The following is a 57,671-nucleotide window of genomic DNA, read 5'->3' as shown; positions in this document are numbered from 1 at the left end:
CGATTCGAGGTTTACCGGTCTTCGGCGCCGAGCAGCGTGAGGGCGCTCTGGATGCCCTGCTCCAGGACGCCATCGGCGAGCTGCTGGTCAGCCAGGGCGCGGGAGAGTTGCAGCGTCCCGACCATCAGTGCGTAGATGCTGAACGTCTGCACGCGCGCCGACTGCGGATCGTGGGGCGCCAGCCGGGCGGCGATGTCGTCGATGACGGCGAGCACGCCGCCGGTGTACGCGCGCTTGGTCGCGTCCGCGCAGCGGGCGATCTCGTCGAGCAGCGCGGCCGACGGGCAGCCGTACTCGGGGCTGTCGCGGTGCTGAACCGAAAGGTATACGCGCAGAATCTGCTCGACTCCGGCCCGGCCCGGCGCCGCCGCACCCAGGATCTCGCACTGCTCGCGGAGCTGGTCGGCGACCGCGGCAGCGACCAGGTCGTCCTTGGAGTCGAAATGGGCGTAGAACGCGCCGTTGGTCAGCCCTGCAGCCGCCATCAGCGTGGCGATCCCCGAACCGTCGATGCCGCCGGCCTTGAACCGACGGCCGGCCGTCTCGATGATCCGCCGTCGCGTCGCCTGCTTGCGCTCTCTGCCGTACCGCACCCCGCACACTCCTTTACAAGTTTTAGAGTACGACCATAATTTAAATTTCCAGCAAACCCTTGCCCCTCGGGCATCTCCCACCCTATGGTCGTATGAGCGTAATCTAAAAGCCGAAGGAGTTCGATGATGACGGCAGCTCGGCCGGTGGCGCTCGTGACGGGCGCGTCCTCCGGCATCGGGGACGCGGCAGCGATCGCGCTCGCCGCAGCGGGTTTCCAGGTGATCGGCACCAGCCGCGACACCTCACGGGTCACCGCACGGACCGGCGTGACATACCTCGACCTCGACGTGACCAGCGACGAATCGGTCCGCGCCGCGGTCCAGCACGTGATCGACCGGTTCGGGCGCATCGACGTCCTGGTCAACAACGCCGGCCTCGGCGCCGACGGCGCCGCCGAGGAGATCTCCGTCGCCCAGGCGCAGCGCGTCTTCGACGTCAACGTGTTCGGCCTCATGCGCATGACCAAGGCCGTCCTGCCACACATGCGCGCCCAGGGCCACGGACGCATCGTCAACATCTCCTCGGTCGGCGGGTTCGTCCCCAACCCCTTCATGGCCGTCTACGTGTCGACCAAGCACGCGGTCGAGGGCTACTCCGAATCCCTCGATCACGAGGTCCGCGAACACGGCGTCCGGGTCCTGCTCGTCCAGCCCGGCCCCATCAACACCCCGTTCGACACGAACATGGTCCAGGCCGACAGCCCACTGCCGCTGTACGCGCAGCGCCGCCGCACCTTCCACGACGTGATGCAGACGCAGATGCGCGGCGGCGACGATCCCACCGTCGTCGCCAAGGTAATCGTCACCGCCGCTACCGAGGCGAAACCCAGGCTTCGCCACCCCGCCGGCTCAACCGCCGCACGCATCAGCGTGCTGCGCCGCATCGTTCCCGCCCGGACCTTCGACAAGAGCGTCCGCAAACTCAACCGGATGCCGAGCTGAGGCCAGCCTTTACGCAACAAGAACCGACTGGGCGCGAGAAGCGTGCTCGGCATAGAGAGGGACTGTCATGACTCAGCTCGCTGACCAAACCGTGCTCGTCACCGGCGCGAACCGCGGCATCGGCCGTGAATTCGTCCGCCAACTCCTCGATCGCGGGGTGGCGAAGGTCTACGCCGCCGCCCGCGACCCCAGGACGATCGTCGCCGACGACCCGCGCCTTGTCCCGCTCCAACTCGACGTCACGGACGCCGACTCCGTGACCCGCGCCGCGCGGATCGCACCGGACGTGAGCGTCGTGGTGAACAACGCCGGCATCGCACGCGTCGGTTCGGTCCTGGACCCCGATACCTCAAACCTGCGTCACGAACTGGAGACCAACCTGTTCGGCCCGCTCGCCGTCACCTCGGCCTTTACGAGCCCGCTGGTGCAACACTCCGGCATCGTGATCAACGTCGCCTCGATCGTCTCGTGGATCGCCCTTGGCGGCACCTACGGAGTGTCAAAGGCCGCTCTGTGGAGCGCCACCGACTCCATGCGGCTGGAGCTCGGGCCGCGGGGCGTACAGGTCGTCGGGGTCTACGTCGCCTACGTCGACACCGACATGAGCGCCGGCGCGGACGCCGCCAAGTCCAACCCGGCCGACGTGGTCCGGCAGGTCCTCGACGGCGTGGAGAAAGGCGAAGTGGAGATCCTGGCCGACGACGTCACCCGCGCTGTTCGCGCCAACCTCCACCAGCCGATTGAGACCCAGATCGCGCAGTTCCTCCCCCACCGGGCTGGGCAATCAGACCCAGCGTGAACGGCGCCACGCTGCCGGTCAGCGCGGCAAGAGAACGCGAACTTGGTCTTCGATCTCGCGGAGGATGTCGTCGACGGTGCTGGCGATGTTGATCGTGGGCGCCATGCTGAGGAACATGATGGCGGAGACGATGTGGGCGAGCGTGGCGGCGACGCCGGGGACGATGCGCTGGTCCCGTCGTAGCACGTCGGCGATCGCTTCCTCGGTCTGGACGGTCAGGCCCAGAGCCTCGCGGTGGTGAGGTTCCTCGGGGTCGCCGAACACCATTTCCCGCAGGTAGGTCCGGCCGTTGTCGATCTGGATGCGGTTGCATTCCACGACCGGGCGAACGATCGCCATCACCGCGTCGCGCACGTCGGGGATGGTCTCGGCGGCCGCCTTGCCTCTGACGAGCGCGTCGGCGTAGGTGGAGTTCTGCACAAGGAGGAGCAGTTCGCCCTTGTTCTTGGCGTAGAGGAACAGGGTGCCGGTGCCGATGTCGGCCTTGTCCGCGACCTGCTGGGTGGTGACGTCGTCGACACCGTGTTCGGCGAACAGCTCGCGAGCGGCGGCCATGATGCGGTCGAGTTTTTCCTGCTTGTTTCGCTCACGCCGGCCAACTGGCCGTGGGGCGACTGCCATAACGCAACCTTCGGGATGGAATCTGGCCCACTCAGTGACGAGCAGGATCATTGTCGTGTGGGCTCGGATGCGCCTTCGCTCATTCTTCCACCGCGGCCCGGCCTTCCTTGACGAAGGTGAGCGCCTCGGACACCTCGTAGGCGTGAACGGCCGAGGCGAACCCGGCAAGCCTGGACGACAGCTGCGCGACGGCATCGCTCGCGAAGCAGGCGCGAAGTGCGCCGGCATCGGTGAAGCCCAGGATCAATGAGGCATGGAAACGCTGGTCTGCGGGATTGTCGTGCGCCACATTGGGCGTGTTCCAGAGCCTTTGGTTCCAGGGCATGAACACCTGTGTCCGGAGCTCCCTCAGCACGCCGGTGGCCGCAAGGCCGGGGACGAGCTCGTCGGTGAGGAACCTCCGGAAGGCACCGGTGTGGATGTCGTCCCTTCTGCTGAGGTAGATCAGGGCTCGGGCTTGCGCCTTCCCGCCGGGACCCGCGACGTCGTACCAGCGAGCGGAGTTCGGCGGCCCCGCGTAGAGCAGGGTGCGCCGGAACACGTTCACCTCATCCTTGTAGGCGAGCCTGGTCTGCTGCCGGCCCCGCAGCGGAGCGAGGACCGACTCGAAGGTGACCTCGGCGACCCCGTCGATCCTGCGATCGACGGGGATGGCCGTCTCGACGCCGCTGACGGCCGGCCACAGCCCTTCCAGTGGTCCATCCCTTGCTGGCGAGGCTGGTCGGTGCGCATCCACAGCAGGATCGATGACGCGAAAGGCTTCCTGACGTAGGTCGGTGTCATCGCGCGAGGAACTCCACGGCGGCGGGGGCGAACCTGTCGTGGAACTGGAAGATCCCGCCGTGGCCGGAGTCGGGGTAGATGATCAGCTCGGAGCCCGTGATGCGACGGTGCAGATCCTCGGAGAGGACCGAGGGCACCATGCGGTCGTTGTCGCCGTTGGCGATCAGGGTCGGCTGGGTGATCGTCGACAGGTCGTCGGGCGTGCCGCGTCCCCACTTCTTGATGGCCTTCAACTGCGTCTGGAACGCCTTCACCTTGATCGGCGCGTCACGGTCCGCGGTGCGCTCCTGCAGGCGCTGCACGAATGCCTTCGCGGCGGGCTTGCCGGTGCTGTTGCGGTTGAAGAACAGGAACTCCTTCGGATCCGACCGGGTCAGCGCCGCCCGCAGCATGTCGTAGTACGTGGTGCCGGCGACCTTGTCGATGTCCTTGCCGCCCTTGGGACCGGTCCCGGTGAGGACCAGCTTGCGAACGAGCTCAGGGTGCTTGACCACCAGGGCCTGGGCGATCATGCCGCCGAGGGAGAAGGAGAAGATGTCGACCTTGTCGAAGCCGAGCGCCTTGATGAAGGTTACGGCGTCGTCGGCCATCGCCTCGATGCTGTCGGGCACCTCACCGGTGGAAGCGCCGACGCCGCGGTTGTCGACGGCGATGACGTGGTGGTGCTTCGCGATGGGGTCAATGATCCGGGGGTCCCAATTGTCGAGGGTCGCGGCGAGATGGACCAGGAAGACGACCGGGATCCCGCCCTTCGGCCCCAACTCGCGGTAGGCGAACGTGACGTCACCGACGGAGACGGTGCGGGCCGGCGCGTGGGCGTAGGACGTGTTGACGGGTTCGTTCGAGTTGGCGTACGTGCTCATGATGATCTCCTACGTGGTTAATTGTTATTGCTGGTCGCGGGCGCGGGTCAGGAATTGCTGATGACGGCCTTGCCGCGGATGCCACCCGTGTCCAGCCCTTGGAGAGCCTGGGCGGTCTGGCTAAAGGGGGCGACCTTTCCGACGACGGGGCGTAGCGCACCGTTGTCGATGAGGGCCGCGATCTGGCGCAGCTGGTTGCCGCTGGCGCGCATGAACAGGAATTCGTAGCGCACGCCGAGCTTCTTGGCTCGGCGGCGGATGCCGGCGCTCAGAGCACTGATCGCTAGACGCACCACTGGGTTCAACCCGGCGCTGCGGGCGAAGGTCGGGTCTGGCGGCCCGGCGAGCCCGATGGCCTTGCCGCCGGGCTTCAGTACGCGCAGGGACTTTTCGAGGTTCTCCCCACCGAGGCTGTCCAGCACCAGGTCGTACCCGGTCAGCAGTTGCTCGAAGTCCTGGGTGCGATAGTCGATGACGATGTCAGCGCCGAGTTCGCGCACGAAATCCGCGTTGGAGCCGCTGACCGTGGTGGCGACCGTGGCGCCGAGGTGTTTGGCGAGCTGGATCGCGATCGACCCGACTCCTCCGGCGCCGGCGTGGATGAGGACCTTCTGTCCGGCCTGCACGTTGCCGCGCTCGACGAGCGCCTGCCATGCGGTCAATGCGACCAGCGGCAGCGAACCCGCCTCCTCCATGCTGATCGATGCGGGCTTGAGGGCCAGGTCGGACTCGGCGACGGCGATGCGCTCGGCAAAGGTGCCGATGCGTGCTTTGTCGGGTCGGGCGTAAACCTGGTCGCCGGGCTTGAAGTCGCGCACCATCGCGCCGACGCGCTGGACGGTGCCGGCGAGGTCGTGGCCGAGGATCAGGGGCAGCTTGTAGGGCAGGATCTGCTTGAACTCACCCGCTCGAATCTTCTCATCGAGTGGGTTCAGACCTGCGGCCTGCACCTGCACGAGCACATCGCCGTCTCCCACGGCGGGCTCGGGCACATCCGCTAGCTGCAGCGAACCCTTGTACTTGTTGACGACAAACGCTCTCATGACTTCTTGCTTCCTTCTTCGTGACGTTGTTCGTTGTGGTCGGTGGCGGGCCGCCGCTATCGGCGCAGGTGATCCCGCGCGGCGTCGACGAACGCGCGGTGGTTTTGGAAGGCGACACCGTGCCCGGAATCCGGGAACACGGTCACCGACGCGCCTGGCAGCCGCTGGGCGAGGGCGCTCGCGTTTTCCGGCGGCACCATGCGGTCACTGTCACCGTGGACGATGAGCACCGGACCGGTGAACCGCGAGAGATCCGCGGGCACTTGCTCGCCCCACCGGTGCACCGCGGCCAATTGCGCCCGGTAGACCCCCGCACTGACAGGCTTGTCGCGTCCTGCCGTGCGTTCCTTCAACCGCGTGAGGTACTCGCGCGCGGCGTGCTTGCCGACCGGAGTGCGAGTGAAGAACAACAGCGTCTTTGGATCGTTGAACGTAACCACGGCGCGCGGCACCGTTGCGATGGTCAGGCGGGTCATGTCCATAAGGCCGGGCCCACCGGCGGGGCCGGAGCCGACGAGGATGAGCCGATCGATCTGGTGCGGCGCCTGCGTGATGACAGCCTGGGCGACCATGCCGCCCATCGACAGACCGAACAGGTCGACCCGGTTGTGGCCGAGCGCACGGATGACGGCCACCATGTCCGCGGCCATCTCCTCGATCGAGTCGCGAACTCGCCCGGTGGAGTCGCCGACGCCGCGGTAGTCCACGGCGATCACGCGACGGTCCTGGGCAAGGCCATCCACGACGCGCGGGTCCCAGTTGTCCAGGTTCGCCCCCAGGTGCGTCAGGACGACCAGTGGGACGCCTGCGTGCGGACCGAGCTCGCGATAGGCGAACACGGCGCCCGCCGCCGCGATCGTCCGCGTCGGCACGTCCCGATAGCGCTGCGCTGTGCGTCGTTCCGACATGTCCTTCTCCTGGCTCTCGTCCCGCTCACTAAACCCGAGCACGCTCAATAATGAGCTCACTCAGTAATTTTGTCAAGGGGAGGCTGTCAAGGCGGGCAGTCGATCACCGACAGGGCGCCGGAAGCCGGCCGAGCAGGACATACGCGAGCGCATCAGGCTGTCGCACGGCCCGCTCCGCGCACTACGTCACAGTTAAAACGCTTACTCGCGAGCGAGAGTGTTGGGGACGCCTGCAGTGACGCCCACTCCTCTGCTGTCAGCAGGTAATTAGCGTCGCGTCAAGGTATTGACGGTCTTGGGTGTCTCTGGTTTCCTTGCTCGCAGTAGTAAGCGTTTCCACTCTCCCGGCTGCGATTCCTCATCAAATGGGGTGCGCTATGCCCGACTCGCCCAGGCACGCCCTCCTGATCGGCGCCGCGGTCGGCGAGCCGTCGACCATACCCTCGCGCTTACTCAACAGCGGCTCACCTGCAGATCAACACGGGGCGAGTCTTTCGCTGCCACGCTGACGGCCGTACGGCGAATCCCCACGCCACGGCGATCATCAATGTTAGCGCTAACATTCCGAAGACTGCGGGCGGATTGCGCCGCACCTACGAGAAAGAGGTAGTCATCGTGTATCTGAGTCGAAGGGCGTTCGTGTAGCTCGCCACCGTCTCGACGGCAGCCGCCGCAGTTGGTGTGGTGGCCGCGCCGCCGGCGGCGTTGGCGGCGAACACCGCCTACGTGTTCGCGTACTTCACCGAGACGCCGAACATGACCGGGGCCAACTACGGCTTGCATCTGGCGGTCAGCCAGGACGGGCTCAACTGGTCGCCGCTGAACCAGAACAACCCGGTGGTCACGCCGACGGCTGGCACGCTGGGTTTGCGGGATCCGTTCATCCTGCGCAAGCAGGACGGCACTTTCGTGGTCCTGGCCACGGACCTCAACGGCACCGACTTCGGTCAGAACAACCAGTACCTGCACGTGTGGGACTCGACGAACCTGACCAGCTTCACCGGCTACCGCCGGATCCGCATGCACGGCCTGAACACGCATACGTGGGCACCGACCGCCTTCTGGGACGCCGCCCGCGGCCAGTACGGCATCGTCTACTCCGCCAACAACGGCGTCGACGTGTTCATGGTGAACTACACATCGGACTTCCGGACCGTCTCTACGAACCAGGTCTACTTCAGCCCCGGTTTCCCGGTGCTGGACGGCGACATCGTGGTCGATGGGGCCACTTTCTACCTGTACTACAAGAACCTCTCCACCGGCCTGCTCTACGGCGCCCGCTCGACCACCGGCGCGCCAAACAGCTACACCACCTACACCAGCGGGCTGCGGCAGGGCAATTCGATGGAAGCGCCGCTGTTGGTGAGGAACAACGAGGGTAACGGCTGGCGGCTGTGGGGCGACTCGTTCAGCCCGGTCAACAACGACTTCTACGCCTGGTCGAGCTCCAATGTGGGCAGTAACTCGTGGACCGTATTGAACCAGCGCACCTACACGCCACCGCTGAACGCCAAACACGGCTCCATCGCCGGCATCACCTCCACCGAGTACAACGCGCTGGTGACCCGGTGGGGTCTGCCGAGTTGGACGCGGTTGAAGTCGTCGAACTTCCCCGACCGGTACGTGCGGCACGCAAACAGCATCGGCCGCATCGACGCCTACCCCATGGAGCCGTACCAGGATCAGATGTGGCGGATGGTGCCCGGCCTGGCCGACCCGGCCGGGGTGTCGTTCGAGTCCGTCAACTACCCCGGCCGGTACCTGCGGCACAGCAACTACGCGATCCGGCTGGACGCCAACGACAACACCGCCACGTTCCGCGCGGACGCGACGTTCTACCGGGTCGCCGGGCTGGCGGACGCGGCATGGTCGTCGTTCCGGTCGTACAACGTGCCGGACCGGTATCTGCGCCACGCCAACTATCTGCTGCGCATCGACCCGCTCAGCGCGAGCGCGAGCGCCACCGACCGCCAGGACGCGACGTTCCGCGTCACCCCTTAGCCGCCACCGCACCCCACAACCCGGGGTAGCGGGCGGTGCGTCGCCCTGCCGTCCGCTACCCCGGGCCATAGCCTTGACGAAGAAATCGAAGACCGTCAAACTGACGTAACGTATTGAACGTTCAACATGGAGGTGCATATGGAGTCTTTCGGCTCGTGGCCCGGCGGGCGATTTCCCCGATTCGTCACCGCTGCGGCGGTGGTCCTCGTCCTGGTCGGCGCCGCCGTCGTGACGAGCACGGCAGGGCCGGCGCAGGCGCTCAACAACGGTGTGGCGCGCACCCCGCCGATGGGCTGGAACTCGTGGAACACGTTCGGCTGCAACATCAGCGAGACGTTGATCCGGCAGATGGCCGACGCTATCGCAAGCAGCGGTATGCGCGACCGCGGCTACCAGTACGTGGTGGTCGACGACTGCTGGTTCAACCCCAACCGCGACTCGGCCGGCAACCTGCAAGGAGACCCCACCCGCTTCCCTTCCGGGATGAAAGCCCTTGGCGACTACATCCACGGCAAGGGGCTGAAGTTCGGCATCTACCAGGTACCGGTGGACAAGACCTGCGCCCAGTACTTCGGCTCGTACCCGGGCGCCACCGGCAGCCAGGGGCACGAGGCGCAGGATGCCCGGCAGTTCGCCGCCTGGGGCGTCGACTACCTGAAATACGACTGGTGCTCACCCAACGGCACCATCAACGACCAAGTAGCAACCTTCGCCAAGATGCGCGACGCCCTCGCGGCCACCGGCCGGCCGATCGTGTACAGCATCAATCCCAACAGCATCCACGAGAAGACCGGGCCGCTGCGCAACTGGAGCGACGTGGCGAACATGTGGCGCACCACAGAGGACATCACCAACGCCTGGGACACCGGACAGACCAACGGGTACCCGATGGGCATCCAGAACATCGTCAACGTCAACGTGCCCCTGGCCCCCTACGCCGGGCCGGGCGGCTTCAACGACCCGGACATGATGGAGGTCGGCCGCAGCGGCCTGACCGACACCGAGCAGCGCTCCCACTTCGCCCTGTGGTCGATCATGGCCGCGCCGCTGATCGCCGGCAACGACATCCGCGCCGCCAGCGCGGCCACCCTCGCCATCCTCAACAACGCCGACCTGATCGCAATCAACCAGGACTCCCTCGCCGTGCAGGCGACCCAGGTGTCGAACGACGGCACCCGCCGGGTCCTCGCCAAGCGGCTCGCCAACGGTGACGTGGCGGTGGCCCTGTTCAACCAGGGCGGCTCCACCACGACGATCTCGACCACCGCCGCCGCGATCGGCAAGACCGGTTCGTCGTTCACCCTGCGCGATCTGTGGACCGGCGCCACCTCGAGCAGCACCGGCGCCATCTCGGCCAGCGTGCCGGCACACGGCACCGCCGTCTACCGGGTCAGCGGCGGCGGCACCTCGACCCCGCCGGCCAGCTTCCGGCTGCGCGGCGAGGCATCCGGCCGATGCCTGGACGTCAACCTGGGCTCGTCCGCCAACGGCACCCAGATGCTGATCTGGGACTGCCACACCGGAGCCAACCAGCAGTACACCCAGAACGGGCAGGCCTTGCAGGTGCTCGGCAAATGCCTGGACGCGCCCAACAACGCCACCGCCGGCACCCGCGTACAGATCTGGGACTGCAACGGCGGCGCCAACCAGCGATGGACCCTCAACAGCAACGGCACCATCAGCAACGCCCAGACCGGACTCTGCCTCGACGTCAACAACAGCGGTACGACCAACGGCACCGCCGTCATCGTGTGGAACTGCCACACCGGCGCCAACCAACGCTGGACCCGCGCGTAGCACCCCTGTCGGCGGCAGCGACGTCAGGCGCTGCCGCCGACCGCAAGCTCGGTGGGCACGAGCAACCCTGGACGGCCGGTCGGACCCGAGGAGATCTCCGCCAGACAGCGGGCCACCAACTCCCGCGCGATCCGGTCCACCGGAATCCGCACACTGGTCAACATCGGCTCGGTCAACAGCCCCACCGCTCCCCCGTCGAACCCGGTGACCGCCACGTCCCGACCAACCCGCAAACCGGCGGCGTGGCACGAGTTGACCACCGCGACGGCGACCGCGTCGCTGCTGGTCACGATCACCGTCGGCCGCTGCCCACGCACCAGCTCACCGACCCACCGGCGGATCTCACCATCGGTCCCCTCGAAAACCTTGTCCTCCGCGATGCCCATACCGTGCTGGGCCAACCCCAGGCGCAGGCCCTCCAGGCGCTCCCGCTTCCAGTACTCGCCACCGCCAGCTCCGACGTACGCGTAGTCACGGTGTCCCGCCGCCACCAGGTACTCGACCAGCTGCAGCATCCCGGCGACATTGTCCACATCGACCCACTGCTGCGGCAGGCCCGGCGCGGTGCGCCCGAAGCAGGCGAACGGAACCCCTTCCGCGGCCAACAGCCGCACCCGCGCGTCATCCACCCTGGACTCGTCGAGGATGTACGCGTCGACGCTCCGCCGGGCGATCAGATCACGGAACACCGGCTCCGGGTCGTCGCCGAGATGCGTGAACACCACGATCTGGTGCTCGTGCTGGGCCGCCGCCTTGACCAGCGCCTGCACGAAGCCCAGCGTGAACCCACGCATCACCTCCAGCTGCTCACCGGACATGTGGTAACCGAGCTGGCGAGTACGCCGGGACCGCATGGTCTGCGCCGCACGGCTCGGCTTGTACGCCAACGCCTCCATCGCCGCCAACACACGAGACTCGGTATCCCGGCTGAACGCCGCGCGCCCGTTCAGGACGTTGGAAACCGTCTGCCGCGACACACCCGCCAGCCGCGCCACATCCACGATGCTCGGCCGGCCCCAACCTCGCCGCCCCGGATCGGAAACCTCATGCTGATCGATCGCTACACGATACCGCCACCCACGCCAGCAAGGTCACGGTCAGCCCCCAAGGCCGGCCGGCAGCTCACCAGAACTGAGCTTGATTGTACGATGCCCTGGATCACGGGACGTGACCGATGCCGGCAGATCAGAGGGGTGATCGCGTGCGCCATTCGCTGCCGACGATCAACTGGGTCCGTTTGCCTGACGGATCAGATCCCGATCAGCGTCACTACGCGACACAGTCCGTGCAGGGCGTCCTGCGCGTCGCAGCCGCGGTCGGCTTCCCTAGCGTCGGGGTCGACACTGTCACCGCAGCCGGTTTCGTGGACGGCCGCGAAGACGAACTCGCCGGTCACTTCCGGACCGCCGGCGTCCTGCTGCGTAACGGTGCTTGACGCCGTGCCGACAGCGGCCGTGCTCAGCGACCTGCGGTCCTGCGCCGCGATCCTCGCCGACGCGGACGTTCGGCTGGCCGTCGAGTTCCTGCCGTACGCTCCCTTGCCCACGCTCGCGGACGCGATCGACGTCTGCGAAGCAGTCGGCTGGCAACGCTGCGGCGCCACTACCTCAACTTCGCGACCAAACCGGTGGACGTCCGTACCGGCTACCACACCGACACCTGGACCCGCCTGCGCGCTATCCGCGCCTGGGTAGACCCGAACGAGACCTTTCTGGCCAACCACGCCGTTCCGGCTTCAGGCTGACGACTGCCGATACCCAGCGACCAGGTTGGATGCCCATATTGCTCCGGCGATCAGCGCATCGGCTCGCGTGTCATCGACCGATCGGCGTACGCCGCCGCGACGAGGTTGTTCATGGCGACTCCCGATCGTTCGTCCAGGAACTCCGGCAGCAGGACGGCGGCCGGATCGGCGGCGACATGGCCACCGTGGTCGCAGTCGCCGCGAAGGCGTATGTCGACGTCGCCGTGGGTGTTGAGCCAGGCGCGTGTCGTGGTGGAGCCCTGGACGCGGAGCGAACCGCATTCGTAGAGGTCGGTCACCAGCAGGTCAGAGACAGTAAGCGAACCCGCGACGAGCAGCCAGCATTCGCTGCTGCAAAAGAGGTTTTCGGTCGTGACCGAACCCGTCACGAGCAGCGCGACATAGTAGCCATCGTTGTAGAAGTGCAGCGGCCCGTCAACGGAGAGGTCGCCGTCGATCAGATACACCAGTCCGTCCTCGCCGTAACCCTCGTCGTGGCCGTTCCCGATGGCGATGGTGCCGCTGACGGCGAGGTTGCCGCGATGCACGAAGACCCGCTCGGGGTCATCGCCGAACAGCGCATCGAACTCGAACAAATCGGCAGTGCCGTCCACACGGGAGCCCTGGGGTAGCAGGGCCAACGCCTCGTCGAAGGGCATCGCGTCCCACGCTGTCGTCAACGCGTCCAAGGGTCCAGGCATCGCGGCGTTCCTTTCGATGTTCCGGCGGCGCCGGACTTTATCACCGCCGGCAGTGCCCGCCGGCGAGACGGCGAAACAGGGCGACGCCCCTGCTCGCGCAGTATCTGACCGGCGGTGTTCGTGGGTTGTGGTAACGGCCGGCCGTGGCTGGATATTCGGACGCTTATGTGATCGAGCCGATTACTCCAGGATGGTGCTGTGGTGGGGGTCGAGGCGGTGGCGCCGCTGGTGCGGGCGGCCACCGTTGCGCTGGAGGTACCGGAGCAGAGCGGGGTGGTTCAGGCCACGGGCTTCTTCGTCGCGGCCGGGGTGGTGGCGACCTGCGCGCACGCGCTGGGTACCAGCGCCGGCCAGGCGGCGCGAAGGGTACGCGGCACGCAGCCCGCGTCCAGCCGGGAATTCGAGCTCGAGGTCGTTCCCGAGTGGTCGCCGCCCACCGGTGTGAGCGCCGTCGACCTGGCGTTTCTGCGGGTCGTTGCGCCGCAGGAGGTCGGAGCGGCGCTGCTGTCGGACGTCGTCGAGATCGGGGACCGGGTCTGGGCGTTCGGCCATCCGGTCGGGCAGTTCCGGGCCGGCGAATCCGCCTTGTTCACCTACCAGGGTGCCTCCCGGCTGGAGGCCGTGGACGGCACGGGCCCTGGTACGGACGGGCGGGTACTGGGACGCGTCGTGGGAACGCCGGTGGGTGCGGGGTTCAGCGGCAGTCCGGTCGTGAACTGGCGTACAGGTGCGGTGGTCGGCATGTTGTGCACCTCGAACCTTGCCGGCAGCGCGCACCTGGTGGGTGCTGCGGACATTCGTCATGCGCTCGCGGCCCGGGCTCATCTGGTGGTCGACGAGATGGCCAACCGTGCCTGGCTGGCCGCCCTCGACGATGACCAGGTGCGGGCCGGCGGTTGGCAGTACCCCGGACCGACGCTGCGTGGGTACCTGACGGTAGCGGCGCGCGCCGCACAGGAGTTGCCGTATCCCGGGGTACTGCCGTCCGATACGCCACCGCCGTTCGCAGACATCTACGTCGCGCAAGGGGTCACCGATCAGGAGGACGAGGCAGCCGCCGATCCGTGGACGCCCCAGCAGGTGCGGGCTGCGCAGGCCGTCGTGGCCGGCGATGGGCACGCGTTCGTGTTGGGCGGACCCGGGGTTGGCAAGTCGACCCTGTTGCGCAGCATCGTGCTTGCTGCGGCACAGGAGTGGCAGGGTGACACTCCCGGCCGGGTCGTCCCCGTACGGGTATCCGCGGCCGATCTGGTTGTCCCCCGGCCGCTGCCCGAGGCTCTCGCCGCCGCGGCGCGGGTGGAGCTGAGCGCGGTCGGGACGGCGCAGACACCGCCGCCGGACTTCTTTGCCCGGGAGCCGGTTGCCGGCCTGCCCTGGCTGGTGCTCGTCGACGGCTTCGACGAGATCGCTGACGTGGCGGCCCGCCGGGCCATCCTGACCAAGCTGTCCGGTGCGTTGGTGGACGAGTCCAGCCCGCCGTACCGGTTCGTCATCGCCTCGCGCCCGCTCCTCGCCGACGAGCTGGAGCGCGCCACCGCGAGGCATTGGCACGCCCGCCGCTTCGACGTGCTGCCTTTCACGAAGGAGCAGGTACAGCGGTTCGCCACGCAGTGGCTGCGCGCCTTGGCGGTGGCGGATCCGGAAGCGACCGCTGAGGTGTTCGTTGCCGAGCTGGATCGGGCCGGGCTCGCAGCTCTAGCTCGGACTCCGCTGCTGGTCACCATGTTGTGCCAGCTGTTCGTCTCCGCTCCCGACCAGCGCCTGCCGCACAGCCGGGCGCAGACGTACCGCCGATTCGTCGAGCTGATGCAGGAGCAGCAGTACGTGGCCGGGCTACGCGGGATCCACGCCCAGGTCAGCGCCGCGCTCGACCGGTATGGTCCGAACGCCGAGGCTGCGGCGATGCGGGAGGTCGACGGTTCCCTTGATCTGGTCGCCCGGCTGGCCTCGGTGCGCCGTGCCGGTGACACGACCGCTGCGGCGACCCTGCTGGCGGCCTGGACCCAGGAACGGCGCCCCCGCCACGTACCGGAACACACCTGGGTCGGTGTCCTGGTCGAGCTGATCCGCCGGAGCGGCCTGGTGGTGGAGCGAGCAGGCGACGTGGTGTTCATCCACCAGACGATCCTCGAGCATCTCGCGGCGCGGTTCGACGCCGCGGACCCCGTGGCCAGCGCAGCGGCGCTGCGGCGGCTGTCGTCGTGGCAACGGCGACGGCCGTGGTTCCGAGGCAGCTGGATGGCACCGGAGGGAGACGAACCGTACCTGCGGTTCCTGCTGGCCGAATGGACGCCGAGCACCCCGCTGACCGCCACGCTCACGCGGATCGCCAGTGGCGGAGGGCTCGCCGGCGGCAAGTTCATCGCCGCCTGTCACGCGGACGGCGTAGTAGTCGACCGCAAGGCCCTCACCGCCGCCGTTTCGACGCTGGCCCGGCTGGCCGCCCGGCGCACCGAATACGCCAATGAGCGGATGCAGGCGGTCGAGACGCTGAGGCTGCTGGACGACGAGCGGGCGGTGGGCCTCTACGCCGCGCTGGCCGTCGCCACCCGGGTACGCCGGCATGCCGGCCGCCGGCGGAGCTACGACATGAACGCGGCCGCGGTGGTGGCACTAGGTCGAAGCGCCAGGCCCCTGGCCGCGGACCTGCTCGCGCAGATCGCCGCGAACCGGGCGGCCCGCGGCGACGTCCGCCTCGAAGCGGCCCGATCGCTGATTCGCCGCGGTGACCCGCGCGCGGCCAGCATGCTCACCAAGCTGGCCGTGGACAAGGACGTCGAAACGGTCGGGAACAGCGTCCTGACGCTGAATGACGGCGGTGCCGACCGGCTGGCGACGCTGGCCCGCTCGCCGGGCCTGTCGTGGCGTGGACGGCTGGAAGCCGCCCAGGCGGTAGCCGAGCTGGGAGATCCGCAGGCCGTCATCCTGCTCGCCTTCCTCGTCGCCGACCCGTCGACTCCACCCAGCATTCGTTGGCAGGCAGGCGACACCCTCGTGTTGCGTTGCCAGCGGGGTGCGGACGCGCTGGCGCTTGCCGCCGGCAGCGAAGCAGTGCCGCATGCTAGCCGGATCGTCGCGGCGTCGCTGCTGTCGCTCCATGGCGACCCGCGGGCGGCGGACCTCCTTACGGCCATCGGCGCGGATCCAGCCGCGCTGGCTACCCACCGCGTTCTCATCATGCGGACCTTTGCTGAACTCGGCGACCCACGCGCGGTGGACCTAGCCGCTGCCGTGGCAGCGGACGCTTCAGCGGGTAGCGTTCGAGTCGACGCGGCCGAGGCCGTCGGGGAATTTGACGAAGAAAAGGCCGCCGACCTTCTGACCGAGATCGCCAATACGCCGAGGGATGCCGACGAACTGCACGCGGCAGCTCTGGCGCTGGTTCGGTACGGCGGCGCGCGAGCGGCGCAGAGCCTGGCCATCGCGGCCTCCGTGCCGCAGCTCCCGCCCGACGAGCGGTACCGTGCCGCGGTTGAGCTGGCTCGGCTCAACGACCCACGCGCTTTCGACCTGCTGGTCCCCATCGCCTTCGACACGGAGGGTACGGACACCAGCAGGGTTCTCGCCATCGAGGCGATGGCCCGCATCGACCGTGCCCGGACGGCGGACGCGCTGTTCGACCTGACCCGGTCCGGTACCCAGACACCGGACCAGCGTTACGAGACGGCCCACCTACTTCGGCGATTCGAGGACAGGCGGGCCGCCGACGTGTTCGTTGCCGTCGCCGGAACCGTAGCCGCCTCGCCGGAGCGGCGGTTTAAGGCGGCCACCGCACTCGCCGACATGGCCGACCCCCGCGCCGCCGACGTCCTGCTCGCGCTCGTCGATACGCTGCCTGCCGGCGAGTTGACCCACCGCCGGGAAGTGGCGGCGCGACTGTTCTGGCTGCAATACGGATACACGAACGCACCCGACATGGCGAGCATCGAGGCACCGCCCGCAGCCGACGCTGAACGGCCCTTCGCCGTCCACGCCAGACGCCTGCTCGACGCCTCCGACGTCACGGCCCGGCTGGCCGCGCTGTTCCCCGCGGAACTTTCCGACCCGCACGCGGGCCTGGAGGAACGTGTCCACGCGGCTGGGGTACTCGCCGGCCTGGGCGACGTCGCCAGCCGGGACCTCCTAGTCCGGGTCGCCACGCAGGACAGCGGAAGCCACCTTCCTCCCGGCTGGGACAGCCTGCAGGCCCCGGTGAAAGCCGCGATCGTCCTCGCCGAGATCGGCGACGAGTCCGCCGCTGACCTGCTCGCCGCGCTCGCCCACGCTCCGCTGGACCGACACGCCGACCGCGCCGCCATCGAGGGGCGACTAACCGCAGCGCAGCTCCTGGTTGCGCTGGGCGACCCGCGAAGCGCGGACGCGCTGGCAACACTCATCGCGGATCTGGCCGCGGTCGGCCGCGTATTCAGCGAGGATGCTCAGGACGAAGCTCGGGTCGGCGCGGGCGCGACCCTCGCCCGCCTGGGCGACGCCCGCGCCGCCGACCTCCTGGTCACGGTTGCCGACGACATGGCCGCCGCCACCGACCTGCGCCACCCGTCTTCCACCGCCGGCCTGCGGTACCAGATAGCCCAGGTCCTCACCGACCTGGCCGACCCGCGGGCCCTCGATCTGCTCGCGGCGCTCGCCACTGACCACGCCACGGCCGACCACACCCGCGCCGAGGCCACGAAGTCCCTCACCGCCCAGGACGAGCAGCGGGCACGAGCGATCCTTGCTGTCGTCGCCGCAAACACGGCGCTATCCGGGGCGGCCCGCCTCGACGCGGCCAGAGCACTGCTCGGGTTCGCCGCGCCAGAGGCCCCCGACCTGATCCACGCCCTCGCGACCAACCCGACGGTGATCGGCCCGACGCGTTGCGAGGCCGCGACCGTGCTCGCCAGCGTGGGTGACGACCGCGCGGCGGATGCGCTGCTCCACATAGCGGTCGACGGCACCGTCTTCGCCATGGGCCGGATCAATGCCGCCCAACAGTTGGTGGCGATGGGCGAGGACCGAGCCGTCGACGCGCTCCATACAGTGGCGACGGACGCCGCCGTCGATCGGGGACAGCGGATGAGCGCGGCACGGATCCGCGATGAACTTCGCCGCGCTGCCAGCGAGCCGGCCCCGCACCAGCCAGATATCGACGGACTTTAGAAAGGACCGCTGTGACCGACGCGCACGGCAACGACGACACGCTGCTGGTACCCATCGACGTGGGTGGTCAGCGGGTCATCATGGCAGCCCGCAGAATCGACACCGATCGCTCCGGTACCGCCACCGAGCAGCCGATCGCCGGCCGCCTTCCCCAGCTCCAACAGGTGATTGACGGGCTTGCCGCGTTCGCCGAGCAGGTGGCGAACCGGCTGAAGGACACCGAAGCATCGAGAGTGACCGTAAACTTCGGGTGCCAGGTCGCGGTCGAGTCTGGCACGTTCGTCGCCGTCATCGGAAAGGCGTCAACGTCCAGCACGTTCACCGTCGAGCTGGAATGGACCAATCAAACCTGACGATGGTGGTTGTGGGTGTTCAGGCTGGGATCGGCGCGCTCGCCGGGAAGCGGTCGATGTTGCGCTCGACCCAGACGCGCAGCGCGGTGAGCGGCTCGCACGCGTCCCGCGACCACCGAGCTCGGACCGATCGACGCGGCCACGATGCGCCAGGCACACGCTCTCGTCGAGAGCTCGGCCACCATCGGCAAGGTCGTCATCGCCGGCTGGTAGCCGCCGATGGCCAGTCGATCACGCCGCGGCGCCGCGGTGGCCCGGCCTGAGGCCGGGCCGCCAGCAGCATCCGCCAGCGACCCTCGCGTTCGTCGCGGAAGCCGGACGGGTCGCGCCAGTCGCCGGTTCGGTCAGGCGGTCGAGGTCAGCAGGAACTGGTCGGCGGTGATGTGCCCCCAGCCGCCGGTGTTGTTGTCGACGATCTGGATGTGGGCGGTGCGGCCCATGAGGTTGCCGAGGTCCCAGGTGGTCCATCGCAGGTACTCCTCGTCCCGGCCGGTGGCGGTGCGTGCGATCTGGCCGTCGACGACGAGGTTTACCGAGGTGGCGTAGCCGGCGCCGTTGGGATGGTTTCCGCCGCCGACGAGGAACTTGAGGTAACGCTGGTTGATTCTGAAGGTGGGGGACGTCAGGATGCCGGTGCTGGCGTCGCCGCCGAGGTAGGTGTTGACCAGTCCGTCGCCGAGGTACCCGCCGACTGGCTGCTGGTCCGGCAGGGTTCCGGTGGCCGGGGCCGTGCCGAACGCGGTGCCGGTCCGGGTCCACGTGCCGTAGGTGCCGTTCTCGAAGTCGGCCAGGACCGTTCCGGTGGGTGCCGGCTGCTGGTTGATGTTGGTGAGGGTGCGGATGGTCAGGTTGGCGAAGGTAGCGGCGCCGCCGTCGGTGTAGAGGGCGATGCCGTTGTCGCCCGGCGCGGCGAATACCTCGCTGGAGTGCACGTACTTGCCGTCGTCGACGAAGACTTCGATGGTCGTACGGTCGACCAGGATGCGCAGCCGGACGTTCTTGCGTGCGGGATCGAACGGCGACTTGCTTTCCAGGAAGCGGCCGGAGGTGTCGGGATGGTTGGTGAAGCCGCGGTTGAGGTAGGCGTAGTTGCCGAAGACACCGATGTCCGCGTGCCGAGAGCCGTCGGCGGACTTGCGTAGCTGCAGACCGACGTTGTTGAGCTGGGACCAGCTGATATCGGCGGTCAGCTCGTACGCTTCCCCGCGTAGCTGAGCGGGACAATGCCGTTCACCTGCACGGTGCCGAGACTCGTCGTGCTGGCGACGATGTTGCCCAGGCCGTTGACCGGTTGGGAGACGAGGCTGTAGCCGCCGTCGCTCTGCCGCTTGAGCTTGATTTCCCGCACGATCGAGTTGGTGCCGTTGAAGCCGTCGTTGGCCCAGGTGGGTGTGTTGCCCGCGTAGTCCCAGTTGTTCATCCAGCCGATGGCGTAACGGCTGCCGAGCGGGTTGGCGGGGTTCTCCCAGGTGACCGCGGCGTACCAGTCCCAGCCGTAGTCGAGCCACTGGTGGGTGCCGTCCTGCTGGAATCCGGTGCCGGTGAAGGTGCCGGTCCAGTACGCGTAGGTGTTGGGTTGGCCGATGTGTTTGCCGTTGGCCGAGGCGCCGAGGACCCACTTGGTGGTGCCGTCGTCGGCGACCATCTTGAACAGGTCGGGGCACTCCAGCACGCCGAGTCCGGGCATGGCCCACTCGCCGGCTCGTTGCCACGTCTTGAGGTTGGTGGAGGTGTAGAAGCTGAGCCGGTCGTTCTCCGCCAGGACAGTGACCCAGCGGTTGCGGTCGCCGTCCCAGATGGTCTTCGGGTCGCGGGAGTCGACGCGCCCGGGGTTCGGGATGACCGGAGCTGCGCTGTAGGGGCGGAAGGTGGCGCCGCGGTCGGTGGAGTACCAGAGGAACTGGGCCTGCGCGTTGTTGTTGGCCGCGTGTGCCTGGGTGGCCAGCACGACCACGGCGTTGCGTCCGAAGCCGGCGGTGTTGTTGGTGTCCACGACCGCCGACCCGGACCAGATGCTGCCGTTGACGGTGGTGTCCTTGGGGACGGCGACACCGCGGTCGGTGAACCGGACCAGGTCGGTGGTGGTGGTCCGCCGCCATGCGGTGTGGTTCGTGCGCGGGTAGTCGTTGTTGTAGAGGTAGTAGTAGTGGAATTGCCCGTCGAGGTAGATCGGGCGTTGCGGGTCGTTCATCCAGTAGTCCGGGACGGTGTGGTGGTACGCCGGCCGGTAGCTCGTCGCCGCGACGGGTGTCGCGTCGATGTGTCTGATCGGTGTCACGGACCCGACCAGTAGAGCGGCGGCGAGGAGGAGCGATGGTCTCATGGGGTGACCTCACTTGCTGTGCGGGTCGGCGCTAGCGAGCGCCGGGTGCCTGAAGCTGCCAGGCGGTGACGACAGCCTGGGTTCCTGTTGCGCCCTGGAAGTGCAGGACCGTGTGGTGGGGTGTGGGTGCGGGGTAGAGCCGTTCGGTGAAAACGACTCCGTCGGGCAGGAACAGCTCGACGATCGATCCGTCGAGCAGCAGACGCACGTCGACCATGTTCGTGTTCGGTGCGATGCGGCCGGCGGCGGCACGTGCCGTCCGATCCGCGTGGTGAACCTGTCGTCGCAGATCCACCTGGCCGGTCGCGGGATCGACCGTCACGGTGAGCTCGTCGTCGTCGACCGCGAGGGCGAGCGTTGCCAAGCGATCTGGCAGGACGTGCAGTCGGATCTCGATGTCGAGCGGGCCCGATGGTAGGAGCAGGCTTTCCCGCGTAGCGAGCACCTGTGTGGTGGCGGTGCCGCGCAGCGCGTGCAGTTCTCGTGCCGGTGCGGTGATGAGACGGCCGGTGGGGTCGAGTGTCAGCTCTCGTGGGAGGGTCATGGCGCCGGCCCAGCCGGATGCCAGGACGTCTGGTTCGCTGCGGTCCTCCCAGGACCAGGCCCACATCAGGGTGCGGTCCGGGGCGGTCAGGACGGCGGGTGCGTAGAAGTCGCGGCCGGAGTCGACCAGGCCGCCGCCGGTGGGGTTGAAATGTGGGATGCCGCCGGACACGTCGAGGTCCCCGACGAGGTAGGCGACCCGTCCCAAGATCTCGTCTGTCCACAGTGAAACGATGAGCACCCAGCGGTCGGCCAGGCGGACCAGCTGCGGGCATTCCCAGATGTCCGCCGGTGCGTGCGTCTTGGCTACCGCGTCGCCGGTGTCCAGCAGCGGCCCGAGGTACGTCCACTCGCGCAGGTCGTCGCAGGCGTACAGCAGCACGGTGGCCCCTCCCCCGCCGGCCAGTCCCGCGCCGACCAGTGCATACCGGCCTCCGTCCACAGTGAACACGAAAGGGTCGCGGTAGCCGATCAGGTCGAGTCCTGCGGGTGGGCGGGCGGCCGCGGTGGGGTGTTTGGACCACGATCGCAGCTCGTCGTCGTCCGCCGTGGCCAGGCACACGCTCGCGTCGAGGACGCTGTCGCCAATTCCGGTGTAGACGGCGGTGGGCACGCCGGCGTCGTCTGTGACACAACCGGACCAGCAGCCTCCCGCGTCCAGATGGCCCGGTGTCGGGGCGAACGCCACGGGTTCGGTCTGCCAGTGCAGCAGGTCGGCGCTGCTCGAGTGACCCCAGGCGATGTGCGCGTGCACCGGAGCGGACGGGTTGTGTTGGTAGAACAGGTGGTATCGGCCGTTCCATCGGAAGGGGCCGTTCGGATCGTTCACCCAACCGTTGGCAGGGCGTACGTGCAGGGCGGGGAAGGCGCGATCATGCGTGCGGGGCTCGACGGTCATCCCTTCACGCCCGTGGCGGCGATGCTGTTGACGAAGGCGCGTTGGAAGGCGAGGAACAGCGCCAGCACGGGCAGGGTGATGAGTGTGGAGTAAGCCATGATCTCGCCCCAATGGACTTTGAGTTGGAAGAAGTAGGAGGCGCCGACCATGACCGGGCGCAGCTCCTCGGTCTGCACGACCATGAGTGGCCACAGGTAGGAGTTCCACGCGGGGAGGAAGGTGAGGATCGCAACGGTCGCGATCGCCGGTCCGGACAGCGGCATGACGACGGTGCGGTAGATGCGGAACCAGCCGGCGCCGTCGACCCGGGCGGCCTCGTCGAGCTGTCGCGGGATGCTCTGGAAGTAGGAGTAGAACAGGTAGATGGAGAAGGCGTTGGCGACGAACGGCAGCACCTGGACGCGGTAGGTGTCGAGCCAGCCGGTGCTCCAGGTCAGTTGCAGGCCGTGCATGGTGAGCCAGGGCAGCTTGTCGACCCACCAGACGAGCGGGAGCGCGAACGTCTCGAAGGGCACCACCAGCGTGGCGATGACGACGGTAAGCGCCAGGCGGCTTCCCCGCCACGACAGCCGGGACAGGGCAAACGCGGCCATGCTGTTCACCAGGATGCCGAGGGCGACCGTCGCCAGCGAGATGCCCAGCGAGTTGAGCAGAAACCGCGCGGCGGGCACCGTGTCGAAGACGCCGGCGTAGTTGTCCCACGAGATGTCGCCGACCGGCAGGAAGGCGCGTACCGATCCGACGTCCTTGAAGATGTCCGTGTCGGGCTTCAACGACGATACGAACATGAACAGCAACGGGAAGGCGAACAGGGCGGCGCACAGCAGCCGGGCGACTAGCACCGCCGCGCGGGTCCTGGTGGAGTTCCTGGCGCGCATCGTCAGGCGCTCCTCTCGCGGGTGAGCCACCGCTGGATCAGCGAGACCGTCAGCACCAGTAGGAAGAAGACCAGGGAGATCGTGGACGCGTAGGCGGTCTGCTGTTGCTGATAGCCGACGCGCACGGCCTGGAAGACCACTGTGGACGTAGCATCCAGTGGGCCACCGCCGGTCATGACGTGGATCTGGGTGAACAGGCTCAGCGCGGCGATGGTGATCGTCACCAGGATGAAGGTTCGCGTGTTTCGCAGACCCGGCCAGGTGATGTAGCGGAACGTGTGCCACCTGCCGGCGCCGTCGATCTCGGCGGCCTCGTACAGCTCACCGGGAATGGTCTGCAGACCCGCGAGCCAGATCACCATGTGGAAGCCGACCGCCTGCCACGCCGACATGAACATGATCGCGGGAAGTGCGGTGCTCGTGTCGTTGAGCCAGTCGATGTGTACGACGTTGCCGGTCATCCAGTGCAGCATGCTGTTGACGAGGCCGTCCGGCTGGTACATGAACCGCCACAGGATCGAAACGACCACAATGGACGTAACCACCGGTACGAAGTAGAGTGTCCGGAACAGGTTCGTGCCGCGCATCTTCACGTTCACCAGCAGCGCGAGCAGCAGCGCGAAGCCGGACTGCGCCGGCACGATGACTGCGGCGAATAGCAGCGTGTTCCGCAACGACGCCCAGAACACCGGATCGTCGAGCAACCGCTGGAAGTTGTCCAGCCCGACGAACTCCAGCGGCTTCGGGCTGATCAGCCGGGCATCGGTGAAGGAGAGCGCGAAGCCCAGCGCGACCGGGACGAAGAAGAACACGACGAGCAGGACCCCGGCGGGGGCAACCATGAGCAGCCCCGTCCGTCCCTGACCGTGCCGGCTTCTTCGGGTGGAGCCGCGAGGCGTAGGTTTTGCCGCGGCGACAGTCATGCGCTCTCCAACGGTTGATGCGTGCGGGGGTGCGGGCGCCGGCTCGCACCCCCGCGACTGGTCAGAAGCCGTAGTAGTCGTTGGACTTCAGGTCCCGGTCGATGTCCGCGACCGCGCGGTCCAGGATCTGCTTGGGATCGCCGCCGGCCACGATGTCCTGCGTCGCCTTCGCGAACGTGGTCGTCAGGTACGGGTATCCCGGAGTCGGCGGGCGCACCATCGCCAGCTCTTTCGACTCGTCCAGGAAGAACCGCTTCTCCCCACCGGGCTGCCAGCCCGGGACCAGCGCTGCGGCCTCCTCGCTGGCCGGGATGACGTTCTGCTTCTCCGCGAACGCCGCCATGTTCTTCGCGGTCAGCGACGTGCGCAGGTACTCCATGGCGGTCGCCTTGTCCGGGCAACTGCTGCTGACCGCCCACTGCCACGAGCCGCCGCCGACCTTGGCCCCGTTGCCGAAGTTCGGCGGCGGCAGGACGACGCCATCGTCCACTTTGCTCAGCGAGCCGGAGTTCCAGATCCCGGACCAGACCATCGCCGACTTGCCGTTGACGAAGTCGGCGAACGCGTCCGCACTCGACTTCTGCGGCGAGTAGCCCTTCTTCACCAAGCCCTGCATCCAGGTCGCCCACGCCAGCGCCTTGTCACCGTTGAGCACACCACTGGCCGACTTGTAGGAGGTGCGGTCGATGAGATCGCCGCCGAAGCTCTGCAGGAACGGCGAATAGCCGTAGGTCCACCACTCGGTTCCCGTGTCGCCGGTGCCCAGATCGAACGTGATCGGGTATTTCCCACCCGCCTTGACCTTCTGCAGCACCTGGTCGAACTCGGCGGCCGTCCACGGCTGCGCGAGGGTCGGGATGCGTGCCCCGGCCGCGGTCAGCGCCGACTTGCGGGCGAACAGCCCGAGCGCGGCCTCGTAGTAGCCCACCGAGTATGTCTTGCCCTGGTACTTGCCGACCGTACTGGGCAGTTGCTTGGCCAGCAGGTCATCGGGGATCTCCAGAGGCGTGAGGTAGCCGGCGTAGGCCCAGTTCGGGACGGTGGGGGCGTCGGTGTCCAAGATGCACGGCAGCTTCTTCGCCGTAGCGGCCGACACGACGGCCTCGTTGTAGGCGGCCTGCGGGAAGGCCCGGACGGTGACCTTCCTGTCCGGGTGGGCCGCATTCCAGTCATTGGCGATCTGCTCGACAACCGCGAGCTCCTGCGGGTTGCCGGCATTGTGGGTCCACAAGGTCAGGCCGTCGTCGGACGAGCCGCCGGCATTTTCGGAACCGCACGCCGCCGCGGCGGCCACGACCGCCGCGGCAAGGCACCAGCTCAATGGTCTTTTCGTCGATGTCCTCATTACGTGCTACTCCTCACAAAACGGCTGCAATGGGGGCATGGCTACGCCTAGCGATGGCGTGGTAAAGGTGACGGGGAGCGCTTGCGGTCAGAGCGTGGGCGGTCCTACCGACTCGCGCCGGACCAACGGGCACGGCAGGATCGCTCGCTCGACGGGCGTGTTCGGATCGAGGATTCTCGCGATGAGGGCGTCGACAGCCCACGCACCCATCGCGTAATGGGGCAGGGCGACGGTGGTCAGCCCCGGCAACAGTCCCTCACTGATCTCTTCCTGGTCGTCGAACCCGACAACGGACAGGTCGGCGGGGATCCGTAGCCCGAGCGCGGAGGCCGCCTGGTAGGCGCCCATCGCGACACGGTCGTTGAAACAGAACAGAGCGCTGGGACGCTCGCGCCGGCTCAACAGCTCGGACGCCGCGGCGTACCCCTCGCGGGAAACGGGGTGCGCGGACACCACGAGCCGAGGGTCGAAGGAGACCTCGGCTTCACGCAGAGCCTTCTGGTATCCGGCCAGCCGGCCGGATGTGGCGGGGATGTCGAGGTTGCTGTTGACGAAGCCGATGCGCCGATGCCCGTGGTCAAGCAGCTCCTTCGTCGCCAGATACGCCCCGCCCTCCTCATCCGGCACGACCGACGGCAGATCCGCGCTGTCGTCCTCGGCATCCAGCACCACCGTGGGCACCGTCCGCAGCTGGTCGGGCACCCGTACGACGCGGTGGTACATGGTCGTGTAGAGCACGCCGTCCACCCGGCTCTGCAGCAGGGCCGAGATCTCCTTACGCTCCAGCTCCGGATCGAGGCCCGTGTTGAGCAGCATCAACAACCAGCCGTGCTTGCTCGCGGCCTCCTGCGCGCCCAACACCATCCGCCCGGCGAACGGCGTCGTGGTGACCTCGTCACCGAGCAGCCCCAAGGTGTTGGTGCGCTGGGCCCGCAACTGCCGCGCCACCTCGTTGGGCACGTAGCCAAGACGCTCCGCGGCCTCGTGGACCCGCCGCCGCGTCTCGGCGCCAACCCGTGCCGAAGCCACGTTGTTGAGCACCAGGGACACGGTGGTCACCGACACGCCGGCGGCCTCCGCCACCGTGCGGATCTTCACCTTCGGCTTCCTCATCCCCACACCTGCCAAACCCTTTTACCACCTCGGATGAACAACACTGTCAGGCTTGGTAAAACGGTTTGTCAACGGAGGTAAACGGCCGTTACACGACCGTAACAATCCGCGGCGGACACGCCGACGGCCGGTCAACCGAAGATGTGATCCGGACGCCGCGGCCGGGTTGGCGGGCCTAAAGGCCCAGGTCAGCCCGGCCGGTGTCCGCCTGAAGCATCCACCCGCTGCGTAAGATCCACATCGTGTGGTGTGCGGTCTCGGGACATGCTGGACACATTGTTCGCGGGACATGCTGGACATGATCAGGTGGTGGCTGAGCCGGTTTGGTAGGCCCTGAACCGGGTTACCGGTCGGTTCTCGAGCCGTGGGTGTAGGGCGAGTTCCTCACCGTTGTGTAGGACGCGGAGGTGGGTGTCCTCGACGAGGATGGTGACGAGCTTGCCGGCGTGGGTGCGCCCGACGCGGATGCGTTGGCGGGTGACCATGACGATGCCGTCGACCGGGACGCGTCGTTCCACCTGGATCGGTCCGGTCTGTGGGGCGGCGAGCTCGGTGGTGGCGAGGCGGGCGCCGCGTAGCCGTCCGCGCTGTTCGACGGGGACGGGTGAGGGCAACGTCTTGGCTAGGACGCCGTCGGCGATGACGTGGACGAGGTGCCCGTCGAGGCGTGCGGTGACGCGCGTGCCGGCGAGGTTGGCGCCGAGGAGTAGGTCGTGACCGCCGAGGCCGATGACGCCGTCGGCGTTGACGGTGCGGTCGACCTCCACGACAGCGCCGGCGGGTAGGACGCGGTTGCGGGTTGCGGTGTTGGCTGGTGGTGGCCCGGCGGGGACGGCGCCGCGTAGCCGCAACTCGTGAAGGTCCTGTGTGGACAGACTCGATGGCAGGGTCCGCACGAGTTGTCCACCGATGAGGATGTGCACGCTGTGCTCGTCCGCCCACACGTGGGCCGGCTGCCCGGCATGGGTGGGGCCCATCTTGATCCGCTGCGCCCTCGGCAGGACACTGAGCACGCCGGAAGCGGCGATGACGGTATCGAACTCGACCGCGTTGACGCCGGCGGGCAGCAACACCGCGGCTGGCGATCGCGGGGGTGCCGAGGGCGTCGGGTCAGGTGCGGCGGGTGCGGTCACGGTCAGCGCGTCGGGCTTGTGGTGGCGGGGCTGGAACAGGCTGGCTGGGGTGGCCATGTTCAGCGCTTGGTGCGGGCGGACGTGGTTGTAGGCGTGCACCCACGCGTCGACCGCCGCCTGCGCGGCCGGTAGGTCGGTGAACGGGCCGGCCTCGTCCAGCAGTTCGCGGCGCAGCGTCTGATGGAAACGCTCGATCTTCCCGGTCGTGGTCGGCGACCTCGGCTTGGTCAACAGCGTGGTGATCCCGTGTTCGCGGCAGACCCGCTCGAACAGCACCTCCGCCGGCATCGGCCTGGTGAACCGGCCAGTGAACTGCTTGCCGTTGTCGGTCAACACTTCAGACGGCACGCCGTACCGGTTCATCGCGGCGGTGAACGCCTCGCACACCGCGCGGCCGTTCGGCACGGCTAACACCGCCGCTACCACGACGTAGCGGGAGTGGTCGTCGATCCCGGTCAGCAGCTTGAACTCCCGCCCGTCGGCCAGGTAGATGCCGCCGACCAGGTCCAGCTGCCACAGGTGCATCGGGGTCTCCCGCTGCCACCGCTTGTACTTACGCGGATGGTGCTGCTCCTGCTCCCGCACCAGGCCGTTGCGGACCAGAGCCCGGTGCACAGTGGCCTGTGACGGCACCGCGGTGACGCCGCGGCGGGCGAGCTCGAACACCAACCGCCGGGCGCCCCACCGCCGGTGCGTACGGCGCAGCTCGCACACCAACGCCTCGATCTCCGCGGCCAGCCGGTGCGGGCTGTGATGCGGCCGCCGGGACTGGTCCTCCAGACCGGCCAGGCCGTCGCGTTCGTAGCGGGCCTTCCACGTGTACACCGACTGCCGCGACGCCCCGTACCGCAACGCCACCTCGACCACCGGCGACCCGTTACGGACCTCCAACACCGCCCGATACCGGTGCTCCACCTGCCACGAACGGCCCGCCGTATCGCCTGCCTTGTCCAAAGTCACGGACGGTCCAACGACCCGCCACTGTCAGGGATGTCCCGATGACAAATTGCCTACAAAGTCCTGAGACTCCACACGACACACATCGACGCTTCACGCCACGCGGCGAGGCCACATGCGGCGATCTGGAGATCCTGCGGGAGAAGGACCTCAAGATCGCACCGCGGTCAGCTACCACAGTCCACACAGGACGATACTGCGACACGACCGGACAACCACAAGATCATCGCCAGAACCGAAATCCGTGAGCGGACAGTTGGCCGCGCTCGGACTCGTTCAGCGGCCGCTCGCGCGTGGTGTAGCGGTGCTCCCCGGATTGCTCCGTCGACCGTGACATGGACGAACCTCCTGCGAGCAGGCTACTGGCCACCTCCGACCACTTCGGCCGACACGCGCGCCCGCGCACCGGACCACGGGCGCCGGAGGCGGAAACGGCCACGACGTAGGTGGGGACACCACGTGCCGCAGCTCTGACCCATGGCCATCACCGCGCGTGACTCTATGACAGCCTCCACACGATAATGGTGCCGTCGCCAGCGGCGGCGGCGACCAGACGCCCACTTGGGCTGAATGCCACCTTGTCGACGTAGTCACTGTGCCCGGTGAGGGTGGCGACCATCGTTGGGCGGGTTGGGACGCTCACGTTCCACAGCCTCACGGTCCTGTCGTAGCTGGCCGTGGCCACCGTGCGTCCGTTGGGGCTGAACGCCACCCCATCGACGGAATGGATGTGGCCCTTTAGGGTGGCGACCACGGTGGCGCGAGTGGGATCGCTGACGTTCCACAGTGTTGTGACCTTGTAGCCGGTTGTGGCCAGGAGCCGCCCGTCGGTACCGAAGGCCACCGCCTGGGTGAAACCTTGGCGGCCGGGCACGTTGCGGGCGGCCAGGGTGGCGAGCAAGGCAGGGCGGGCTGGGTCGCCGATATTCCACAGCTTGATCGTTCTGTCGCTGCCTGTCGTTGCCAACATGCTGCGGTTGGGGCTGAAAGCCACCCCTTCGACGGAGTCGGTGTGCCCGGTGAGCGTGGCGACCACGGCAGCGTGAGTGGGATCGCTAATGTTCCACAGCTTCACCGTCTTGGCGGCGCCAGCGGCAGCCAGGGTGTGCCCGTCGGGGCTGAACGCCATCTCGCCGATACGGCCGGTATAGCCGGTCAGGGTCGCGGCCACGGCGGCGTGGGCGGGTTCGCTGACATTCCACAGCTTTACCCTCTTTTGGTCTCCGGTCGTGGTCGCCAGGACCCGACCATCGGGACTGAACACCACCCGACCGCCGGAATCGGAAAGAGTGGCCCTCGGCGTGGGGGTGGCGGGGTTGCTGACGTCCCATAGCTTGACCTCGGTGGACCCGTAGGCGGCGCTGGCCAGGATCTGCGCGCGAGAGCTGAACGCCACCCCGTAATCGAAGTTGATCAGGGTGGCGACGCGCGCCGCTCGGGTGGGTTGGAAGCGGTCCACGCTGGCAAGGACGGGCGTGAGCGATGGCGTAGCGGCCGACGCAGAAACGGAGACCTGACTCGCAGACGGCGCGGGGGTACCAGACCCCTGACCGGCCGGCGATGTGGCACCGTTACGACCATGGGTGGGCACGTCGCTGGCCAACGCGGTTAGACCGCCGCTCACCATGGTCACGGCAACGACGACGCCCGTGATCGTGCGTCGCGACCAGCGCCGTGACCGCTCCGTGTCGGGTCCGATCTGCTCGACCGGCGGGACCGCGGTCGACCGGAGTTGGATCGGGCTGTTGACGCCGAGTCTGGCGGCGCTGGCGGCTGGTGCCGTACCGGGCACCGCATCTGCTGCCACCGGCTGCGATGGTGACGGTACAGACTTCTGGTCGTCGGCTGGAGTGGGCTTCGGCGCACCGGAGGTGACCATGTTGGGCAGGCGGGCCATGAATGTAGGGCCGGGCATTCTGCCACCGGTCACGTCCTCGTACTGAAGGTCGCTGAGTCCGAAGAACTCCCGACCCGACAGCAAGAGCGGCAGAATGGGCCTATCCGCCTTTTCGGCGTAGGTGATCTCCCGCATCACCCACCGCGACTCCTCGGCCGCGGGAGTCATCACGACGACGACCGCCGCGCAGGTATCGATCTTCTCCCGTATCACTTGGTCCCACCGGTGCCCGGTGATGATTTCCTGGTCGAGCCAGACGGGCACGCCGGCCCGCGTCAGGAACGACGCCAACCGCTGCGCATACGCCTGATCCCTGCGATGGCTGTAGCAGAGAAAGACGTGACCGCCGCCCGAGGTCGTCACCGGGGCCGCGACGTCCGACACGGGGACGATGTCCCGGCTGGCCCACCACGCGAACGGAGTCCCCACCATCGGCCCAACCACCGCAGCGATGGTGACCGCCGTGCCCCGGTCCAGCCGGAACACGGCTTCACCTAACCACCACGCCACCGCGAGCCCAGATCCCCCGATCATCACGGCGAGGACCCACCGCAGCGCCTGTCTCACCCTCGCACTCCTCCCGCACACGGGTAAGCCACCCCAAGGTCACCCATCGCAAAACGCGCGCCCTCTTTCGATGCGATCGACTCCCATAGTGGCCCCGTAAACCAGATTAGTGCTGACGACACAGCCCCACCTTGCGTCTGATGGTCGGAGACATGGGTCGGCGGGTAATCGAGGTCAAGCAGGGGCCGGATTTGGCCTACATCGCGAGTCTCGTTCAAGTTCGCGCCGCAGCGGGCGCTACTCCTTGACAAGTACCCATACGGTTGGGCCCCGTCGACCATTTCGAATGCGACCAGATCTTGATCCGGGGCGTTGATCATACCGCCGAGGATCCGGACTTGCCGCTTCAAATCACGCCGTGTCCGTGCTTGCGCCCGCTCGGGACTATCGCCAAGGAACTTCACCGTCGATACGGTATTCGGTCGAGGCGAAGGGCTCCAGACACTGCCTGGACCTCGGCCGCGACCATCCTGATCGCGGCATATAGTGCGTCGCTACTCGGCGGCGAGAGTACCAAGTGTGGGCCACGGCGGACCCTGGCGGAGCAAGGTAAGGATGTTTCGGCCGTGCTGGTGCCCATCCGGGAATTCATCGAGGATGTCCCAGCGCCAGGCCGCGACCATCGCAAGCACGAGCCGTCGACATTCCGCGAGCAGAACTTGATCGACGTCCGGATAGCGCGCGCTGACCTCCTCTGGCACGTGGGCAACATCAAATTCGATGGGTCCGCGGCAGCACGTCTCGAAGTCGATGAACAGCAGGCCGTCACAGGTGTTGAGGAGGTTGCCGGGATGCGGTTCACCGTGCAGCAGCTGCTCGGCGGCGCCGCGGCTGTGGATCCGTTCACGAGCGCTCTGCAGCGTGCTGAGCAAGAGATGCCGGTCGGCATCCGCGAGCGCGGGGGTTTCGTCTCGCTGCGTGACCAGCCGCTCAGCCTCCGCGACCCGGTCCAGGAAGTGCGGAGTCGCGATCTCGACGCCTCGCATGCCGGTGTGCAGGCGATGCAGCACGTCGGCGTATGCGCCTGGCAAGTCCAGGTCGGCCGCCACGACCTCGTAGTAGGTCCATAAGGTCACGGCGAAGCCGTCGCGTTCGTAGACCCGCGGTTCAACCCGGGGCTCCAGCGCTGCGACAGGGCTCGCGACTGCTGCCAGTCGCCGAGCGAGCTCGACCTCAAGCGCGGCTACCTCTTGCCCTGTCAGTGCTACTCGCGCGAAGACGTCACACGGAAACAGACGTAGAGCGAGCTTGTTCGAATTATGAATCACGACTGCGTCGTCGACCCGCAGATACAGCTCTCCGGCCAGTGCTGTCGCCGCGGCCATCGCACGCGAAACGAACTCCGCCTCCACAACGTAAATCCTCGCACCTGCTCGCTCATAGACAGACGAGTGAGCCGATCAAGGGCTCTCCTGGCGAGGCCGTAACACACCACCGGCGGCCTAGCACGATGTTTCGATGCCCTTTCCTGCTGCTGCACCGCCCGCCGGGACCAGCTGTCTGCCGTCCACCCCGAAGATCGCGGTCTGCGGTTGGCCGGCCGGATGATTCAGGCGGCGGGGCTGCGGTTCGCGTTCTACGGTCGTGTGTCCACGCACGACCACCAGGACCCGGTATCGTCGCGGCGGTGGCAGTTCGACTTCGCCGCCGAACTCGTGGCCGGACACGGCCAGATCGTGGCCCACTACTTCGACATCGGCCACTCCCGCGAGATCGCCTGGACCGACCGTCCGGAAGCAGCCCGGCTGCTGGCCGCGATCACCGACCCGGACCGCGGCTTCGACGCGATCGTGGTCGGCGAGTACGCGCGGGCGTTCTACGGCAGCCAAGCGATCCACCTCGCTCCCCTGCTGCGCGAATACGGCGTGCAACTGTGGCTGCCCGAGGTCGATGGGCCAGTCGACCTGGACAACCCGACACACCAAGCACTACTGCTCATGCTCGGTGCGCAAGCCAAACAGGAGGTGCAGCGCGCCCCGGTTCCGCACCACCGCCGCCATGCAGGCACAAGCCCGCGAGCAAGGCCGCCACATCGGCGGCCCAGACCCCATACCCTGGACGAACGCACACCGTTGCCACCACCTCGGAACCAGACCGTCAGCCAGTCCGGAACCTAGGCACAGCAACGGCGTGCACCGCGTTACGACACGCTCACCCACCCACACATACAGCAGGAGAGCCCGAAGGTCGTGCTTTGATCTCCAATCCACAACCATTCGCCCTTGATCGACGCCGTTTCCCTTGATCGACGGGGCGCCGCCCCGTGTGGGGCGGGGTCAGATGTGGCGCTCTTCCCACTTCTGACCGTCCGAGCCGCTGTATCCCCACTGGACGATCCAGGTGCCGTTGGCATCGGAATCCCCGGAGACGGAGAGGACATAGCCGCTGTTCAGGTTTCTCAGGATCCAGCCCTCGCCGGCTCCCGCGGATGTCTTGACCCATTTCTGTTCGCGACCGCCGTTGCAGGTCCACTGGATAGCACGCGCTCCGGCGTCCTTGCTGGCGCTACCGATCGCGAGGCACTTGCCACTGTTGGAGTTGATGATTTCGTCATTGCCGGTCCAGCGCCAGGTCTGATGGGCGCCGCCGACACAGGACCAGCTGACCAGGGGAGCACCATTCGCGAGGCTCGCGCCACCGACGGACGCACACTTGTCAACGCCTCCTATCATGCCGTTGAAGGCGGCCAGCTGGAAGTATGCGATCGCGGCTCCGGCGGGTGCCGCGTTCAGCAGAGTCGACGCCGTGACGGCGATGAGGACGAGGGCGAGGAGACGATGGACGCGGACTGGGATCATCTTCACCGAGTTACCTCCATTGTGGATAGCCGTGCGTCGGGCCGGCCCTCGGTAGGGTGGGCATGGCCGTCTGCGGTGTGGAGTCTGGTGCCGGGCGTTGAGAACTCGCTGATTTTCCGCTGAGCCGTCCGGGTCGGCTGGCTCAGTACCGGCCACAGGGTCGGGTCGCCCGGAGGGATCCCGACTTCGGGCTCCCACGGAACGGAGCGTGACAGTCTCCCGTCACTCCGCTCGTACCATCGTGGCCATCATCAGGGGGTTACGTGCCCAGGTCCGGCGCTCTACGGCCCCGGCTCGGGAGGACGTGGAAAGGGCATGACTCACCCTGACCAAAGTGGAGCGTTGACAGGCACGCCGTGGAGCCGACGAGGCGCTGCCGTCCGGTTGCGCCGCCGTGTCCGGCGTACCCAAAGTTGTTTTCCAAGCCCGCGTGGTCGTGAGGCACACACCGCGTAAGGCGTCCTAGGAGGCTAGCTGGCCCGCGTTGCCCGGGTTCGCCGCAGGCGCGGCAGCTTGTCGAAGGCCGCCGCCAGCCGGGCTGCCTGCGCGAAGGCGGCCTGCGGCCGGGTGCTGTCGCCGTCGATGTGCGTCAGCGTCTGCATGCCGAGGTAGTACGCCACAGCGGCGCGCGCGGCGGTCGGCACGTTCACGAGGCGGGCCAGCGGTTTGCCGCGGAGCAACGTGCGCAACACTTCTTCGGCGAGGACCTCCCAGCGGCGGGTCTCTTGCGCCACGGCAGCGGCCAGCGGCGACCTCGGACGGGCGGCGGCCATCAGCTCCTGGATGGCCTCGATGTGACCGGAGTCCGCGTCCTCGGCGTACAGCGTGCACAGCCGGTCGACAAGCTGTACCGCACTGGTCACTCCGGCGACCCCGGCTCGATAGCGGGCTTCGCGCTGCTCGCTGGTGTGGGCGGCGGTGGCAAGGAACAGGTCGTCGAGATCGGTGAAGTGGTAGTAGATGACACCGGGCGCGAAGCCGCCAAGGGCTGCGATCGACCGGGCGGTGCTTCCGGCGTACCCGTGGGTGGCGAGGGCGAGGACCGCGGCCCGCAGGATGCGCTCGCGGGCCGCGGCGCGCGGCGATCCGGTCATGGCACCGCGACCGGTCGGACACCGGCCTGGGCGAGGTAAGGGTCGAGGCGGCGAGCGAGCTCGGGCAGGTGGTGGCTGGGGACCCGCGGGTAGAGGTGGTGCTCGAGATGGTAGGTCAACTCCAGGAAGATCACCGGGATGATGCGGCCGCGCAGGGTCCGGGTCTGGCGCAACGGTTCGTCGCCGTAGTCGTGGTGTGGCAGGTAGACGGTGAGAAGCGGGTAGACCCAGCTGCCGACGATCGCCATCACCACGTAGACCAGGACGCCCGGGGTCAGTGGCCAGAGCATGATGCCGCCGGTGACCGCGGCGACCGGGAGGAAGGCCTCCAGAAGCAGCCACGCGCGATCGCGCGGGCGAGCACGGGCGAACGCCCAGGTCCAGAGGCGTACGAGGAAGACCGGGCCGTAGCAGACGGCGCCGACGAAGGACAGGTTCGCCGGATATCCCTCGGGGTCGTCGATGCTCGGGAAGAGGCGATGGTGCTGGCGGTGCGTGATCCGGTAGGCGTGGCCGCTTTCGAGCAGAACCAGTCCGAGGGCGAACAGCCACCGGTCAGTCGCGGTCTCGGTGAGTCCGAACGTGCGGTGAACCACGTCGTGGGTAACGGTGACCACGGCGACGAAGGTGCCGAAGACGATCACCGGGGTGAGCCACCACCAGCCGGCCCAGACGGCGGCGGCGAAGCAGAGAACGCCTACGTAGGGCGGGCGAGGGCGATCGTGCGTTGGCGCGGCGTCGTTACGAGCAGATCGTCGCCGAGCTCCCGCAGGGTGGGCAAGGTCATCGGGGCGCTCCTTCCGGGCGTGTCCGGCGGCGTTCGCGCAGAATCCCGTCGGCGACGATGCGGCTCCCCAAAACGCATGCGACGGTTCCCAGGCCCGGCCACGTGGAGTCGCCGACGAGCCAGAGACCCGGCCCGCCGAGGTCGTGCGGGACGGCGAACTGGTTGCTGTTGCGCAAGGTCTGGCGGGGTCCGCCGACGGCGCCGCCTGGGCGGAATGCGAACCGTTCGTAGGCCTGCGGCGTGCCGACGTCGAAGACCGCGGCACGCTCCCCGAGCCGCGGATAGACCCTGCGGGCGAGCGCGACGAGGTGCTCGCCGATCTCCTTTTTGCGCTGGGCGTACCGGTTGCTGTCGTGCGCGGACCAGGCGGACAGCGAGGTGTGGGTGGAGATCATGACAGCACGGTGACCGGGTGGGGCGCTGAGGGTGTCTCCCGCGGCCGAGACGGAGACGAACATGTTGTTGCCGTCACCGAACGGCTGCGCGTAGTCCTGGAGCAGCTGGTGGTGCGTGAAGGCATGACAGGCGACCTCCTCGTCGGGCACGCCGAGGAAGACCACGATCGCACCACCGAGCCCGTCGCGGTCTCGATCGAGGTAGCTGACGAGCCGCCGCGCCACCGGCAGCCCACCGCAGACAGTTGCGGTGACCTGGGCCGGGACCGCGAGGACGACCTGCGCCGCCGTGGTCACTCCCCGGTTCGTCATCACCGTGTACGCGCCGGGCCGCCCGGTCACCGTCCGTGCGATCGTTCCGGTCCGTAGTTGCCCGCCCAGCGCCCGATAATGACCCACGACGGTACGCCAGAAGCCGTGCATGCCGCCCTCGTGGCGGGTCAAGCCGGCCCCGCGGATGGTGATGCCGAGCGCGGCGTTGATCAGCGGGGCGCGCTGGACGCTGCTGTGAACCGTGTCCTCGATGAGCATCCCGAGGACCGCGCGCAGCGCCGTGTCCCGGCCAAGGCCGTGCCGGTGCAGCGCGCCGCCGAGCGTGCCGGTCAGATGCCGGGCCAGCGGCGCGTGGCGCAGCCCGACCGCGCGCAGATTGTGCACGACGTCGGACGGGCGGCGCAGCGGCATGCGGATCCCGGCGCGGCTGGCCCGCCAGAAGACGTCAGCGAGGGTGTCGAGCTCGCGCCAGAACGCGCGATGGCCCGGCGTTTCACCGAAGGCGGCGAGCCTTTCTGCTTGCCACCGGGTTGGGTCGCGGTGCAACGTGACGGCCCGGTCCGGAAGCCAAGCGACGTAACCGGGCAGGTGTTCACCCTCCGGCGGCGGCGCGCCCACGGAGTCGAGGAATTCCGCGCCAACGCCACCCGGAGCGAAGTCGACCAGCGTCGTCGCGCCGACATCAAACGAGAACCCCTTGTGCCGCCAATAGCCGGCGCATCCTCCGGCGTGTCCGTGAGCCTCGATGACCACCGTGGACAGGCCAGCGGCCTGCAGCCGCAACGCCGTCGCCATCCCGGCTAGGCCGCCGCCGACGACTGCGACGTCGGCCCGGGCCGGGACGGCGACCCTCCCCCGGAGCGAGGTGTTCTGAACGTTCGTTCTGAACATACGTTCAGAGTGGGCGCGTCACGGGAGGTTTGTCAACTTGGAGTCACGATTTCCTGCGGCGACCGTGTGCGGCCGCTTCATCCGCCGCGTCCATGCCTTCGTACGTCAGCGCGGTGCGGTTTGCCGCACCACGGACCGGGTCGGCGACATAAGTGGGTCCAGCGCGCCACCGTCTGCTCCGACACGGGCGGCGATCGCTATTCCGGGCGAGGAGCCGGCCCGAGGGTGCACGGTTCTCGACACGGCCAGACGCCAGCGAGTCGCGCCGGAGTTCACCTTCGGTGACGAGCTGATCGCGGCAGATGTGCGCGGTCGACGGGCGATTGCCGATCGTGGTGACTGCGGGCGGCGTTGGCCTTTCCGGGGTTGTCAGGCGGTACCGGCGGCGCGGGAGAGCAGAGCTCGGCGGCTGCGGGTGCCGGTCTTGTCGAAGATTGATTTCAGGTGGTCCTGGACCGTGTTGTCGCTCAAGAACATCCGGGTGGCGATGGTGCGGGTGTCCGCGCCGGTGGTCAGCTGGTGTAGGAGCTCGGTCTCACGCGCGGCAAGCCCGCAGGCGCGGGCGAAGATGGCGGTACGGTCCGCAAGCGAGCTGTCCTCGACGGTGACAGCGATCTGCGCGTCCGGGCCGACGTCCGGACCCAGACGCGCCGCGCGCAGCGTGAGCCACCGCGCGTCGGCCAGGTGCATGCGCGCCAGCGGCGGCCGCCTGTCAACGCCTTCTTCGACCGCGACCAGCTGGGCGGCAACGTTGTAAGCGACGGCCGGCACGGGAGCTGTGTCCGAGTTCGGCGGCAGCAGCCGTGCCAGATACTCGAGCGTCTGCGGGGTTTGGCCGAGCACACGCAGACCGGCGTCGAGCAGCAACATCACCGGGCCTGGGTCGCGGGGCCCACCCCGGCCGTGGCCGCGAAGCATAAGGCCACGCACCGCCGCAGATGCCCGGTGAGCAGTGACACGACTTCGTCGAGGAACGCCAACTCGTCCCGGGCGAACGTGCCACCGAGGCGCCACAGATCCAGAAACGCCCAGCAGCCGTACCGGTCCCGGAACACCACCGACGCGACGTCGGTGACACCGTGACCCTGCAGCAGTTCCCGCCACACCAGACTGGCCGCCGGCACGTCGAGCCGGGCGGCCCTGGACAAGCTGGTCCACCGGTTCACCGGTGTGAGGTACTTGAGTCTGATGAGCCGGGGCAGGTCGGGCATGAGCGCCGGCGGCACGAAGGCCACCGGCGCCGTCCCGACCGATGTCTCCGGGTCGGTCAGCGCCCAGACGTAGGCATCGAAGGACACGACGCGGCCGATCTCGGCCAGCGCGGCCGAGCGCAGCGCGCGCGATTCTGTCGCCACGCCGCCGATCCGACGCAAACGCTGCAGCGCCGACGCACGAGTCACTCACCAACGGTAACCACCCAGATGTCTGGGATACCGCGCCCGGTACGACCGAACGTAGCGTCACAGCCATGGCAACGCTACGCATCGAGCATCCCATCACCGACTACGACACGTGGCGGCGCGCATTCGACTCCTTCGCCGCCGCCCGCGACCGGGCCGGGGTTCAGCAGCACCGCATCCTGCGCCCCATCGATGATCAGCGGTACGTCATGGTCGACCTCGACTTCGCCAACGTCCCGGCCGCCGAGCAGTTCCTCGCCTTTCTCCGCACCTCGGTCTGGTCCGATCCCGGCCGCGCACCCGCACTGGCTGGCACACCCCAGACACGGATTCTCGCCCCAGCCGACGACAACGGCTGACCGCGACAGACCATCCGACGTTCGACCCCACCGCTCAACATCACCTGCGCGGACATCGGCAGATGATTGCGCCGGGTTTCGCTGTGGTGCGGCCGTCGTAGACGGAGCGTGATGTTCGGTGGGGTCGGCGACGGTACGCGGATGGCTCCACCCGTGATCTTAAAGCGTGGCGGGGACGGCGATGTGTCCCCCTTGCGGGGTGTGAGCTCCAGCGTGGGTCACTCGTTTGGGTGGCTTTCCGGGGTGCTGGTTGTGGGCGGGTCTGTTGGTGGGAACTCGCCGACTTGCACAGCCTGGCCGTCGCGACGGAGGTGACCTGGCATGCCGAGCTTCCAGTCCAGTCCATTGGTCGAATCCGGCGATGACTTGTTCACCGTGTGGCTGACCCAGGCTCCGGCGAGGCCGCGGGTTCGTGGCTGGGCCCCGGGGCGGCGTCGGGTTGGCCCGGGGTTCGCGTTGTACGGGCGGACCTCGACGAGCAGGTTTCAGGATCCGGTGTCGTCGCGGCAGTGGCAGCGTGACAGCGCCGTGCACCGCCTTGACCCGGACCCGGACCCGGTCACCGCGCCGCACGTGCGATGGATCTTCGCGCAGTGCGGCCGCGTCCGTTCTGCGCGGCGATTCGCTGGGCGGCTTCGAAAGCCTCGACGCTTACCAGCGGTTCGTGAACGATGCTGTCCGACCAGACCCAGGTGGCTGTGTCGTTCCATCGCGCCGACAATCGCATCCGGGTTTCGTAGCCGAGGCCGACATCGTGGACGTCGAGGAGTACCTCGTCCTTGCGCTGTTTGTTCCATACCTGACGGCCGATGTAGCGGGGTTGGCGAGGACTACCCGGATTGGCCCGGCATCGACTTCGCCGACCGCGCCGGTAAGGCGGCTACGGCTCTGTGGTTCATCCAAATGGGCTGACACCGCGGCCACGCGGGCAGGACGCGAGATCGGCGGCGGGTGATCGTCCTGGAACGTCTACCCAGCGGGCAGCCGCGTCGAACGTGTCCGTAGGAGTGGAGTTGAACGCGATCGCGGCGCCGGGAGCGTGCCGACGTACCAGGTTGACCACCCGCTCGAACGATGTCTGACAATCGGGACTTTCCGACGCGGACGGTGGCGCAGTGGCTGCGGTACTGGTCGACCACCCGCCGGTCAATCTGGCCCACCACCCTGCACATCTACGCCCGGCACGTCGCCTCCTTCGATCCCGCCGCGGTCCAGGTTGCCCCACCGTCGTGGTTGACCCACGCTTGCGCGGTGAACCTGCCCTCCGTCGATGGCTGGCAGGTATTGCCCTGGCAGGGGTTCGGCGGCTACGGTCGCCCTTGGTGGAGATCGACTTTCTCGTCATCGGTGGCGGTATCAGTGGTGCCAGCGCCGGGTTTCACCTCGCTGCCCACGGGCGTGTGCTGCTGTTGGAGATGGAGGAGGCGCTGGGCTACCACGCCACCGGCCGCTCTGCCGCGTTCTTCTCTGAGTACTACGGCGGTCCGGCGGTACGCGCGCTGACTCGCTGGAGCCGTGATGTCCTCAGCACGCCCCCGCCCGGGTTCACCGAGTACCCGTTGCTCACCCCGAGAGGCGTGCTTACGCTCTGTCCAGCCGGTGCTGAGCAGCGTTTCGAAGCCGCCCTCCGCGACGGCGCGGAGGCCTCCAGGCCGGCGCGGGAAATCGTTATCCACGACATCCCTGTCTACTGCCCGATTGTGCGGCTCGAGTGGTGCCGTCGCGCGATGGTGAAGCCGGCCGCGCAGGACATCGACGTGAATGCGTTGCACCAGGCGTACCTGCGGGGGATCCGCGCCGCCGGTGGACAGGTGCTGCGTTCAGCCCGGGTGGTCGCCCTGGCCCGCCGGGGCGGGGTGTGGCACGCCTCGACCGGTTTGGGCGAGTTCAGGGCTCCGGTGGTGGTCAACGCTGCCGGTGCCTGGGCGGACGAGTTGGCCGGCCTGGCCGGGTTGCGTCCAGTGGGTTTGACCCCGTTGCGGCGCACCGCATTCCTGGTGGACGTGCCCGACGGCCTCGATGCCACCCGCTGGCCGATGGTCGCCGACGTCACCGAGACGTTTTACTTCAAGCCGGAGTCGGGCCAGCTGCTGGTCTCGCCTGTGGACGCCACGCCGATGCCCGCGGGCGACGTGCGCCCCGACGACCTCGACGTCGCCAGCGCTGCCGTACGCCTCGAGGAGGCCACCACCCTGACCGTCCGCCGGATCCGGCGGGCCTGGGCCGGGCTGCGCACGGCGGCGCCGGACGATGTTCCGGTGGTCGGTGTGGCGCCGGATGCGCCCGGTTTCCTGTGGCTGGCAGGGCTCAGCGGCTACGGCGTCCAGGTGGCCCCGGCGGTGGGTGCGTTGATCGCGTCGCTGGCCGTCGGTGCCACCCCCGCCGATATCGGGCTCGATCCCACACCCCTGGCCCCGGATCGGTTCACCGACCGGCAAGCCAGCCCGGAACGACTGCCGTGACCGGTGCGTTGCCCTAGATCAAGGCAGCGCACCGGCCGTACACGTTCACTGGTTTCGGCTCAGCCGGGCACTCCCTGGTCGACCAGTCGACGCCGGGGGAGTGAGTTGATCGCAGAGATGCCTGCGGAGACTAGGGCGGCACCGAGCATCGTGTAGAAGGCGGCCGGATACCCGGCTACACTCGCCACGATCCCGGCCAGTGGGCCACCGGCGGCCAGGCCGATGTCCCAGAACGAGGTGAACGCCCCCAGCGCGGCCCCCTGATGGGCTGCATCGGTCCGGTTGATGACCAGCAGCGCCAGGGCGGGAAAGAGCAGCGAGAGCCCCGCACCGATCACCAGGCCACCGGCGACTGCGACGATCAGGTTGGGCGCGACCGCGACTAGGAGCAATCCGACCGCCTCCACCAGGGCCGACCAGATCGCCACCCGGCCGGGGCCGAGCTTGTCTGGCAGACCGCCGACGAAGAGCCGGACGCCGACGTAGGTGACGCCGAACGCGTTGAACGCCGCGATCCCATTGGTGATCCCCCGGTCAGTTAGGTGCAGCGCTACGAACGCGGCCAGCACGGCGTAGCCGAGCGCGGCCGTGGAGAGCGCGATCCCGGGTAGCACGGCACTGCCGGGTATGAAGCCTGCCCGGCCCTTCGACGCGGGCTGCTCCGGCCGCTGCCGGGAGGCCACCAGCCCCGCCCCGACCAGCGCGAGAAGGACGGAGGAGAGCCAGACCGTCGGGTACCCGCCGGTGCGCTGCGCGACCGTTCCGAGCAGCGCGCCGAGTGTGATGCCCAGCCACATGTGAATGCCGTACAGGCCGACCACTCGGCCGCGCCGCTCCGGTGGGCACAGCGCCACGAGCCACGCCGCCCCGGCGGTGTAGACCGCCCCCTCGCCGATGCCGTGCAGTACCCGCACCGCCACCAGCACAGGCACGTTCCCGGCGATCAGGTACGCAGCGCTGGCGATGGCGCAGATTGCGGCTCCGGCGAGCATCACGGTCTTGTAGCCGTGCCGGTCCCCGAAGCGGCCGGCGATCGGTCGGGCGATCACGGCGGACACCGCGATGGCGGCGATGACCACCCCGACGTCGACCCGGTTTCCGTCCAGTTCGTCGAGGACGTAGAAGGGCAGCGTTGCCAGTGCCGCGCCCACGCCGAGCAGGCACAGGAAGATGGTGCCGAACAGTGGCACGAACGGCCGGTAGAACGCCAATTTGCCGGCGATCGCGGTCATGCTGGACCTCCCTGGGCCGGAACGACGTGGTGGATGTGCGTCGGTAGGTGGACGGCCAGTCCTTCATGGATCTCCGCGCACACCGCCAGGCCGTCGGTGGCGAAGATGCCCGCGGGCGGCTCCGTGACCCGGATCGCTGACTGGCCGGCGTCGAGCAGGCGCGCGGCCATGGCGAAGTCCCCGACGACTGCCGTGCCCGGCGCCACCATGCGAGTACGGCTGATCTGCATGCCGTTGCGCTCGAAGTCGGTCAGGAGCGAGCCGTGCCCGAGCAGGTGGGTGTAGTAGTCACGCGGGTTGACAATCATGGCGTGCGGGGTGGCCCCGGTCTGCTCGATCTCGTTGCAGGCGTCGAGGAGCCCGGTCAGGTAGTCGCCGTCGTACGGCAGCCGGGCGATCTCGGGGTGACGGAGCAGACCGTGCTCGCCAAGGGTCAGGGCCTGGTTCTCCGCGGTGGCAAGCCGGACCAGGAGCCGGTAGTCGACGAAGACCGCCAGGGCATCGAGGTCCCGGGTCAACTCCTCGGGTACCTGCACCCAGGCCCGGATCGGGTGCACCTGCGCCTCGGCCATGCCGAACCGGAAGGCCGCCTCCCGCCGCAGGTCCGATTCGTGCACCGTCTCCGCCTCGTCCGCGTCCGGCCGGGTCTCGCACCAGAAGCGGACGGGGTCCATGTCGACCGGCCGCTTGCGGAACAGGTTCCGTACGGTCACCCGGGGCGTTCCTTCGTCGGCCGGAAGGCGTCGGTGATGGTGTAGTCGAAGCGCACGTCGGCGCTCGTGGGGTCGGCGGCGAACGCCTGGGCGAACAACTGGCCGGGGGACACGTCGGTCGAGACGCGGGGGGTCGGGATGGCGGCAGTGGTCATGTGTTGTCTCCCGGGGCGATGGCATGTTGGAGCAGTCGCTCGTAGAAGGGGTACTGATGGTCGTAGTAGGACCTCAGTTGCGGGCTGTTCTCGACCGTGACCTCGAACGACTTGGCCACGGGCGCGAATCCGTGGCTGCGTTCCACGTCGAGGTGCCACTTGCGGGTCCGTTGCCACTCCGCGCGGTCCTCGGGTGTCCAGTGCAGCGCCTCGGGCAGGAACGGCAGGCCGACCGACGCGCAGTAGGCCGCGATGGTCCCTTCGGGGTCGCGCAGCAGGTCCTCGGCCGATACCACCACCGGAGCCTTCCGCGCAACCCGGCGGACATGTTCGAACAGTTCGTACTGGTGCTCATAGCCGATCTCTGGGCAGGTGACCGTGGGTTTAATCGCGTAGTGCGAGCTGATCGTCCGGCTCGGGTGCCGGACGATAAAGGTGTGCACGGAGTCGGCGATCTCGTCGGGGTGGTCGAAGAGGTACGCGTAGCGGTATTCCAGGGTGTCCTTGACGAAGACCGTACGGTCTCGCGCGAGGTCCGCCAGGTGCGCCAGGACGTCGCCCAGGCTGGTGACCGTGACGGTGCCGCCGTCGCGGGTCGGCAGCGGGACGTTTCCCTCGTCGACGAGGGTGACCAGTGGCTCGTGGACCACGGTGACATCACCGCGCGCGATCATCATGCGCAGGAAGGCGGTGCTGAGCGCCCGCGGGTGGGCCCACATGGCGATCACTGGCACGGCGCCTCCCGCGTCCGCGGTGGCTCTGGAGGCAGGGGGCGGGCCGGGCGGGGATCATTGTGACCACCATGTCGGAGTGCGGTCCCAGCGGTGGTCTCGCAGGCGTGTCAGCTGCTTCTCCTCCAGGGGCGTACGGTCGCTGACCGCCATGTTCGCGCGGACGTGCGCCAGCCGGCGCATGCCGGGAATGACGGTGCTTACGGCCGAGTGGTGCAGGATGAAGCGGAGCGCGAGTTCGGGCATGGTCATGCCATCGGGTAGGTCTGCGGCCAACCGCTCGGCGCGCTCCACGCTCGGCAGGAGATTCTCCGGCCCGAAGTAGGTGTTGCGCCAGTCCTCCGGCGGCCAGGTGCTGTCGGCGGTGAGCGTGCCGGTCAGGCTGCCCTCGTCGAACGGGACCCGGGCGATGATGCCGATGTCGTCGCGCTGCGCCCGGAGGAACAGGTCGTCCTCCGGGGCCTGGTCGAAGATGTTGTAGATCGCCTGGATGACGTCGATCAACCCGGTGTCGAGCGCCGCCATGCAGTTGGTCGGCTCCCAGCGGTTGACGCTGATGCCGACCCCGTCGACTAGACCCTCCCGCTTGAGCTGAGTGATGGCTTCCTGCCACCGCTCCTCGGTGGCCCAGCGGTCCTCCCAGACATGGAACTGGAGCAGGTCGATCCGGGACACCCCGAGGTTGTCCAGGCTGCGCTGGGTGTACTCGCGGATGTGGTCGGTCGGGTACACGTCGTCCAAGCGGTCGTCCGGCTTCGGCGGCCACTCCCGGTTCTTCGGGGGATCTTGGTGCCGACGTAGAGCCGCCGGTCCGGGTGGCGGCGCAGCAGCGCGCCGAGCAGCTGCTCGCTGATGCCCCGACCGTAGACCCAGGCGGTGTCGAAGAAGTTGCAGCCCAGTTCCACGGCCTCGTCGAGGCATCCGGGCGCGGCGTCGTAGTCCCATCCGGTGAAGCCACCCGGGCCGCCCCCGATACCCCACATGCCGTACCCGACCTCGCTGACCTCCCAGCCGAGGCGGCCCAACCTGCGATAGCGCATCCGTTCCTCTTTCTGTATCGATCCGTCACGCCGTCGGGCACCGGTCAGAGCGGTGCGGCCGGCAACAGCAGTCGAGGACTGCCGTCTGCTGTCTCGTGCTCGCGCAGCCAGGCCTGATAAGCCGCGATCGAGGTCTGCAGCGGCTGGTCGCCAGTCAGGTTCCAGCGCTGTTCCAGCCGGTGGCACTCGTCCCGGCGAAACAGCCGTGGATTGTCGACGAGCAGCCCCTCGAAGGCCATTCGTAGGTCCTCCTCGCCGGCCGTGCGCTGCTGAGGCAGCAGCGACAACAATGCTGCGAGCCGGCGGTCGGCGGTGTCGCTGGCGGCGGCACGCAGGCTGGTGACGAACTGTGTGCAGGTGACCCGCGGAAGGGGGCCGCCGACCTTGGAGGGCAGGTCGGTGAAGATCGTGCTCCGCGGATGGAAAATGTGGACCGTCCGGCCCCAGACGTGCTTGTCGACGACGGCGGCGACGGCCCTGCGAGCGACGTAGTCCACCGGCGAGTAGTCCGTTCCGATCGCTGCGGCCGGACGTATGCCGAGCCGCTGGCAAGCTACGAGCAGGAGGTGGGTCAGGGCCCGCTCATTGGGGTGGCCGTTGTCCGCGGCGGGCATCACCTCGCCGAGGCGGAGGATGGTGACGAGCGCACCCCGCCGCCGGGCGGTGCCCAGGTATCGCTCGGCCACCCACTTCGACCGGCTGTAACCGCTGTGCGGCGGCACGGCCATGTCCGAGGCATACTCCTCGCCGAGCGGATGCGGCTGTAGTGCGGCTTCGGTGTCCAGGGTGCCCAGGGTGGAGATGTAGTGCAGGGGCTTCGGTTGGTGCGCCATGGCCAGCCGGAGCAGTTCGGCGGTGCCGTGGACGTTGGCCGGCCGGTGTGCCCGGTAGTCGAAGAGGAAGTTGACCAGTGCTCCGTTGTGCAGGATGGCGTCGCAGGTTCGCGAGAGGTGGTCCCAGGTCGGGCGGTCCAGCCCGAGATCCGGGCGGCCCAGATCGGCCCGGAACGCCGTGAGCCGGTCCGCGAATCGCGGCTGCCACAGCCCACGCTCGGTCAGCGCCCGGATCACCCGGTCGGTGGCATCGGCGTCACCGGCGGCCCGGGCCAGGCAACACACCCACAGATCGGTTGCGGTGAGCAGCTCGTGCACCAGGCGGCTGCCCACGAACCCGGTGGCGCCGGTGACCAGGATGGTCCTTAGCGTCACCCGCGAATCGGCGGCGTGGATGGTCAGCGTCGCCGGGAGGCGGCTGTCCCGTTCGACCAGGTCGTCCTCCGTCTCGGCGGGCTCCAATCCGCCGCTCCGCTCGGCGAGGAACCGGGCCATACCGGCCGGTGTCGGCCAGTCGAACAGGTCCTGGACACCGACACTCACCCCGCTCACCTCGGTCAGTGCCATGGTGGCGGAGACCGCCTGCAGGGAGTCGCCGCCGGCGGCCAGGAAGTGGCTGTCGCGGGTCAGCTCGGGCTGGCCGAGGACGTCCTGGAACACGGCCAGCACCCGGTCCAGCAGGGTCTGGGGCTCGGCGGCCTCGGCCAGGCGTACCGCGGCCTCGGCCAGCTTGTGGTCGACGAGCTGCTGCAGCCGCCTCCGGTCCACCTTGCCGTTGTCGGTCAGGGGCAGCTGGGGCAGGAGGAGGATATGCCGGGGCAGGCTCGTCCGGGGCAGCAGCCGAGCCAGCTGCTCTCGCAGTGCCTGCTCGGTGAGCCCCTCCTCGGCGGCCGCGACGACGGCGAGGGAGCGGAGCCTGCCCTGCCTCGCCACCAGGGCCTTGGCCTGCCGGACGCCGGGACACCGGGCGGCCGCCGCCTCGATCTCGCCCAACTCCACCCGTATGCCGTTGATCTTCACCTGGAAGTCGCGGCGGCCCACAAAATACAGCCGCCCGTCGGTGCCGAGATAGCCCAGGTCTCCGGTCCGGTACAACCGGCTGCCGGGGATCTCCGGCAGCGGGTTCGGGACGAACGCTTCTGCGGTGCGGGCGGGCGCGGCGAGATAGCCGGCTCCCAGGCAGACGCCACCGATAACGATTTCACCGGTAGCGCCGGGCGGCAATGGCCGCATGGCCGGGTCGAGCACCGCGGCATAGCAGTTGTCGATCGGATGACCGATCGGTACGACTTCGCCGTCCTCGGGCGACACTGGGTGGAAGATCATGCCGATCGAGGCCTCGGTCGGACCGTACCCGTTGGTGACCCTGACGTCCGGCAGCAGCTCCCGAAGCCGGTGCACCATGGCGGGGTTGATCTCCTCGCCACCGACCACCAGGGCGCGCAGGGAGGCGAGTTTGCTGCGGGCGACCGGATCCCGGTCCACCATGGCCACCAGGACGTTGAAGATGCTCGGGACGAAGTCGGTTACGGTGACGCCTTCGGCGGCGACAGTGTCCAGGACGTACTCGAGGTTGAGGAACTCGCCCGAGCTCGGTACGACGACCCGGCCGCCGGTAGTCAACGGCCAGAACATCTGCCACACCGAAGAGTCGAAGGTGTGCCTGCTGTTCTGCAGTACGACCTCGTCGCCGGTGGCCCCGAAGTACCGCGTCATGAAGCGAAACCGGTTGGTCAGCCCGGCATGGTGGTTCATCGCGCACTTCGGCGTCCCGGTCGTGCCGGAGGTGAAGATTCCGTAGATCAGGTCGTCCGGCTGGAGCGGCACCTGCGGGCGTCGGGCGGTTGACACGATGTCGTCGAGCGCCACGGTAACGACGTGGGCGGATCCATTCCCGGGCAGCGGCTCGGCGGTCGCGCCCAGCACTAACCGGGGCTCGATCACCTGCGCCACGGCGCGTAGGCGGTGTGCCGGCCAGGCGGGATCGAGCGGGACGAACGCGGCGCCGAGCTTCATCAGGGCCAGGTAGGCCACCGGCAGTTCGAGGCCGTCGGCGAGCAGGACTGGCACCACGTCTCCGTACCGGGCGCCACGTGCCGCCAGCGTGGTGGCTAGGCCGTTCGCCAGCTCGTCGAGCTGCCGGTAAGTCAGCGACCGGCCTCGGAACGAGATCGCCGGCCGGTCAGGGTGTAGGTCGGTACGCTCCTCGACCATCCTCGGAATGGCCTGGAACGGACCGTGATCGACCCGGCGGCCGGCGCAAGGGCCCAGAGCGACGGTCCGGGACGTGTAGCCGATCCCGCCGGCCCCGCCGGTGGCAGCAGCGGATCGGCGAGCAGGGCGGTGAGTACCTCGGCGAAGATCTCGGCCACCGCGGGCAGGCTCACCGACCATGGGTCCGCCGGGTCGCAGCGGGCGGTGACCGCCACCGCGGCGCCGGGCTGGCAGTGCAACAAGACTGCATGCGCCCCGTCGGTCCCGGGCCGGTCAACGTCGAGTACCACCACCAGCTCCCTGGAACTGTGGGAGCCGGCGGTCGGTGCGGCGAGCGAACGGACCTCGGTGCGGGCGCGTGCCCCGTCCAGCCGGCGCAGGCTCGCTGGCCAGTTGGACAGGCGTAGAACCTGCTCACCAGCCACGATCCGGACCGGCATCTCCCGACGGAGCCGATCCACCGTCTCCAATGCGGCTAGGGCGGCCGCCGCGACGATGTCATCCGGTCCGGCGGCGGGATCGCCGGGGGTCGTGGGTGGGACAGCCTCATACCGACACGTCGGGTGTTCCGCGGGCGAGGGCTCTGGACGCCCGATGCCGACCGATCTCATCCGTGCGCTCCCCAATGCAGACACACCGGTCCGACATCGGCCGCGGTGGCGAACAGTAGCGGGTCAAGTCGGTGCCTGGTCAGGGACACTAGGGAATCTCGCGAGACAGGGAAACATTCAGCATATTACGTTGAAGTAAAGAAGATAGTGGCGTTCATCATCGCCCGCGCCGCGGTTTCCGCCGCCCCTGCTGCGCTGGCGGTTAGCCTCAGCCATTGCTAACTGTTGATCAAGGCGGTCGCTCCGGTTTGGCTGATCTTTGTTGTGGTCGATCTGGAGGCGGGCGTGATGGTGGGTCCGACGCGGTGGTCGGGTTCCTCCGTGGGCTGCTGGTCGGGGCGGGTTTGTGGTGTTCAGGTGATGGGTTGGGGTAGCGCGGCCAGCCGCTGGAAGGCGGTGACGATCTGATCGGCCCTGGGCCAGCGTTCGCTGATACGCAGCCGGGTGCGGCGGGCTGAGCGCGTGATCCGCCGCCGCCGGACGCGACGCCTCGGTCAGAACCTCTTCGTCCACCGGATTCGCGACAGGATCCCGCGTTGACACCGCGTCGAGGCAGACGCCGACACCGCTCCCAAACGCGTCGATCGCCCGCGCGCCGAGCGGAGCAACCAGGCTCGCGGAGGTAAGCGAGACGCTCCAGGCACCCCAGTCGACATCGACCGGCGTTCGATCCAGGTGCGCTCTCCGCAGCGCCATCATGAACCGGGCGTACTGCGAGAACAGCTCCTCCTATGCCCGCAATTGCTTATCGCGCAACCAATGCCGCTCCTGTACCCGACGGGTGACCACACCGCCCGCAAGAACACCGAGGGTCGCCGAGAGCGCACCGCCGAACGTCATAACGATCGCTGCCACCGTATCCACGACACAACAGTCTGGCAGCGAGGTATGCAGGAAGCTAGATCGACAACATTCCCCGAAGTGACCGCGTCCGACGGGTCTGGTAGGCCACACGCACTCTGGGAACGCACTGATCTCGGCATTATGCGGGTGAACTTCGTTCACCTGTGAAGTTCCCCCGGTTTTCCGGACGGGGGACGTGTGGTGATCACGCTGCTCGTTGAGCGGGCGTGTGGTGGGTTTGTTCGTACTGTACGGGGCTGAGGTAGCCCAGGGCGGAGTGTCGCCGGGTCGGGTTGTACCAGGCGTTGATCCACTCGAAGATGGCGTTGGCGAGGTCGTCGCGGGTGCGCCAGGTGTGCCGGTCCAACAGTTCGGTTTGCAGGCTGGCGAAGAACGCTTCGGCCATGGCGTTGTCGTAGCAGTCGCCGATGCTGCCCATGGAGGCGAGGATCCCGGCGTCGCGGAGCCGTTTGCCGAAGATGTAGGAGGTGTACTGGGCGCCGTGGTCGCTGTGGTGGATCACGGTGCCGTCGGTGGGTCGGCGGGTCCAGGTGGCCATGTCCAGGGCGTCGCAGACCAATTCGGCTCGCATGTGGTCGCCGATGGCCCAGCCCACCACGCGGCGGGAGTACACGTCCAGGACGACGGCGAGGTAAAGCCAGCCCTGCCAGGTCATCTGCTGGGTGATGTCGGCGACCCAGAGCTGGTTGGGTTGCTCGGCGGTGAACTTGCGTGCGACCAGGTCGTCGGCGGGTGCCGCCTCGGGGTCGCGGACGGTGCAGCCGTGGAGCCGGCGGCGGTGGATGCCTTGCAGGCCAGCGTCTCTCATTAGCCGCTCGACCCGTTTACGTCCACAGTGGATTTTGTGGCCGAGCCGTAGTTCGGCGTGTACCCGCGGCGAGCCGTAGCTGCCGCGAGAGTCGGCGTGGATGTCGATGATCGCATTGGTCAGATAGGCGTCGTCCAGATCGCGGCCGGAGGGGCCGTTGGTGCGCCACTCGTGGAACCCGGAACGGGACACGCCCAGGGTGCGGCACAGCAGGGTGATCGGGTAGGTGGCCTTCTCCACCTCGATGAACCGGTAGATCATCGGGGTGGCAGAACGTTCTGTTGGGCGAAGAAGGCCGCGGCTTTTACCAAGATCTCCTTTTCCATCTCCAGCACCCGAACCTGACGGCGCAGCACACGAAGCTCCTCGCGTTCAGCGCCGGTCAGGCCCTCACGGTGCCCTTCCTCGACGTCGGCCTGGGACATCCAGTTCCGCAGGCACGACTCGGAGATCCCCAAACTCTTGGCCAGCTCGGCCACCGGCTTCTCACGCCGGCGCGCCAGTTCCACCGCACGACGGCGGAACTCCGCAGGATGTGGTGCGGGCATGTCCGGACTCCTCTCAGTGAGGACAACTGCTGCCCTCACACCTGGGTTGTCCGGAAACCGGGGGAACTTCAGCGTTTGCTCCCGCGTCTCTGAGAGGGGAAACATGACGAACCAAGAACCGCTCGCAAGCCGCCTGAACTGCTGAAACAGTAGCTGATCTCGTTAGATGTGCGAATCAGTGTGACGGCCGCCGCAGGCGGTCGGTTCGCTGCCGGACAGGTTTCGACAATGATTGCCATCATCTCTGGCTTGGCCGGCTCCAGAGTCGGCCAAGGACCCCGAGCCCGTCAGGTGGAGCGATGTCGTCGGTCAGGCAGTTCCAGGTCACCTTCGATTGCGCACGTCGCTCGGTTCTGGTGCGAGGTGTCGGGGTACGTCGTACCGCTCGCGATCGGTCAAACCCGTCAGCCTTCTCGGTATCACCGCTCATTGGGCGCCCCGGCTGGAGTCCCATGCCTCCCACAGGCGTGCGTAGGTGCCCTGCGCCGCTACGAGTTCCTCGTGGGTACCCGCCTCGATGATCCGTCCGTGCTCCATCACCACGACCCGGTCGCAGGCGGCGGCTTGGGAGAGTCGGTGGGCGATCACGAGCCCGGTACGACCTGCCAGCGCGGCATCGGCTGCGCGGTCGAGGAGGCCGGCGTGGGTGGAGCCGGCTTCGGCGGTCGCTTCGTCGAGGATCGCCAGCTCCGGAGTGGCGAGCAGCAGGCGGGCGAGGGCGAGCTGTTGTGCCTGGGCATCGGTGAGTGGATGCCCGCCGGTGCCGACGAGGGTGTCCAGCCCGTCGGTGGCCAGGTCGAGGATCGTGGTCGCGCCGGTGGCGTCGAGTGCTGTGTGGAGGTCACGGTCGGTGGCCAAGGGTGCAGCGAGGGTGAGGTTGTCGCGCAGCGTCCCGGCGAACACATGGACTTCCTGGGTGATGACCACGGTGCGGTCGGGGCGGGCCACCGTTCCCGTCGAGGGCGGGTGGATGCCGGCGATCACGGCGGCAAGCGTGGTCTTGCCGGCCCCGGAGGCGCCGACCACGGCGACGTGCTGACCGGCGGCAATGTCGAGGGTGATCTCGTCGAGCACGAGGGGGCCGTCGCCGTACCGGAACGCGACGTCGCGGATCCATACGGCGGCGCCCGTCTCGAATGCCGGTCCCTGCCCATCCGCTCCGTCCGCCGCGTCCGTGTCGGCCGGCGTGGTGGCGACGCCGATCATGCGGCTCAGTGAGGCGAGGACGGACTGGAGGTCGTCGATGACGAACATCAGCTGGTTGACCGGCCCGAGCAGGCGCAGGACGAGCAGCATGGCGGTGGTAGCTCCACCTACGGTGGAGGCCCCGCGGTCGATGAGGAAGAAGCCGACGACCAGCACGGCGGCCAGGGTCAGGCATTCGCCGAGGTTCAGGCGAGCGTTGAACATGCTCTGCACCGTGCGGGCCCGCAGCGCCTGCACCGCGACGCCCCAGGAGCCCGTCATCACGGCGTGGTGTCGCTGCGCAGCGAGTCCGAAGCCGAGCACGGTGGCGTAGCCGCGCTGGGACTCGACGATCTGCTGCGCGCGGGCGCTCATCGCCGCGCGCTCGGCGCGATACACCGCTGGCCCGGTGCGCAGATACCAGCGCAGGGCGACCACGTAGACGGGCAGCACGACGGCGAACGCGGCGGCGTAGGGCCATTCCAGTGCCGCGAGCCCGCCCAGCGACACGACGATAGTGAACGCGGCGACCGTGAGGGCCGGGATCACCGCGGGGGCGGCATCCGCCACGGCGGTCACGTCGTCGCTGGACCGGGAGATCAGGTCCCCCGTGCCGGCGCGCTCGACGACGTGCTGCGGCAGCGTCAGACCACGCTCCACGAGCCGTTCACGCAGCGCGGCCAGAATATTGTGAAAGACGCGCGTCGCCAGGACGATCGTCACCGCGGTGCCGGCGGCCCCGAGGACCGCCGAGACCATCATGGTCACGGTGAGCGTCAGCACGGTGCCGAGATCGGCGGTGCCTGCCTGCACTCGGTCGACGAGGAATCCGATCGCCACGGGAACGATCAGGTCGACGGCGGTGCTGGCGATTCCCACCACGCCGACGGCGGCGAGCCGGAGCCGATGCCCACGGCTGAGCCGCCACACCTCTCGGGCCGTCTCCCGCCCGTTTGCGACGGGAAGCGCATCGCCTGTGGTCGTCTCTGTCATCTCGCTTCCGTCCGGTCGAGTACCGGCGCGTCCGCGAGTAGGTCGACGATCCGGTCGCAGCAGCCCAGCAGTGCCGGGGAGGAGGCGATCAGCAGCGTCGAGCGGCCTGCGCGGAGGGTGCGCAGCCGCCCTGCGATCGTCTGCTCGGTCACCGAGTCGACCGCGGTGGTCGGCTCGTGCAGCACCAGCACCGGCGCATCGGTCGCCAGAGCCCGCGCGAGGGCGATGCGCTGCCGCTGGCCGCCGGAGAGGCGGTTGCCGTTCTCGCCGACCGGATCGTCGAGATCGGCGGCGAAGTCGTCACAGGCCGCCGCGCGCACCGCGGCTCCCAGCCGCTCGGGGGCGCTCGTGGTGCTCGTCGGCGCGGTGAGGTTGTCGCGGATCGTGCCGGTGAACAGGGTCACCCGGTGCGGTGCGACGGTGACCCGGGAGTGGTACTCGGCCGGGCTCATTTCTTGTGCCGCGAGTCCGTCGAGGCGCACCTCGATGCCACTGTCGTGATCCGGGCTCAGCAGTGCCTCGGCGATGCGTGCGGCGGTCGGGTCGTCGGCGCGCACTCCGACGAGCTCGCCGGGCTCGACCTGGACGTGCACGCCCTCACCGGCCACCTCCAGAGTGCACGCCGCCGACGCGGGTGCCCGTGACGGGCTCCCATCAGCGGGGGCGGAGGTGTGGACGAACGGTAGTACGTCGAGGAGGCGTGCGGAGGCCGCGCGGGCATTGGCGAGGTTGGGGATGGAGAGGCTCGCGATCCACTGCATCTGCGGCAGCAGGGCCTGGGAGAGGCCGACAGCGGCGATCAACCCACCGACGCTTAGCCGCCCATCCACGGCGAACCAGCCCGCCAGCCCGGCCACCGCGACGATGAACACGCCGTTGACGACGCCCGAGCCCAAGAGGAACCGCCCGAGCAGGCCCGCGTTGCGCCGCGCGCCGACGAGGGCCTCCCCGCTGGCTCGCCGATACCGCCGGGTGGCTTCGGCCTCGGCGCCCACGCCCTTGATCACCCGGTAGCCGGCAACCAGATCAGTTGCCTGCCCGACCGTGGAGGCCAGCAGCGCTTGGTACTCACCGGTGTCTCGGGAGAGCCGCTTGCTGAGTCTGCCCATCAACCAGACCGCGACCGGCGCCCCGAACAGCACCACGAGTCCGAGCAGCCAGTGCGTCGCCAGCAGCGATACCGCGATGAATCCGATGGCCGTGATCCTCGAGACCGGGATGATCACCAGGATCACCGCGTTGGACAGGCGCGTGACGTCGTTCGTCATCACCGAGACCACGCCGCCGTCCGGCGCACGGGCGGTGCCGCCGACCGGATGCAGCACGCCGATCGAAAGGACGCCGCGGAGCCGGTGCTGCAGCAACTGCACCGCATAGGCGGTCAGCCGCAGCGAGAGCCCGGCCGCCGCCGTCAAAGCGACATACAGGGCGACCAGCACACCGAGCCACATCCCCAGCTGTCCCGCATCCCCGGTTGCGAGTGCCCGGTCGATCGCGAGGCCCATCACCACCGGGACTGCCGACTCGCCGACCTGCCACACGATCGCCAGCAGCATCGCCGGGATGGTGACCCGCGGTAGCGAGAAGATGACGCGCGCCACGAACCTGTCGGGACGGTCGCCTGCTCTGACCTCGAACGGCCGGACATCGGGAGGTTCGGCGGGAACCTGCCACAGCACCGGCAGCCACCGCGTCAGTGGTCCTCGTCCCAGGCCTCCCTGATCGGCGTACATCAATGGCTCTCCTGAGCGTGTTCGTCATTGCGGTCCCTGCCCAGCGGCACCACGTGCGGGGTGCCGGCCACGGGGTCGGCAACGACCAGGCAGCGCAGCCCGAAGACCTCCTCGACCAGCTCGGCCGTGACGATCTGATCGGGGGTGCCTTCGGCGACGACCTGGCCGTCTTTCATGGCGATCAGGTGGGTGCCGAAGCGCGCGGCGTGGTTGAGGTCGTGGAGGACGGCGACCAGCGTGTGGCCGACGTGGTTCAGATCGGTGAACAGCTCCAACAGCTCGATCTGGTGGGTGATGTCGAGGAAGGTCGTGGGCTCGTCCAGCAGCAGGATGTCGGTGTGCTGCGCGAGCGCCATCGCCACCCACACCCGCTGCCGCTGCCCGCCGGAGAGCTCGTCGACGAGCCGGCCCGAGAGGTCGGTGACGGCGGCGGCGTCCATCGCCCTCGACACGGCCTGCTCGTCGTCCTCGGTCCACTGCCGCATGAAGCCCTGATACGGATACCGGCCCCGAGCCACGAGGTCGGCCACGGTGATGCCGTCGGGGGCGATCGAGGTCTGCGGCAGCAGCCCGACCCGCCGCGCCACCTCCTTGGTCTTGAAGGAGTTGATGTCGGCACCGTCGAGGACGACCTGCCCGGTCGACGGTTTCAACAGCCGCGACAGGCCGCGCAGCAGGGTGGACTTGCCGCACGCGTTCGGACCGACGATGACCGTGAACGACTCATCGGGGATCGCCACTGACAGTTCGTGGGAGATGACGCGTTTGTCGTAGCCGATCGTCGCCGACTCCACGTGGAGTCGTGAGCCGCTGGGGGGCGGAGTGAACATGGGTGCGTCTTCCGCTGCCGCGAGACCGGTGATGGTGCTGGTGTGAGTGTTCACAGGCGTCTCCTGGCTTCGGTGAACAGCAGCCAGCCGAGGTAGCCGCCACCGAGCATGACGGTGATGATCCCCACCGGCAGCGGGGTCGGGGCGACGTGCTGGGCGATGAAGTCCGCCGCCAGGCACAGCAGCGCGCCGACGAAGGCGGCGGGTGCGAGGGTGATTCCCGCGGTGCGGGCGAGCCGACGGGCGATCTGCGGCGCGACCAGGGAAACGAACGCGATCGGCCCCGACGCTGCCGTGACCGTAGCCGTCAACGCCACGCCCACCACGACCAGGCCGAGGCGTGCCGCCGGGACGCGTACCCCTTGGGAGGCGGCCGCGTCGTCACCCAGCTCCATCTGCCGCATCGGCCGGCTCAACATCCCCGCCAGCAGCAAGAGCATGAGAACGCATGTGCCGCCGATAACCACCTGATCCCAGGACACGCCATTGAGTGACCCGGCACCCCACGCAGCGGCGGCCATCGCCTGTTCCAGATCGGCTTTGAGTATCAGCCACGTGTTCAGCGACCCCAGCATCGCCGAGACGCCGATGCCGACGATGATCAGGCGAAACCCCTGCACCCCTCGCCGGTAGGCGAGCACATACACGGCGACGGCAGTGGCCATCCCGCCCAGCAACGCCCCGCCGGCCAACTGCACGTAGGTGCCGTTGACGAGGAGGATCACGATCAGTGCGCCGGTGTAGGGGCCCTGGGAGAACCCGATGATGCCGGGGTCCGCGAGCGGGTTGCGCAACATCGACTGGAAGACCGCCCCGCTGACCCCCAGTGCGGCGCCGAACACCAGCGCCGCAGCCACCCGCGGCAGCCGCCACTCGACCACGATGTCGTGCACCAGCCCGGTCTCCCCGCCGGTCAGCGCGGAGACCACCTGCCCCGGGCTGAGCGTGTACGAGCCGGTCATCAGCGCGAACACCGCCACGCAGGCGATCGCGATCGCGAGCACCGCGCAGACGATGACCGAGCGCCACTCGAGCCGCACCGCGACCCTCCAGCGCCGTAACGTCAGCACACGCCGCCCGAAGTCCACCCGCTCCGCGGGAGCCCCGCCCGTCGAACGAGCGCGAGCCAACCGCGACCGGAACGAAACACCCATGGTCACAGTCCGCTCGCCTTTCTCCGCCGCACCAGCGCGATGAGAACGGGGGCGCCGACGAAGGCGGTGACGACACCCACGGGGATCTCACCGGGCCGCATCACGACCCGCCCGAGGATGTCGGAGAGCAGCAGCAGGCTCGGGCCGAGCAGGATGCTGTAAGCGAAGATCCACCCCTGGTGCGGGCCGACGATCCAACGGGCCACGTGCGGAACCATGAGACCGACGAACACGATCGGCCCGGCGATGGCCGTCGCACCCCCGGAGAGGAGGGTGAGCGCGATGATCGCAAGGACGCGGGTACGCGCCAGGCGGACACCCTGGGCAACCGCCAGTTCGTCACCCAGGGCCATCGCGTTGAGCGGGCCGGCCACCACGAACGCCAGAACGAGTGCCACCGCGAAGAACGGCAGGATCGGCCACATCGCCTCCAGCGGGCGGCCCCCGATCGAACCGGCGTTCCACGACCGCAGCGCGTCGAACGCGTCCGGGTTGGTCAATTGGAGGGCGTCCCTGGCGCCCCCGAGCACCGCGCCGACGCAGACCCCGGCCAGCACCATGACCACCGGCGAGGAGCCCTGCCGCGTCGACCCAAGTGCGAGCACCATCAGCGTGACAACCAGCGCCCCCGCGAACGCGAACCACATGTAGCCCTGGACGTCGCGGACGCCGAGCAGCCCCACGGCGACCGTCACCGCGAAGGA

49 protein-coding genes and 2 pseudogenes (2 of these 51 running past the window's edge) are annotated in these 57,671 nt (G+C 68.4%); 11 read left to right on the top strand and 40 right to left on the bottom strand.

Features of this window, described 5'->3' with window-relative positions:
- Nucleotides 1–73: the 5' end (the start) of an MDR family NADP-dependent oxidoreductase gene (locus tag Prum_RS34005; protein ID WP_173080226.1), read on the bottom strand. It extends 503 nt beyond the left edge of the window; only the first 73 of its 576 coding nucleotides appear in the window; it begins with the start codon at nt 71–73; the stop codon falls past the left edge of the window.
- Entirely contained in the window at nt 12–593 is a 582-nt protein-coding gene (locus tag Prum_RS34000; protein WP_173080224.1) for a TetR/AcrR family transcriptional regulator, read from the bottom strand. The genes Prum_RS34005 and Prum_RS34000 overlap by 62 nt, the downstream gene beginning before the upstream one ends.
- 126 nt (nt 594–719) lie before the next feature.
- Between Prum_RS34000 and Prum_RS33995 the strand changes: the two genes are divergently transcribed.
- Together Prum_RS33995 and Prum_RS33990 are read left to right on the top strand one after the other, a co-directional pair.
- Entirely contained in the window at nt 720–1,535 is an 816-nt protein-coding gene (locus Prum_RS33995) for an oxidoreductase (protein WP_173080222.1), read from the top strand.
- Nucleotides 1,536–1,602: 67 nt separating this feature from the next.
- Nucleotides 1,603–2,334 (top strand): SDR family oxidoreductase, encoded by a 732-nt coding sequence (locus Prum_RS33990; RefSeq protein ID WP_173080220.1) that lies wholly within the window; start codon nt 1,603–1,605, stop codon nt 2,332–2,334.
- An 18-nt stretch (nt 2,335–2,352) separates the two neighbouring features.
- Here the strand turns inward: Prum_RS33990 and Prum_RS33985 are convergent, their stop codons facing one another.
- From Prum_RS33985 to Prum_RS33965, 5 genes are all read right to left on the bottom strand, one after another.
- Nucleotides 2,353–2,955 carry a TetR/AcrR family transcriptional regulator gene (locus Prum_RS33985; RefSeq protein ID WP_173080218.1) on the bottom strand — a complete coding sequence of 201 codons (603 nt, stop codon included), beginning with the start codon at nt 2,953–2,955 and terminating at the stop codon, nt 2,353–2,355.
- A gap of 79 nt (nt 2,956–3,034) precedes the next feature.
- Nucleotides 3,035–3,691: a hypothetical protein gene (locus Prum_RS33980; RefSeq protein ID WP_218577462.1), complete on the bottom strand. Its 657-nt coding sequence runs from the start codon at nt 3,689–3,691 to the stop codon at nt 3,035–3,037.
- Nucleotides 3,692–3,734: 43 nt separating this feature from the next.
- Entirely contained in the window at nt 3,735–4,601 is an 867-nt protein-coding gene (locus tag Prum_RS33975) for an alpha/beta fold hydrolase (protein WP_173080216.1), read from the bottom strand.
- A 47-nt stretch (nt 4,602–4,648) separates the two neighbouring features.
- The gene (locus Prum_RS33970; RefSeq protein ID WP_173080214.1) at nt 4,649–5,644 is read right to left on the bottom strand and encodes an NADP-dependent oxidoreductase; all 996 of its coding nucleotides are present in this window, start codon (nt 5,642–5,644) and stop codon (nt 4,649–4,651) included.
- 56 nt (nt 5,645–5,700) lie between these two features.
- Complete coding sequence (locus tag Prum_RS33965) at nt 5,701–6,612, bottom strand: alpha/beta fold hydrolase (RefSeq protein ID WP_218577461.1); 912 nt, start codon at nt 6,610–6,612, stop codon at nt 5,701–5,703.
- Between the two features lie 624 nt (nt 6,613–7,236).
- On the opposite strand from Prum_RS33965, the gene Prum_RS33960 reads away from it, so the two are divergent.
- Both Prum_RS33960 and Prum_RS33955 read left to right on the top strand, forming a co-directional pair.
- Nucleotides 7,237–8,553 (top strand): glycoside hydrolase family 43 protein, encoded by a 1,317-nt coding sequence (locus tag Prum_RS33960; RefSeq protein ID WP_246278265.1) that lies wholly within the window; start codon nt 7,237–7,239, stop codon nt 8,551–8,553.
- Between the two features lie 138 nt (nt 8,554–8,691).
- Nucleotides 8,692–10,350: a glycoside hydrolase family 27 protein gene (locus tag Prum_RS33955; RefSeq protein WP_173080212.1), complete on the top strand. Its 1,659-nt coding sequence runs from the start codon at nt 8,692–8,694 to the stop codon at nt 10,348–10,350.
- Nucleotides 10,351–10,373: 23 nt separating this feature from the next.
- Here Prum_RS33955 and Prum_RS33950 read toward each other — a convergent pair whose 3' ends face one another.
- A complete protein-coding gene (locus tag Prum_RS33950; RefSeq protein ID WP_173080210.1) occupies nt 10,374–11,345 on the bottom strand; it encodes a LacI family DNA-binding transcriptional regulator in 972 nt (323 codons plus the stop codon).
- Nucleotides 11,346–11,551: 206 nt separating this feature from the next.
- On the opposite strand from Prum_RS33950, the gene Prum_RS33945 reads away from it, so the two are divergent.
- Nucleotides 11,552–11,785, top strand: a complete 234-nt coding sequence (locus tag Prum_RS33945) for a hypothetical protein (RefSeq protein ID WP_173080208.1) — start codon at nt 11,552–11,554, stop codon at nt 11,783–11,785.
- A 4-nt stretch (nt 11,786–11,789) separates the two neighbouring features.
- Nucleotides 11,790–12,044, top strand: coding sequence for an IolE/MocC family protein (locus Prum_RS49900; protein ID WP_218577460.1), 255 nt, complete (start codon nt 11,790–11,792; stop codon nt 12,042–12,044).
- A 100-nt stretch (nt 12,045–12,144) separates the two neighbouring features.
- On the opposite strand, the gene Prum_RS33940 is transcribed toward Prum_RS49900, so the two are convergent.
- Nucleotides 12,145–12,753: a hypothetical protein gene (locus Prum_RS33940; protein WP_173080206.1), complete on the bottom strand. Its 609-nt coding sequence runs from the start codon at nt 12,751–12,753 to the stop codon at nt 12,145–12,147.
- A 240-nt stretch (nt 12,754–12,993) separates the two neighbouring features.
- Between Prum_RS33940 and Prum_RS33935 the strand changes: the two genes are divergently transcribed.
- Both Prum_RS33935 and Prum_RS33930 read left to right on the top strand, forming a co-directional pair.
- The gene (locus Prum_RS33935) at nt 12,994–17,934 is read left to right on the top strand and encodes a trypsin-like peptidase domain-containing protein (protein WP_173080204.1); all 4,941 of its coding nucleotides are present in this window, start codon (nt 12,994–12,996) and stop codon (nt 17,932–17,934) included.
- Between the two features lie 11 nt (nt 17,935–17,945).
- Nucleotides 17,946–18,287, top strand: coding sequence for a CU044_2847 family protein (locus Prum_RS33930; RefSeq protein ID WP_173080202.1), 342 nt, complete (start codon nt 17,946–17,948; stop codon nt 18,285–18,287).
- 344 nt (nt 18,288–18,631) lie between these two features.
- Here the strand turns inward: Prum_RS33930 and Prum_RS49895 are convergent, their stop codons facing one another.
- The 10 genes from Prum_RS49895 to Prum_RS33885 form a co-directional block, all read right to left on the bottom strand.
- Nucleotides 18,632–19,465 carry a GH32 C-terminal domain-containing protein gene (locus tag Prum_RS49895; protein WP_246278655.1) on the bottom strand — a complete coding sequence of 278 codons (834 nt, stop codon included), beginning with the start codon at nt 19,463–19,465 and terminating at the stop codon, nt 18,632–18,634.
- Between the two features lie 8 nt (nt 19,466–19,473).
- The gene (locus Prum_RS33925) at nt 19,474–20,610 is read right to left on the bottom strand and encodes a glycoside hydrolase family 32 protein (RefSeq protein WP_218577459.1); all 1,137 of its coding nucleotides are present in this window, start codon (nt 20,608–20,610) and stop codon (nt 19,474–19,476) included.
- Nucleotides 20,611–20,641: 31 nt separating this feature from the next.
- Nucleotides 20,642–22,051, bottom strand: coding sequence for a glycoside hydrolase family 32 protein (locus Prum_RS33920; protein ID WP_173080200.1), 1,410 nt, complete (start codon nt 22,049–22,051; stop codon nt 20,642–20,644).
- A complete protein-coding gene (locus tag Prum_RS33915; RefSeq protein ID WP_173080197.1) occupies nt 22,048–22,929 on the bottom strand; it encodes a carbohydrate ABC transporter permease in 882 nt (293 codons plus the stop codon). The genes Prum_RS33920 and Prum_RS33915 overlap by 4 nt, the downstream gene beginning before the upstream one ends.
- A 2-nt stretch (nt 22,930–22,931) precedes the next feature.
- Nucleotides 22,932–23,771: a carbohydrate ABC transporter permease gene (locus Prum_RS33910; protein ID WP_218577458.1), complete on the bottom strand. Its 840-nt coding sequence runs from the start codon at nt 23,769–23,771 to the stop codon at nt 22,932–22,934.
- Between the two features lie 142 nt (nt 23,772–23,913).
- Complete coding sequence (locus Prum_RS33905) at nt 23,914–25,197, bottom strand: ABC transporter substrate-binding protein (protein ID WP_173080193.1); 1,284 nt, start codon at nt 25,195–25,197, stop codon at nt 23,914–23,916.
- Nucleotides 25,198–25,284: 87 nt separating this feature from the next.
- Entirely contained in the window at nt 25,285–26,310 is a 1,026-nt protein-coding gene (locus Prum_RS33900) for a LacI family DNA-binding transcriptional regulator (protein WP_173080191.1), read from the bottom strand.
- Nucleotides 26,311–26,612: 302 nt separating this feature from the next.
- Nucleotides 26,613–28,397 (bottom strand): IS481 family transposase, encoded by a 1,785-nt coding sequence (locus Prum_RS33895; protein WP_173084444.1) that lies wholly within the window; start codon nt 28,395–28,397, stop codon nt 26,613–26,615.
- Between the two features lie 502 nt (nt 28,398–28,899).
- On the bottom strand, nt 28,900–30,864 hold the full coding sequence (locus Prum_RS33890; RefSeq protein ID WP_173080189.1) for a toll/interleukin-1 receptor domain-containing protein: 1,965 nt from the start codon (nt 30,862–30,864) through the stop codon (nt 28,900–28,902).
- Nucleotides 30,865–31,358: 494 nt separating this feature from the next.
- Entirely contained in the window at nt 31,359–32,216 is an 858-nt protein-coding gene (locus Prum_RS33885) for a phosphotransferase family protein (protein WP_173080187.1), read from the bottom strand.
- A 192-nt stretch (nt 32,217–32,408) separates the two neighbouring features.
- On the opposite strand from Prum_RS33885, the gene Prum_RS33880 reads away from it, so the two are divergent.
- Nucleotides 32,409–32,981, top strand: a complete 573-nt coding sequence (locus Prum_RS33880) for a recombinase family protein (RefSeq protein WP_246278263.1) — start codon at nt 32,409–32,411, stop codon at nt 32,979–32,981.
- 159 nt (nt 32,982–33,140) lie between these two features.
- On the opposite strand, the gene Prum_RS33875 is transcribed toward Prum_RS33880, so the two are convergent.
- From Prum_RS33875 to Prum_RS49885, 6 genes are all read right to left on the bottom strand, one after another.
- Nucleotides 33,141–33,662: an RICIN domain-containing protein gene (locus tag Prum_RS33875; protein WP_246278654.1), complete on the bottom strand. Its 522-nt coding sequence runs from the start codon at nt 33,660–33,662 to the stop codon at nt 33,141–33,143.
- 470 nt (nt 33,663–34,132) lie between these two features.
- A complete protein-coding gene (locus tag Prum_RS33870; RefSeq protein WP_173080183.1) occupies nt 34,133–34,756 on the bottom strand; it encodes a TetR/AcrR family transcriptional regulator in 624 nt (207 codons plus the stop codon).
- Nucleotides 34,753–35,400: a fatty acid desaturase gene (locus Prum_RS33865; RefSeq protein ID WP_218577457.1), complete on the bottom strand. Its 648-nt coding sequence runs from the start codon at nt 35,398–35,400 to the stop codon at nt 34,753–34,755. Before Prum_RS33865 ends, Prum_RS33870 begins: the two co-directional genes overlap by 4 nt.
- Before the next feature lie 139 nt (nt 35,401–35,539).
- Nucleotides 35,540–37,102: a phytoene desaturase family protein gene (locus tag Prum_RS33860; RefSeq protein ID WP_173080181.1), complete on the bottom strand. Its 1,563-nt coding sequence runs from the start codon at nt 37,100–37,102 to the stop codon at nt 35,540–35,542.
- A gap of 369 nt (nt 37,103–37,471) precedes the next feature.
- Nucleotides 37,472–37,972: a helix-turn-helix transcriptional regulator gene (locus Prum_RS49890; RefSeq protein WP_218577456.1), complete on the bottom strand. Its 501-nt coding sequence runs from the start codon at nt 37,970–37,972 to the stop codon at nt 37,472–37,474.
- On the bottom strand, nt 37,972–38,457 hold the full coding sequence (locus Prum_RS49885; RefSeq protein ID WP_218577455.1) for a hypothetical protein: 486 nt from the start codon (nt 38,455–38,457) through the stop codon (nt 37,972–37,974). The genes Prum_RS49890 and Prum_RS49885 overlap by 1 nt, the downstream gene beginning before the upstream one ends.
- 113 nt (nt 38,458–38,570) lie before the next feature.
- Between Prum_RS49885 and Prum_RS33850 the strand changes: the two genes are divergently transcribed.
- Nucleotides 38,571–38,861 (top strand): hypothetical protein, encoded by a 291-nt coding sequence (locus tag Prum_RS33850; protein WP_173080179.1) that lies wholly within the window; start codon nt 38,571–38,573, stop codon nt 38,859–38,861.
- Between the two features lie 559 nt (nt 38,862–39,420).
- Here the strand turns inward: Prum_RS33850 and Prum_RS33845 are convergent.
- Nucleotides 39,421–39,675 (bottom strand): annotated as a pseudogene (locus Prum_RS33845) (hypothetical protein); the annotation flags it as partial.
- A gap of 508 nt (nt 39,676–40,183) precedes the next feature.
- Between Prum_RS33845 and Prum_RS33840 the strand changes: the two are divergent.
- On the top strand, nt 40,184–41,323 hold the full coding sequence (locus Prum_RS33840) for an NAD(P)/FAD-dependent oxidoreductase (protein WP_246278653.1): 1,140 nt from the start codon (nt 40,184–40,186) through the stop codon (nt 41,321–41,323).
- Nucleotides 41,324–41,382: 59 nt separating this feature from the next.
- Here Prum_RS33840 and Prum_RS33835 read toward each other — a convergent pair whose 3' ends face one another.
- The 14 genes and pseudogenes from Prum_RS33835 to Prum_RS33765 form a co-directional block, all read right to left on the bottom strand.
- On the bottom strand, nt 41,383–42,555 hold the full coding sequence (locus Prum_RS33835) for an MFS transporter (protein WP_173080175.1): 1,173 nt from the start codon (nt 42,553–42,555) through the stop codon (nt 41,383–41,385).
- Nucleotides 42,552–43,448 carry a family 3 encapsulin nanocompartment shell protein gene (locus tag Prum_RS33830; RefSeq protein ID WP_281369069.1) on the bottom strand — a complete coding sequence of 299 codons (897 nt, stop codon included), beginning with the start codon at nt 43,446–43,448 and terminating at the stop codon, nt 42,552–42,554. The genes Prum_RS33835 and Prum_RS33830 overlap by 4 nt, the downstream gene beginning before the upstream one ends.
- A complete protein-coding gene (locus Prum_RS33820; RefSeq protein WP_173080169.1) occupies nt 43,420–44,157 on the bottom strand; it encodes a sulfotransferase-like domain-containing protein in 738 nt (245 codons plus the stop codon). The genes Prum_RS33830 and Prum_RS33820 overlap by 29 nt, the downstream gene beginning before the upstream one ends.
- A 54-nt stretch (nt 44,158–44,211) precedes the next feature.
- Nucleotides 44,212–44,886 carry an aldo/keto reductase gene (locus Prum_RS33815; protein WP_281369141.1) on the bottom strand — a complete coding sequence of 225 codons (675 nt, stop codon included), beginning with the start codon at nt 44,884–44,886 and terminating at the stop codon, nt 44,212–44,214.
- Between the two features lie 104 nt (nt 44,887–44,990).
- Nucleotides 44,991–45,137: pseudogene (locus Prum_RS55305) on the bottom strand (aldo/keto reductase); the annotation flags it as partial.
- Nucleotides 45,138–45,238: 101 nt separating this feature from the next.
- Nucleotides 45,239–48,241 carry an amino acid adenylation domain-containing protein gene (locus tag Prum_RS33810; protein WP_173080167.1) on the bottom strand — a complete coding sequence of 1,001 codons (3,003 nt, stop codon included), beginning with the start codon at nt 48,239–48,241 and terminating at the stop codon, nt 45,239–45,241.
- Entirely contained in the window at nt 48,175–48,702 is a 528-nt protein-coding gene (locus Prum_RS33805; RefSeq protein WP_173080165.1) for a hypothetical protein, read from the bottom strand. Before Prum_RS33805 ends, Prum_RS33810 begins: the two co-directional genes overlap by 67 nt.
- Nucleotides 48,703–48,969: 267 nt before the next feature.
- Nucleotides 48,970–49,551, bottom strand: a complete 582-nt coding sequence (locus tag Prum_RS33800; RefSeq protein WP_173080163.1) for a hypothetical protein — start codon at nt 49,549–49,551, stop codon at nt 48,970–48,972.
- A gap of 349 nt (nt 49,552–49,900) precedes the next feature.
- Nucleotides 49,901–51,072 (bottom strand): IS3 family transposase gene (locus Prum_RS33795; RefSeq protein WP_371871189.1). Its coding sequence is split into 2 segments (ribosomal slippage): nt 49,901–50,832 and nt 50,832–51,072, totalling 1,173 coding nucleotides; the frame shifts between segments, so codons are not numbered across the junction.
- 426 nt (nt 51,073–51,498) lie between these two features.
- Nucleotides 51,499–53,250, bottom strand: a complete 1,752-nt coding sequence (locus Prum_RS33785) for an ABC transporter ATP-binding protein (RefSeq protein WP_173080161.1) — start codon at nt 53,248–53,250, stop codon at nt 51,499–51,501.
- Nucleotides 53,247–54,929: an ABC transporter transmembrane domain-containing protein gene (locus Prum_RS33780; RefSeq protein ID WP_173080159.1), complete on the bottom strand. Its 1,683-nt coding sequence runs from the start codon at nt 54,927–54,929 to the stop codon at nt 53,247–53,249. Before Prum_RS33780 ends, Prum_RS33785 begins: the two co-directional genes overlap by 4 nt.
- 53 nt (nt 54,930–54,982) lie before the next feature.
- Nucleotides 54,983–55,813, bottom strand: a complete 831-nt coding sequence (locus tag Prum_RS33775; protein ID WP_173084438.1) for an ABC transporter ATP-binding protein — start codon at nt 55,811–55,813, stop codon at nt 54,983–54,985.
- Between the two features lie 50 nt (nt 55,814–55,863).
- Entirely contained in the window at nt 55,864–56,853 is a 990-nt protein-coding gene (locus Prum_RS33770; protein WP_246278262.1) for a FecCD family ABC transporter permease, read from the bottom strand.
- Between the two features lie 116 nt (nt 56,854–56,969).
- Nucleotides 56,970–57,671: the 3' portion of a FecCD family ABC transporter permease gene (locus tag Prum_RS33765; protein ID WP_246278261.1), read on the bottom strand. It continues 342 nt past the right edge of the window; the window shows 702 of its 1,044 coding nt (coding positions 343–1,044); the start codon falls outside the window, past its right edge — the gene reads right to left on this strand; the stop codon is at nt 56,970–56,972.

It is taken from the genome of Phytohabitans rumicis, assembly GCF_011764445.1.
Classification (GTDB): Bacteria; Actinomycetota; Actinomycetes; order Mycobacteriales; family Micromonosporaceae; genus Phytohabitans; species Phytohabitans rumicis.
Note: the sequence above shows the minus strand (reverse complement) of the source record. Positions and strands in the feature narration are given on the sequence as shown.

Bases quoted from the DNA above. Each gene is read 5' to 3' on its own strand.
- Prum_RS33995 (WP_173080222.1), top strand. From the start codon at position 720: ATGACGGCAGCTCGGCCGGTGGCGCTCGTGACGGGCGCGTCCTCCGGC.
- Prum_RS33990 (WP_173080220.1), top strand. From the start codon at position 1,603: ATGACTCAGCTCGCTGACCAAACCGTGCTCGTCACCGGCGCGAACCGC.
- Prum_RS33985 (WP_173080218.1), bottom strand. From the start codon at position 2,955: ATGGCAGTCGCCCCACGGCCAGTTGGCCGGCGTGAGCGAAACAAGCAG.
- Prum_RS33975 (WP_173080216.1), bottom strand. From the start codon at position 4,601: ATGAGCACGTACGCCAACTCGAACGAACCCGTCAACACGTCCTACGCC.
- Prum_RS33970 (WP_173080214.1), bottom strand. From the start codon at position 5,644: ATGAGAGCGTTTGTCGTCAACAAGTACAAGGGTTCGCTGCAGCTAGCG.
- Prum_RS33955 (WP_173080212.1), top strand. From the start codon at position 8,692: ATGGAGTCTTTCGGCTCGTGGCCCGGCGGGCGATTTCCCCGATTCGTC.
- Prum_RS33940 (WP_173080206.1), bottom strand. From the start codon at position 12,753: ATGCCCTTCGACGAGGCGTTGGCCCTGCTACCCCAGGGCTCCCGTGTG.
- Prum_RS33925 (WP_218577459.1), bottom strand. From the start codon at position 20,610: ATGAGACCATCGCTCCTCCTCGCCGCCGCTCTACTGGTCGGGTCCGTG.
- Prum_RS33920 (WP_173080200.1), bottom strand. From the start codon at position 22,051: ATGACCGTCGAGCCCCGCACGCATGATCGCGCCTTCCCCGCCCTGCAC.
- Prum_RS33915 (WP_173080197.1), bottom strand. From the start codon at position 22,929: ATGCGCGCCAGGAACTCCACCAGGACCCGCGCGGCGGTGCTAGTCGCC.
- Prum_RS33910 (WP_218577458.1), bottom strand. From the start codon at position 23,771: ATGGTTGCCCCCGCCGGGGTCCTGCTCGTCGTGTTCTTCTTCGTCCCG.
- Prum_RS33905 (WP_173080193.1), bottom strand. From the start codon at position 25,197: ATGAGGACATCGACGAAAAGACCATTGAGCTGGTGCCTTGCCGCGGCG.
- Prum_RS33900 (WP_173080191.1), bottom strand. From the start codon at position 26,310: ATGAGGAAGCCGAAGGTGAAGATCCGCACGGTGGCGGAGGCCGCCGGC.
- Prum_RS33880 (WP_246278263.1), top strand. From the start codon at position 32,409: ATGATTCAGGCGGCGGGGCTGCGGTTCGCGTTCTACGGTCGTGTGTCC.
- Prum_RS33875 (WP_246278654.1), bottom strand. From the start codon at position 33,662: ATGATCCCAGTCCGCGTCCATCGTCTCCTCGCCCTCGTCCTCATCGCC.
- Prum_RS33870 (WP_173080183.1), bottom strand. From the start codon at position 34,756: ATGACCGGATCGCCGCGCGCCGCGGCCCGCGAGCGCATCCTGCGGGCC.
- Prum_RS33860 (WP_173080181.1), bottom strand. From the start codon at position 37,102: ATGTTCAGAACGAACGTTCAGAACACCTCGCTCCGGGGGAGGGTCGCC.
- Prum_RS49890 (WP_218577456.1), bottom strand. From the start codon at position 37,972: ATGTTGCTGCTCGACGCCGGTCTGCGTGTGCTCGGCCAAACCCCGCAG.
- Prum_RS33850 (WP_173080179.1), top strand. From the start codon at position 38,571: ATGGCAACGCTACGCATCGAGCATCCCATCACCGACTACGACACGTGG.
- Prum_RS33835 (WP_173080175.1), bottom strand. From the start codon at position 42,555: ATGACCGCGATCGCCGGCAAATTGGCGTTCTACCGGCCGTTCGTGCCA.
- Prum_RS33830 (WP_281369069.1), bottom strand. From the start codon at position 43,448: ATGCCATCGCCCCGGGAGACAACACATGACCACTGCCGCCATCCCGAC.
- Prum_RS33810 (WP_173080167.1), bottom strand. From the start codon at position 48,241: ATGGTCGAGGAGCGTACCGACCTACACCCTGACCGGCCGGCGATCTCG.
- Prum_RS33800 (WP_173080163.1), bottom strand. From the start codon at position 49,551: ATGATGGCGCTGCGGAGAGCGCACCTGGATCGAACGCCGGTCGATGTC.
- Prum_RS33785 (WP_173080161.1), bottom strand. From the start codon at position 53,250: ATGACAGAGACGACCACAGGCGATGCGCTTCCCGTCGCAAACGGGCGG.
- Prum_RS33775 (WP_173084438.1), bottom strand. From the start codon at position 55,813: ATGTTCACTCCGCCCCCCAGCGGCTCACGACTCCACGTGGAGTCGGCG.